Source organism: Pseudomonas sp. EL_65y_Pfl2_R95 (assembly GCF_963971045.1).
Classification (GTDB): Bacteria; Pseudomonadota; Gammaproteobacteria; order Pseudomonadales; family Pseudomonadaceae; genus Aquipseudomonas.
In genome coordinates this window covers 287,496-344,128 of the sequence record NZ_CAXAOV010000003.1, presented here as the reverse complement: position 1 = coordinate 344,128, position 56,633 = coordinate 287,496, and the positions used below count along the sequence as shown (strand labels likewise).

General features: G+C 54.2%; 50 protein-coding genes, 8 tRNA genes and 1 pseudogene (2 of these 59 cut by a window edge). 18 read left to right on the top strand and 41 right to left on the bottom strand.

Annotated elements, in window-relative coordinates; all coding sequences use genetic code 11:
- The 3 genes from AACY09_RS12380 to AACY09_RS12370 form a co-directional block, all read right to left on the bottom strand.
- Positions 1-81: the start of a cupredoxin domain-containing protein gene (locus AACY09_RS12380; protein WP_339488341.1), read on the bottom strand. It extends 399 nt beyond the left edge of the window; the window shows 81 of its 480 coding nt (coding positions 1-81); its start codon is at positions 79-81; its stop codon lies beyond the left edge, outside the window.
- Positions 82-604: 523 nt separating this feature from the next.
- The gene (locus AACY09_RS12375; RefSeq protein WP_339488340.1) at positions 605-1,207 is read right to left on the bottom strand and encodes a glutathione S-transferase family protein; all 603 of its coding nucleotides are present in this window, start codon (positions 1,205-1,207) and stop codon (positions 605-607) included.
- A 52-nt stretch (positions 1,208-1,259) separates the two neighbouring features.
- The gene (locus AACY09_RS12370) at positions 1,260-2,426 is read right to left on the bottom strand and encodes an aminotransferase-like domain-containing protein (RefSeq protein ID WP_339488339.1); all 1,167 of its coding nucleotides are present in this window, start codon (positions 2,424-2,426) and stop codon (positions 1,260-1,262) included.
- A gap of 81 nt (positions 2,427-2,507) precedes the next feature.
- Here AACY09_RS12370 and AACY09_RS12365 point away from each other — a divergent pair, with 81 nt between their 5' ends.
- The 3 genes from AACY09_RS12365 (at position 2,508) to AACY09_RS12355 (ending at position 4,886) form a co-directional block, all read left to right on the top strand.
- Positions 2,508-2,942 (top strand): MarR family winged helix-turn-helix transcriptional regulator, encoded by a 435-nt coding sequence (locus AACY09_RS12365; protein WP_339488338.1) that lies wholly within the window; start codon positions 2,508-2,510, stop codon positions 2,940-2,942.
- Positions 2,943-3,081: 139 nt separating this feature from the next.
- Positions 3,082-3,693: a LysE family translocator gene (locus AACY09_RS12360; RefSeq protein ID WP_339488336.1), complete on the top strand. Its 612-nt coding sequence runs from the start codon at positions 3,082-3,084 to the stop codon at positions 3,691-3,693.
- Positions 3,693-4,886, top strand: a complete 1,194-nt coding sequence (locus tag AACY09_RS12355) for a benzoate/H(+) symporter BenE family transporter (RefSeq protein ID WP_339488335.1) — start codon at positions 3,693-3,695, stop codon at positions 4,884-4,886. The genes AACY09_RS12360 and AACY09_RS12355 overlap by 1 nt, the downstream gene beginning before the upstream one ends.
- Positions 4,887-4,987: 101 nt before the next feature.
- Here the strand turns inward: AACY09_RS12355 and AACY09_RS12350 are convergent, their stop codons facing one another.
- Positions 4,988-5,749: an SDR family oxidoreductase gene (locus tag AACY09_RS12350; RefSeq protein ID WP_339488334.1), complete on the bottom strand. Its 762-nt coding sequence runs from the start codon at positions 5,747-5,749 to the stop codon at positions 4,988-4,990.
- Positions 5,750-5,978: 229 nt separating this feature from the next.
- Between AACY09_RS12350 and AACY09_RS12345 the strand changes: the two genes are divergently transcribed.
- The gene (locus tag AACY09_RS12345) at positions 5,979-6,983 is read left to right on the top strand and encodes an NADP-dependent oxidoreductase (RefSeq protein WP_339488333.1); all 1,005 of its coding nucleotides are present in this window, start codon (positions 5,979-5,981) and stop codon (positions 6,981-6,983) included.
- Positions 6,984-7,090: 107 nt separating this feature from the next.
- On the opposite strand, the gene AACY09_RS12340 is transcribed toward AACY09_RS12345, so the two are convergent.
- From AACY09_RS12340 to AACY09_RS12330, 3 genes are all read right to left on the bottom strand, one after another.
- Positions 7,091-7,870, bottom strand: coding sequence for an ABC transporter permease (locus tag AACY09_RS12340; RefSeq protein WP_339488716.1), 780 nt, complete (start codon positions 7,868-7,870; stop codon positions 7,091-7,093).
- A gap of 11 nt (positions 7,871-7,881) precedes the next feature.
- Complete coding sequence (locus AACY09_RS12335) at positions 7,882-8,814, bottom strand: ABC transporter ATP-binding protein (protein ID WP_339488332.1); 933 nt, start codon at positions 8,812-8,814, stop codon at positions 7,882-7,884.
- A gap of 200 nt (positions 8,815-9,014) precedes the next feature.
- Positions 9,015-9,674: a transglutaminase-like domain-containing protein gene (locus tag AACY09_RS12330; protein ID WP_339488330.1), complete on the bottom strand. Its 660-nt coding sequence runs from the start codon at positions 9,672-9,674 to the stop codon at positions 9,015-9,017.
- Between the two features lie 164 nt (positions 9,675-9,838).
- On the opposite strand from AACY09_RS12330, the gene AACY09_RS12325 reads away from it, so the two are divergent.
- Together AACY09_RS12325 and AACY09_RS12320 are read left to right on the top strand one after the other, a co-directional pair.
- Positions 9,839-12,286 (top strand): acyl-CoA dehydrogenase, encoded by a 2,448-nt coding sequence (locus AACY09_RS12325; RefSeq protein WP_339488329.1) that lies wholly within the window; start codon positions 9,839-9,841, stop codon positions 12,284-12,286.
- Positions 12,287-12,362: 76 nt separating this feature from the next.
- Entirely contained in the window at positions 12,363-12,776 is a 414-nt protein-coding gene (locus AACY09_RS12320) for a PA2817 family protein (protein WP_339488327.1), read from the top strand.
- A 227-nt stretch (positions 12,777-13,003) separates the two neighbouring features.
- On the opposite strand, the gene AACY09_RS12315 is transcribed toward AACY09_RS12320, so the two are convergent.
- From AACY09_RS12315 to AACY09_RS12300, 4 genes are all read right to left on the bottom strand, one after another.
- Positions 13,004-13,079 (bottom strand) — tRNA-Gly (locus tag AACY09_RS12315).
- Positions 13,080-13,117: 38 nt separating this feature from the next.
- Positions 13,118-13,193, bottom strand: a tRNA-Glu gene (locus tag AACY09_RS12310).
- 74 nt (positions 13,194-13,267) lie between these two features.
- Positions 13,268-13,343, bottom strand: a tRNA-Gly gene (locus AACY09_RS12305).
- 31 nt (positions 13,344-13,374) lie between these two features.
- Positions 13,375-13,450: transfer RNA gene (locus AACY09_RS12300), tRNA-Glu, on the bottom strand.
- Positions 13,451-13,673: 223 nt separating this feature from the next.
- Here AACY09_RS12300 and AACY09_RS12295 point away from each other — a divergent pair.
- Together AACY09_RS12295 and AACY09_RS12290 are read left to right on the top strand one after the other, a co-directional pair.
- On the top strand, positions 13,674-14,444 hold the full coding sequence (locus tag AACY09_RS12295) for a hypothetical protein (RefSeq protein ID WP_339488325.1): 771 nt from the start codon (positions 13,674-13,676) through the stop codon (positions 14,442-14,444).
- A 40-nt stretch (positions 14,445-14,484) separates the two neighbouring features.
- Positions 14,485-15,159: a glutathione S-transferase family protein gene (locus tag AACY09_RS12290; protein ID WP_339488324.1), complete on the top strand. Its 675-nt coding sequence runs from the start codon at positions 14,485-14,487 to the stop codon at positions 15,157-15,159.
- 171 nt (positions 15,160-15,330) lie between these two features.
- On the opposite strand, the gene AACY09_RS12285 is transcribed toward AACY09_RS12290, so the two are convergent.
- Positions 15,331-15,813 carry a GAF domain-containing protein gene (locus AACY09_RS12285; RefSeq protein WP_339488323.1) on the bottom strand — a complete coding sequence of 161 codons (483 nt, stop codon included), beginning with the start codon at positions 15,811-15,813 and terminating at the stop codon, positions 15,331-15,333.
- Positions 15,806-16,699: an ATP-binding protein gene (locus tag AACY09_RS12280; protein ID WP_339488322.1), complete on the bottom strand. Its 894-nt coding sequence runs from the start codon at positions 16,697-16,699 to the stop codon at positions 15,806-15,808. The genes AACY09_RS12285 and AACY09_RS12280 overlap by 8 nt, the downstream gene beginning before the upstream one ends.
- 305 nt (positions 16,700-17,004) lie before the next feature.
- Between AACY09_RS12280 and AACY09_RS12275 the strand changes: the two genes are divergently transcribed.
- The gene (locus tag AACY09_RS12275; protein ID WP_339488321.1) at positions 17,005-19,320 is read left to right on the top strand and encodes a hybrid sensor histidine kinase/response regulator; all 2,316 of its coding nucleotides are present in this window, start codon (positions 17,005-17,007) and stop codon (positions 19,318-19,320) included.
- Here the strand turns inward: AACY09_RS12275 and AACY09_RS12270 are convergent.
- Together AACY09_RS12270 and AACY09_RS12265 are read right to left on the bottom strand one after the other, a co-directional pair.
- Positions 19,304-19,765 carry a MarR family winged helix-turn-helix transcriptional regulator gene (locus AACY09_RS12270; RefSeq protein WP_339488320.1) on the bottom strand — a complete coding sequence of 154 codons (462 nt, stop codon included), beginning with the start codon at positions 19,763-19,765 and terminating at the stop codon, positions 19,304-19,306. The two genes, AACY09_RS12275 and AACY09_RS12270, sit on opposite strands and share 17 nt — an antisense overlap.
- Entirely contained in the window at positions 19,762-20,247 is a 486-nt protein-coding gene (locus AACY09_RS12265; RefSeq protein ID WP_339488318.1) for a glutathione peroxidase, read from the bottom strand. Before AACY09_RS12265 ends, AACY09_RS12270 begins: the two co-directional genes overlap by 4 nt.
- Positions 20,248-20,560: 313 nt before the next feature.
- Between AACY09_RS12265 and AACY09_RS12260 the strand changes: the two genes are divergently transcribed.
- The 4 genes from AACY09_RS12260 (at position 20,561) to AACY09_RS12245 (ending at position 23,812) form a co-directional block, all read left to right on the top strand.
- Positions 20,561-21,772 (top strand): pyridoxal phosphate-dependent aminotransferase, encoded by a 1,212-nt coding sequence (locus AACY09_RS12260; protein WP_339488316.1) that lies wholly within the window; start codon positions 20,561-20,563, stop codon positions 21,770-21,772.
- Between the two features lie 55 nt (positions 21,773-21,827).
- The gene (locus tag AACY09_RS12255) at positions 21,828-22,277 is read left to right on the top strand and encodes a hypothetical protein (RefSeq protein WP_339488314.1); all 450 of its coding nucleotides are present in this window, start codon (positions 21,828-21,830) and stop codon (positions 22,275-22,277) included.
- 88 nt (positions 22,278-22,365) lie between these two features.
- Positions 22,366-23,238, top strand: coding sequence for a protease HtpX (gene htpX / locus AACY09_RS12250; protein ID WP_339488313.1), 873 nt, complete (start codon positions 22,366-22,368; stop codon positions 23,236-23,238).
- A 187-nt stretch (positions 23,239-23,425) separates the two neighbouring features.
- Positions 23,426-23,812, top strand: a complete 387-nt coding sequence (locus tag AACY09_RS12245) for a transcriptional regulator (RefSeq protein WP_339488310.1) — start codon at positions 23,426-23,428, stop codon at positions 23,810-23,812.
- A gap of 19 nt (positions 23,813-23,831) precedes the next feature.
- Here AACY09_RS12245 and AACY09_RS12240 read toward each other — a convergent pair whose 3' ends face one another.
- The gene (locus AACY09_RS12240; protein WP_339488308.1) at positions 23,832-24,482 is read right to left on the bottom strand and encodes a thiopurine S-methyltransferase; all 651 of its coding nucleotides are present in this window, start codon (positions 24,480-24,482) and stop codon (positions 23,832-23,834) included.
- Positions 24,483-24,689: 207 nt separating this feature from the next.
- Between AACY09_RS12240 and AACY09_RS12235 the strand changes: the two genes are divergently transcribed.
- A complete protein-coding gene (locus tag AACY09_RS12235) occupies positions 24,690-25,457 on the top strand; it encodes a DODA-type extradiol aromatic ring-opening family dioxygenase (RefSeq protein ID WP_339488305.1) in 768 nt (255 codons plus the stop codon).
- Between the two features lie 212 nt (positions 25,458-25,669).
- Here AACY09_RS12235 and AACY09_RS12230 read toward each other — a convergent pair whose 3' ends face one another.
- The 10 genes and pseudogenes from AACY09_RS12230 to AACY09_RS12185 form a co-directional block, all read right to left on the bottom strand.
- The gene (locus tag AACY09_RS12230) at positions 25,670-27,535 is read right to left on the bottom strand and encodes a SurA N-terminal domain-containing protein (RefSeq protein ID WP_339488303.1); all 1,866 of its coding nucleotides are present in this window, start codon (positions 27,533-27,535) and stop codon (positions 25,670-25,672) included.
- Between the two features lie 97 nt (positions 27,536-27,632).
- Positions 27,633-27,709, bottom strand: a tRNA-Asp gene (locus AACY09_RS12225).
- A 51-nt stretch (positions 27,710-27,760) separates the two neighbouring features.
- Positions 27,761-28,057: pseudogene (locus AACY09_RS12220) on the bottom strand (HU family DNA-binding protein); the annotation flags it as partial.
- A gap of 114 nt (positions 28,058-28,171) precedes the next feature.
- Complete coding sequence (gene lon / locus AACY09_RS12215) at positions 28,172-30,568, bottom strand: endopeptidase La (RefSeq protein WP_339488301.1); 2,397 nt, start codon at positions 30,566-30,568, stop codon at positions 28,172-28,174.
- A 150-nt stretch (positions 30,569-30,718) separates the two neighbouring features.
- Positions 30,719-32,002 carry an ATP-dependent Clp protease ATP-binding subunit ClpX gene (gene clpX, locus AACY09_RS12210; protein ID WP_339488299.1) on the bottom strand — a complete coding sequence of 428 codons (1,284 nt, stop codon included), beginning with the start codon at positions 32,000-32,002 and terminating at the stop codon, positions 30,719-30,721.
- A gap of 105 nt (positions 32,003-32,107) precedes the next feature.
- Positions 32,108-32,749: an ATP-dependent Clp endopeptidase proteolytic subunit ClpP gene (gene clpP, locus AACY09_RS12205; protein WP_339488296.1), complete on the bottom strand. Its 642-nt coding sequence runs from the start codon at positions 32,747-32,749 to the stop codon at positions 32,108-32,110.
- A gap of 92 nt (positions 32,750-32,841) precedes the next feature.
- Positions 32,842-34,152, bottom strand: a complete 1,311-nt coding sequence (tig, locus tag AACY09_RS12200) for a trigger factor (RefSeq protein ID WP_339488293.1) — start codon at positions 34,150-34,152, stop codon at positions 32,842-32,844.
- Between the two features lie 673 nt (positions 34,153-34,825).
- Positions 34,826-34,910 (bottom strand) — tRNA-Leu (locus tag AACY09_RS12195).
- 59 nt (positions 34,911-34,969) lie between these two features.
- Positions 34,970-35,045, bottom strand: a tRNA-His gene (locus AACY09_RS12190).
- Between the two features lie 31 nt (positions 35,046-35,076).
- Positions 35,077-35,153: transfer RNA gene (locus AACY09_RS12185), tRNA-Arg, on the bottom strand.
- A 277-nt stretch (positions 35,154-35,430) separates the two neighbouring features.
- Between AACY09_RS12185 and folD the strand changes: the two genes are divergently transcribed.
- Positions 35,431-36,285: a bifunctional methylenetetrahydrofolate dehydrogenase/methenyltetrahydrofolate cyclohydrolase FolD gene (folD, locus tag AACY09_RS12180; protein ID WP_339488292.1), complete on the top strand. Its 855-nt coding sequence runs from the start codon at positions 35,431-35,433 to the stop codon at positions 36,283-36,285.
- Positions 36,286-36,375: 90 nt separating this feature from the next.
- On the opposite strand, the gene AACY09_RS12175 is transcribed toward folD, so the two are convergent.
- The 6 genes from AACY09_RS12175 to AACY09_RS12150 form a co-directional block, all read right to left on the bottom strand.
- On the bottom strand, positions 36,376-38,118 hold the full coding sequence (locus AACY09_RS12175; RefSeq protein WP_339488290.1) for an ABC transporter substrate-binding protein: 1,743 nt from the start codon (positions 38,116-38,118) through the stop codon (positions 36,376-36,378).
- A 61-nt stretch (positions 38,119-38,179) separates the two neighbouring features.
- Entirely contained in the window at positions 38,180-38,452 is a 273-nt protein-coding gene (locus AACY09_RS12170) for a DUF2160 domain-containing protein (RefSeq protein ID WP_339488288.1), read from the bottom strand.
- A 10-nt stretch (positions 38,453-38,462) separates the two neighbouring features.
- Positions 38,463-39,260 carry a carbohydrate ABC transporter permease gene (locus tag AACY09_RS12165; RefSeq protein ID WP_339488287.1) on the bottom strand — a complete coding sequence of 266 codons (798 nt, stop codon included), beginning with the start codon at positions 39,258-39,260 and terminating at the stop codon, positions 38,463-38,465.
- Positions 39,261-39,271: 11 nt separating this feature from the next.
- Positions 39,272-40,135, bottom strand: coding sequence for a carbohydrate ABC transporter permease (locus AACY09_RS12160; protein WP_339488286.1), 864 nt, complete (start codon positions 40,133-40,135; stop codon positions 39,272-39,274).
- Complete coding sequence (locus AACY09_RS12155; protein WP_339488284.1) at positions 40,122-41,273, bottom strand: ABC transporter ATP-binding protein; 1,152 nt, start codon at positions 41,271-41,273, stop codon at positions 40,122-40,124. Before AACY09_RS12155 ends, AACY09_RS12160 begins: the two co-directional genes overlap by 14 nt.
- Complete coding sequence (locus tag AACY09_RS12150) at positions 41,273-42,367, bottom strand: ABC transporter ATP-binding protein (protein ID WP_339488282.1); 1,095 nt, start codon at positions 42,365-42,367, stop codon at positions 41,273-41,275. Before AACY09_RS12150 ends, AACY09_RS12155 begins: the two co-directional genes overlap by 1 nt.
- A gap of 265 nt (positions 42,368-42,632) precedes the next feature.
- Here AACY09_RS12150 and AACY09_RS12145 point away from each other — a divergent pair, with 265 nt between their 5' ends.
- The gene (locus AACY09_RS12145) at positions 42,633-44,525 is read left to right on the top strand and encodes a sigma-54-dependent Fis family transcriptional regulator (protein ID WP_339488279.1); all 1,893 of its coding nucleotides are present in this window, start codon (positions 42,633-42,635) and stop codon (positions 44,523-44,525) included.
- 85 nt (positions 44,526-44,610) lie between these two features.
- On the opposite strand, the gene AACY09_RS12140 is transcribed toward AACY09_RS12145, so the two are convergent.
- The 3 genes from AACY09_RS12140 to AACY09_RS12130 form a co-directional block, all read right to left on the bottom strand.
- Entirely contained in the window at positions 44,611-46,164 is a 1,554-nt protein-coding gene (locus AACY09_RS12140; protein ID WP_339488277.1) for an arylsulfatase, read from the bottom strand.
- A gap of 363 nt (positions 46,165-46,527) precedes the next feature.
- A complete protein-coding gene (gene cysS / locus AACY09_RS12135; RefSeq protein ID WP_339488274.1) occupies positions 46,528-47,910 on the bottom strand; it encodes a cysteine--tRNA ligase in 1,383 nt (460 codons plus the stop codon).
- A 116-nt stretch (positions 47,911-48,026) separates the two neighbouring features.
- Positions 48,027-49,691 (bottom strand): glutamine--tRNA ligase/YqeY domain fusion protein, encoded by a 1,665-nt coding sequence (locus AACY09_RS12130; protein WP_339488272.1) that lies wholly within the window; start codon positions 49,689-49,691, stop codon positions 48,027-48,029.
- Positions 49,692-50,163: 472 nt separating this feature from the next.
- Between AACY09_RS12130 and AACY09_RS12125 the strand changes: the two genes are divergently transcribed.
- Both AACY09_RS12125 and AACY09_RS12120 read left to right on the top strand, forming a co-directional pair.
- Positions 50,164-50,658 (top strand): peptidylprolyl isomerase, encoded by a 495-nt coding sequence (locus tag AACY09_RS12125; RefSeq protein ID WP_339488271.1) that lies wholly within the window; start codon positions 50,164-50,166, stop codon positions 50,656-50,658.
- Positions 50,655-51,386 carry a UDP-2,3-diacylglucosamine diphosphatase gene (locus AACY09_RS12120; RefSeq protein WP_339488270.1) on the top strand — a complete coding sequence of 244 codons (732 nt, stop codon included), beginning with the start codon at positions 50,655-50,657 and terminating at the stop codon, positions 51,384-51,386. Before AACY09_RS12125 ends, AACY09_RS12120 begins: the two co-directional genes overlap by 4 nt.
- A 186-nt stretch (positions 51,387-51,572) precedes the next feature.
- On the opposite strand, the gene AACY09_RS12115 is transcribed toward AACY09_RS12120, so the two are convergent.
- The 6 genes from AACY09_RS12115 to AACY09_RS12090 form a co-directional block, all read right to left on the bottom strand.
- Entirely contained in the window at positions 51,573-51,965 is a 393-nt protein-coding gene (locus AACY09_RS12115) for an MAPEG family protein (protein ID WP_339488269.1), read from the bottom strand.
- Positions 51,962-52,696 (bottom strand): DUF599 domain-containing protein, encoded by a 735-nt coding sequence (locus tag AACY09_RS12110; RefSeq protein WP_339488267.1) that lies wholly within the window; start codon positions 52,694-52,696, stop codon positions 51,962-51,964. Before AACY09_RS12110 ends, AACY09_RS12115 begins: the two co-directional genes overlap by 4 nt.
- Positions 52,697-52,839: 143 nt before the next feature.
- On the bottom strand, positions 52,840-54,156 hold the full coding sequence (gene brnQ, locus AACY09_RS12105) for a branched-chain amino acid transport system II carrier protein (protein WP_339488266.1): 1,317 nt from the start codon (positions 54,154-54,156) through the stop codon (positions 52,840-52,842).
- A gap of 353 nt (positions 54,157-54,509) precedes the next feature.
- The gene (gene efp / locus AACY09_RS12100) at positions 54,510-55,082 is read right to left on the bottom strand and encodes an elongation factor P (protein ID WP_339488265.1); all 573 of its coding nucleotides are present in this window, start codon (positions 55,080-55,082) and stop codon (positions 54,510-54,512) included.
- Positions 55,083-55,128: 46 nt separating this feature from the next.
- Positions 55,129-56,301 carry an elongation factor P maturation arginine rhamnosyltransferase EarP gene (earP, locus tag AACY09_RS12095; protein ID WP_339488264.1) on the bottom strand — a complete coding sequence of 391 codons (1,173 nt, stop codon included), beginning with the start codon at positions 56,299-56,301 and terminating at the stop codon, positions 55,129-55,131.
- 147 nt (positions 56,302-56,448) lie between these two features.
- A protein-coding gene (locus AACY09_RS12090; protein WP_339488263.1) for a hypothetical protein crosses the window boundary here: on the bottom strand, positions 56,449-56,633 show its 3' portion. 25 nt of this gene lie beyond the right edge of the window; the window shows 185 of its 210 coding nt (coding positions 26-210); the start codon falls outside the window, past its right edge — the gene reads right to left on this strand; the stop codon is at positions 56,449-56,451.

Genomic DNA, 56,633 nt, shown 5'->3' with positions numbered 1-56,633 from the left:
TTTCGTCTCGTTGTCATGCGCCCACAGAGCGGAGCTGGTAGCAGCAGCCAGAAACAGTACAAAAACCTTCACGATAGTCATAGTAAATCTCGAATAAGTCCGGCCTTGAGTGCTAATGCAGTCAAGGCTAAAGCAGCTCTATTGAGCCTGGTTTAATCGGTTAAACGGGATAGTTACGGGGAGGCCGTTTGGGCAAATCACTTATATGGCCGACAAATCTGGGGGCCAGGCGGACCTCAGGTTGTACCGATTTAAAACTGCCAGCCTTGACCGAAATGGCCGGCAACACAGCGGCGCTCAAGCACATCAGGCAATGCATGCACAGTTGGCTGCCCAAGTGATCAAGATCGACTCTCGTGGCCTGAGAGACATAGCACTGGCGCGACAGTTGCGCCGATGACAGTGCGGGTGGCATTGCAAATGACATACAGCCTTGCGCCGCCATGCTTTGCACCGGCAAGGCGAACATCATCATGCAAAGAATTAGCAACCGCAGTTTTTTAGTCATGAAAGCAAAGCAGCGAGCGATCCGAAGTAATTAGTCGGCTGAAATTATGCACTGCAAACCCGCTGCAAGCATAACCTCAGTCGATTACAGTTTACGTCAATCAAGCATGCCAATATGACCCGGATGACAGGCAACGCGATCTAGCCAAGTACGGATGGAAGGGAAATCGCTCAGGTCAAAACCGCCTTCATCCGCCACGTGGGTGTAGGCATACAGCGCAATATCGGCAATCGAGTATTGTTCGGCTACCAGATAAGGCGTGTTTTGCAGTTGTTTTTCCATGACCCTGAGGGCTTTATAGCCCAGCACATGGCAGCGCTGGTATTCGGCTAAACGCTCTTCAGGCATGTTCTGATACAGCTGAATAAACCGCGCCACGGCAATGCTGGGTTCATGGCTGTACTGCTCGAAGAACTGCCACTGCAGCACTTGGGTACGCAGCCGTGGATCAGTTGGCAAAAACGAGGTGCCATCTGCAAGGTAATTGAGAATCGCATTGGACTCCCAAAGACAGGTGCCGTCTTCAAGCTCCAACACAGGAATCTTGCCATTCGGATTCTTGGCTAGAAACGCCTCGGTCTGGGTCTCACCCTTGAGGATATCAACTGCTATCCACTCATAAGGCATGCCCAGCAGATTAAGCATCAGCTTGATCTTGTAGCAGTTTCCCGAGCGGTAATCGCCATACACCTTCAACATACTTGTGCTCCTTTATGCCCTACTCTGCTTTATCGCTAGTGCGCATTGGCGACTAGGCCGCAACCTCTGTCTGCGCCTCACGTATCACTTCTGCCAAGCGCTGCAAGCCTTCACTCAGACGCTCAGGCGCAACATGACTAAAATTCAAGCGCAGGTGCCCTGGATGCTGATCGGGGTCGATAAAGAAGGGTTCGCCCGGCATAAATGCAATGTTTTGTGCCAACGCTGGCGCCAGCAATGTGCGGGTGTCCAGCGGCTGCTTCAAGGTTAACCAGAAAAACAGTCCGCCTTGGGGAATTTCCCAGTCCGCCAGATCGGCAAAATGCTCGAGCAGCGCAACCTGCATGGCATCACGGCGCACGCGGTAGAAATCACGCAATTGCGCCAGATGATCACGGTAATGCTGACTGCCCAACCATTGCAGCGCCTGCCACTGACCAATTCGATTGGTGTGCAGGTCCGCCGATTGCTTGAGACGCAACAGGTGCGGATAGAGGTCGGGGGTGGCAATCAGGTAACCCACGCGCAGCCCCGGCAACAGCGTTTTAGACACAGTACCGGTGTAGATCCAGCTGGCCTTCTGTAGACGGCTGACAATCGGCGTGGCGCTGCCCTCATCAAATACCAGGTCGCGATAAGGCTCATCCTCGATCAGGGTCACGCCAAACTCATCAAGCAAAGCCGCTACGGCATCACGTTTGGCTTCGCTGTAGCGCACGGCGGATGGATTCTGAAAAGTAGGAATCAGGTAAGCGAATGCAGGTTTATGGTTTTCCAAACGCTGGCGCAGGGCGGCTATCTCTGGGCCATCGGCCTCTTGCGGCACTGCAATGCAATCGGCGCCAAACAGTTGGAAGGCTTGCAGCGCGGCCAGGTAGGTAGGCGCTTCGACCAATACTTCGGTACCCGGATCAACATACAGCTTGCTGACCAGATCCAGGGTTTGCTGGGAGCCACTGACAATCAAAACCTGACTGGCGTCGCACGGCACACCGATGGCGCGGGCTTCTGCGGCAATCACCTCGCGCAGCGCAGGCTCCCCTTCACTCATGCCGTATTGGCCAATGGTGGTCGGCATCTGCGCCCACTCAACTTTGGGTAACATGGGCTCTGCGGGTAAACCACCGGCAAATGACATCACTTCAGGGCGCTGCGCCGCAGATAAAATTTCGCGAATCAAAGAGCTTTTCAGGCGGGCAATACGTTCAGAGAAGGCCATCATTTACACCAGGTGATAATTTTTCGGAAGTAAGTCAAACTTGTTGACCGAAATTACGCCTCCATATGCAGATACGTCAATATGTTTGACCTTAAAAGTTTAACCGCCCAGCAGTCCGCAATGAAGGCTTTCTTCTTTGGCTATCAGGCGTTTACCTCCAAGGCAGATGAAATGCTCGCGCGGCGCGGGCTGTCTCGCGTGCACCATCGCATTCTTTTTTTCATCGCCATGTATCCGGGTCTGAGCATGAAAGAACTGCTCAATTATCTCGGCGTGAGTAAACAGGCGCTCAATATCCCTCTGCGCCAGTTGATTGAAATGCACCTGGTGGAAAGCCAGGCCTCGGCAGACGACAAACGCAAACGTTTGCTGGCATTCACCCCCGAGGGGGAAAAGTTGGAATTAGCCCTGCGCCGCGAGCAAGCCAAGATGCTGCAGCGCGCCCTCGGCGATACCGGCGATGACGCCATGAATGCCTGGATGCAGGTCAACCAGGCATTGGCCAAGCACCGTTAACGCGCTCGGCGGCCACTGTATCGGCGTTTTTGCTGCACCGCTGTACCGCGACGCCGGCAGGCTAACGATTTAGGCTTTAAAGGTCTCAAAGCACAGCGCTCTGTGCACGGGTCCAATAAAGCTCATTATCGAGAACCCCATGAACGCCGAATTGCTTGTCGCCTTCATCGCCTTTGCCTTCGTTACCTCGGTCACCCCTGGCCCCAACAATATGATGTTGCTCGCCTCCGGGGTTAACTTTGGTATGCGTCGCAGCCTGCCGCACATGCTCGGCATCAGCATTGGCTTTATGATTCTGGTGATTGCGGTTGGCTTGGGTCTGGGTCAGTTGTTTGCCCAAGTCCCGGTGCTCTATAGCGTCTTGCGTTATGCCGGCGCGGCGTACTTGTTGTATCTGGCCTGGAAAATTGCCAATGCCGGCGCGCCCGAAGGACAAAAGTCGGGCGCAAAGCCATTTAGCTTTCTGCAGGCCGCGGCCTTTCAGTGGATCAATCCGAAAGCCTGGGTCATGGCAATCGGTGCTATCACCACCTATACCCCCCATGAAAACTTCACAGTGAATGTGCTGCTGATTGCGGCGCTATTCGCCATCGTCAACTGCCCCAGCGTCGGACTTTGGACTGTGGCCGGCAGCCTGTTGCGCAACTGGCTGAGCAACCCCCGCGTGCTGCGCGGCTTCAATATCAGCATGGCGTTACTATTGGCCGCCTCGCTTTACCCTATATTTGCCGATGTTAAAGGAGTTTTGTAATGGCCCACGCACACCAAGCCCGGCTACGTCCACTCGCGGACAGTTCCCCTTCGGCAGTGGTTGCAGGTTTTATTGCCATGCTCACCGGTTACACCTCGTCGTTGGTGTTGATGTTTCAGGCCGGCCAGGCGGCTGGCCTGAGCAACGGCCAGATTTCTTCGTGGATCTGGTCGCTGTCGATTGGCATGGCGGTCTGTTGTATCGGTTTATCCTTGCGTTACCGCGCACCAGTGATGATCGCGTGGTCGACACCGGGCGCAGCGCTGCTGATCAGCAGTCTGCCTGGCGTACCTTACAGCGAGGCAATTGGTGCCTACATCATCTGCTCTGGGTTGATTGTAATCTGTGGTTTGACCGGCAGCTTTGACCGCATCATGCGCCGTATTCCCGGCTCAATTGCCGCCGCATTGCTCGCTGGCGTGCTGTTTAAAATCGGCCTGGAGATTTGCGTGGCCGCCGAGCAACAGCCGATCCTGGTGGTGTCGATGCTGCTGGCTTACTTGTTCGGCAAACGCTTGATGCCGCGCTATGCGGTGCTGGCGGCATTGATCGTCGGCTGTATCTTGGCCGGGGTATTTGGCCTGCTCAACTTTGAGCATTTTGAGCTCAAACTGGCAACCCCTGAATGGACAACCCCGAGTTTTTCGATTGCGGCAGCAATCAGCATTGGTATTCCTCTGTTTATCGTCGCAATGACCTCACAGAACTTGCCGGGCATGGCCGTTTTACGCGCCAATGGTTATGACGTTCCGGCCTCGCCGCTACTCAATGTCACGGGCATCAGCTCGATACTGCTGGCGCCCTTTGGCTCACACGGTATCCATATGGCGGCGATCAGCGCCGCTATCTGCGCCGGCCCTGAAGCCCATGAAGACCCGAAAAAGCGCTATACCGCGGCGGTCTGGTGTGGGGTGTTTTACGGTATCGCCGGTATTTTCGGCGCGACCTTGGCCGCCCTATTTGCAGCGCTGCCCAAGGCGCTGATTCTATCTATTGCCGCGCTGGCGCTATTTGCATCAATTATCGGCGGGCTGACCCAAGCCATGAGCGAGCCGAAAGAGCGCGAAGCCGCACTCATCACCTTTCTGGTGACGGCATCTGGCATGACCCTGTTCACGGTTGGCTCGGCATTTTGGGGCATCGTCGCCGGCCTGCTGACGCTGGTCATTTTGAACTGGCGCAAAACCGAGTAGAAACTCAACCGCAGCCTTGCCGGTAGGGGGCGTTGCTCAAATACAAAAATGGCGCTGGAAAGCGCCTTTTCTGTTAGCCACCTCAGTCACCCCTGCGGGGCCTAGATTGCAGTCGCGCCGCCATCGATAGCGAGCGCTTGTCCCGTGGTAAAGCCCGCGTCATCGCAACACAGGTACAGCACCGCAGCGGCGATTTCCCCAACAGTGCCGATACGTCCAACGGGGTGCATGGCCGCCGCAAATTCGGCTTTTCTTGGATCAGCTTCGTAGGCGCGACGGAACATATCGGTGTCGATAACGGCTGGGCATACGGCATTAACACGAACCTTTTTCTTCGCATACTCAACCGCAGCCGACTTGGTAAGGCCAATGACGGCATGCTTGGACGCACTATAGATGCTCATCTTCGGCGCCGCACCGAGACCAGCAACCGATGCAGTGTTAACGATTGCGCCCCCGCCTTGCGCGAGCAGCAACGGTATCTGGTGCTTCATGCACAGCCAGACACCTTTGACATTGACGCCCATAATCGCATCAAATTCTGACTCACTGCCGTCCGCCAGTTTGCCTTGCTCGATCTCGATACCGGCGTTATTGAATGCATAATCCAGGCGGCCATAGCAGCTAACCGTCTGCGCCATCAGTGACGCGACGTCGGCATCGACGGTGACGTTGCAGGCGATAAAAACTGCCTCGCCGCCAGCCTCACGAATCAGTTTAACCGTGCCCTCGCCGCCTGCAGCATCCACATCAGAGACCACGACCTTCAGCCCTTGCTCAGCAAACGCCAGCGCCGTCGCCCTGCCAATGCCAGCAGCTGCACCGGTAACCAACGCAACCTCACCCCTAAAGCTCAAGCCCATGTGCATATTCCTTTGTGTTCAAGGTTTTCTGATGCCTGAGTCTAGCGAGGGATAGCATTGTGCAGGCAGCACTATTAAGTTCACCGCAGTCACTCGATTGAAGATGGTGATTAACCAGCGCAGCCCACTATCACTTTGATAAATCGGCGAACATTCTATTTTCAAGGTTCGGTTGCTCATTACCCGCTGACGCGCTATCACCATAGGTTTCGATCAACGAGTACTTGTCATGACCGTACAAATCAATCGCCAGTTCCTGCTCGCCCAACGCCCGGTTGGCGCCCCCACACGCGACACATTCAGCTTTGTTGAAGTGCCGCTGGCTGAGCCTGCGGAAGGCCAGATCGTGGTGAAGAACGCGTTCCTGTCACTCGACCCGGCCATGCGTGGCTGGATGAACGATGCCAAGTCATATATTCCGCCGGTTGGCTTGGGTGAAGTGATGCGTGCCTTGGGTGTCGGCGAAGTAATAGCTTCGAAAAACCCGAACTTTGAAGTGGGCGACCACGTCAATGGCGCCATTGGCGTGCAGGATTACTTTGTGGGCGAGCCACGGGGCTTCTACAAAGTCGACCCAAGTCGCGCACCACTACCGCTGTACCTGTCTGCACTGGGCATGACCGGCATGACCGCTTACTTCGCCTTGCTTGATGTCGGCGCCCCCAAGGCGGGCGAAACCGTGGTGATCTCAGGCGCGGCAGGCGCTGTAGGCAGCGTTGTAGGACAGATCGCGAAGATTAAAGGCTGCCGCGTTGTAGGGATCGCAGGCGGCGCGAAAAAGTGCAAATTGTTAATTGATGAGCTCGGTTTCGACGGCGTAATCGACTACAAAAATGAAGACCTGCTCGCAGGTCTCAAGCGTGAATGTCCGAAAGGCATCGATGTGTTCTTCGATAACGTCGGTGGCGATATCCTCGATGCAGCATTGACCCGTATCGCACCGAAAGCCCGTATCGTCATTTGTGGCGCGATCAGCCAGTACAACAACAAAGAAGCAGTCAAAGGCCCGGCCAACTACCTGTCGCTGCTGGTCAACCGTGCTCGCATGGAAGGCTTTGTGGTGATGGACTATGCCAGCCAGTTTGCTGATGCCGCCAAAGAAATGGGCGGCTGGATGGCCAGCGGCAAGTTGAAGTCCAAGGAAGATATTGTCGAAGGTTTAGAAACCTTCCCAGAAACCCTGCTCAAGCTATTCAGCGGCGAAAACTTCGGCAAGCTGGTGCTTAAAGTCTAAGCCCCTTCCACAGCGCGCGGGGTGACGATCCTGGCGCACCAAACCTCATAAAAAAGCGGCGCTTGGATTATTCACCAAGCGCCGCTTTTTGGTTGCGTAGCGATCTATTACTGACGCATACCCCGGCCACTGACCAGCAAGCGCACGCACAGCAAATACAACACAGCAGTGGCGATCAGCATAAAGGTCACGGCGACACTGATACGAATATCCGAAACACCGAGAATGCCGTAGCGGAAGGCGTTAACCATATGCAGCACCGGGTTGGCCATCGACACGCTCTGCCAGAATGGCGGCAACAGGTTGATCGAGTAGAAGACCCCGCCCAGATAGGTCAATGGTGTTAGCACGAAGGTCGGGATGATCGAGATATCATCGAAGTTACGGGCAAACACCGCATTGACGAAGCCGCCCAACGAGAAAATGGTCGCCGTCAACAGCACCACCAGCACCGTCAGCCCCAAATGGTGAACCTGCAAATCGGTGAAAAACAGCGACAGCAAGGTGACGATAAAACCCACAGCCAGACCGCGCAGCACGCCACCGGTGACGTAGCCGATCAAAATGATGTGAGGTGAAACCGGGGAAACCATCAACTCTTCAATTGAACGCTGGAACTTGCTGCCGAAGAAGCTCGACACCACGTTCCCGTAAGAGTTGGTGATCACCGACATCATGATCAAACCTGGCACGATGTACTGCATGTAGCTAAAGCCACCCATGTCGCCAATCTGCCGGCCGATCAAATTACCGAAAATGACGAAATACAGGACCATGGTAATGGCGGGCGGCAGCAGGGTTTGTGGCCATATGCGGGTAAAGCGACGCACTTCGCGATAAACGATAGTGCGCAAGGCAACCATGTTGGCGGCAAATTCTGAGTTCAGGTGTTCCTTGTTCATACTGTCTCCTTGGCCAGATTCTTTTCGACCAAGTTGACGAACAGCTCCTCAAGTCGATTGCTCTTGTTGCGCATGCTCGACACCTCAATGTTCTGCTCAGCCAGCTGCCGGAACAGTTCGGTGACGCCCTGATCCTTGTCGACCTGCACCTCAAGGGTGTGATGATCCATCAGCTTAACCGGATAGCCATCGAGCTCAGGCTCGACCAGCAGCGATGCACTCAGGTCGAGCAAGAAAGTCTCGACATGCAGGGTTTGCAGCAATTCACGCATGCTGGTGTTTTCGACGATGCGACCGTGATCGATGATGCCGATGTTCCGGCACAGCTGCTCGGCCTCTTCGAGGTAATGGGTGGTCAAGATGATTGTAATGCCCTGCTCGTTGAGCTTGGTCAAGAAGCTCCACATTGAGCGGCGCAACTCAATATCAACGCCCGCGGTAGGCTCGTCGAGAATCAACAAGCGAGGCTCGTGAACCAATGCTCGCGCGATCATCAACCGGCGCTTCATGCCGCCCGAAAGCTCACGCGAAGCCACGTCACGCTTCTCCCACAAGCCGAGCTGCTTGAGGTAATGCTCAGCGCGTTCTTTGGCGATGCGCGCTGGGATGCCGTAATAACCGGCTTGAGTGACGACGATGTCGAAGACTTTTTCGAATTGGTTGAAGTTAAATTCCTGCGGCACCACGCCGATGCAGCGCTTGAGTGCAGCAGGATCTTTATCGAGGTCAAAACCAAACACATTGACTGTGCCGCTGGATTTATTCACCAGGGTCGAAAGAATGCCGATTGTGGTGGATTTGCCAGCCCCGTTAGGGCCGAGCAACGCATAGAAATCGCCTTCAGCCACGTCCAGGTCAATGCCATAGAGTGCTTGAAAGCCATTGCCGTAGGTTTTAGTAAGCTGCCGAATGGACAGAGCGGTAGTCATAAAGAATGCACGCACCCAAAAATAAAAAGTGAATTAAAAGCGCCGTGATACGACTGCTACCCAGTTTAACGCGCTGGAGCAGCCACTCACACAACAGTCGAAATTTAATGAAATATATTTGCGCGATGACAGCCTAGCATCGCCCGGAAAAGAAGGAAGGCCCTGAGCCTAATGGTGACTATCACTGCGCTTCATACTGATTAGCTGTTCTTGGCCTCGGCATGCATATCTCCGAGCATCATCTGCGAGCCTTCAACAAACAGATGCGGGTAGATTTTCGCCAGATGGGCAAAGAACAAGGCCTCAGGCACATCCGCAAACTGACCATGATCAGCCAGGTATTCCATGTAGCGTTCACCTTGCTGATTATAAGGATGGAAGACGCTGTCACTGATCCCGTCGAACTCCAGCGGCGCCACCGCAAACAGCCCACACAGTTCGGCATTAAAGGCTGGCGTGGCTTTTACCCATCGTCCGTCCAAGTACAGCTCCGTATAACCGTGCATGGCAAACACATCGCTGCGCAGCAACTCAAGCAAACGCGGCGTAGAGAGGTGATTGCGCACATCGGCCAAACCAATTCGTGCAGGTATTCCACAGTGCCTGGCGCAGGCGGCAAGCAATGCCGCCTTGGGCACGCAGTAGCTTTCGCCTGCGGTGAGTGCATGGCTGGCTTTCAGTGTTTGCGGGTCGCGGCTAAAGGTGTAAGGGTTGTAACGGATGCCGTCGCGCACTGCGTAATACAAGTTGACTGATTGCTGGCGGAGATCCGATGTTGCACCTCGTGCATGATCTGCGAACTCAATTAGCGTAGGGTGGTCACTATCGATGAAGCGATTGGCTTTTAGGTATTGGTTCATCGGCGTATTCCCCTTGGCTTGGTTAGCTCAGTCTAACTGCGCTGTATGCGCCGATGTCATGACATAACAGCCAAGCTCACTGCCCTTGTCGCCATCTACTGACAGATGACGGCTAAGCTCAAGACGCTCAATCTAAAAATGGTCGTCATCATGGAGGACGTTAAATGCTCGCAGTCTGGTTAATTGTTTTAGTGGTTGGTGTGGTTTACATGGCGCACCGCCGCATCTCACCGATCCCCGCGCTGGCATGCGTTGCTGTGTACCTGCTAGTGATGGGTGCTTTTAGCCATGCACACGGCGTGCTTATGACGGTGCTCTGGCTGATCCTCCTCGCAATCGCTTTGCCACTGGCGCTGCCTGATTTACGCCGCAAAATATTCACTGCGCCATTGTTTTCCTGGTTCCAGAAAGTGCTGCCGCCCATGTCGGAGACCGAGCGCGACGCGATTGAGGCCGGCACCGTCTGGTGGGATGGCGAACTGTTCAGCGGCCGCCCGGACTGGGACAAGCTGCTGGCTTATCCAAAAGCCGTATTGAGCGAAGAAGAGCAAGCCTTCCTTGATGGCCCTACCGAAGCGCTCTGCGCAATGGTCACTGACTGGGAAATTGGCCAGCAGATGGACTTGCCTGAAAAAGCCTGGGCCCATATTAAGGAACATGGCTTTTTTGCCCTGATTATCCCTAAAGAATACGGTGGCAAAGGCTTCTCGGCATACGCTCACTCACAGGTTGCAATGAAACTCGCCACCCGCAGTGGTGACCTCGCCTCCACCGTGATGGTGCCTAACTCCCTCGGCCCTGCGGAGTTGTTGCTGCATTACGGCACCGACCAGCAACGTAACCACTACTTGCCGCGCTTGGCCAGCGGCGAAGACATCCCTTGCTTCGCCCTGACCGGCCCATTGGCCGGGTCCGATGCGGGTGCGATGCCAGACACGGGCATCATCTGCAAAGGTGAATGGCAAGGCGAACAGGTTATCGGTCTGCGCCTGACCTGGGAAAAGCGCTATATCACCCTGGGCCCAGTCGCAACCTTGCTCGGCTTGGCCTTCAAGGCTTATGACCCTGAGCACTTGCTGGGCGAAGAAGAAGACCTCGGCATCAGTCTGGCACTGGTACCAACGGATACCGCAGGCGTAGAAATTGGGCGTCGTCACTACCCGCTCGGCGCGGCGTTCATGAACGGCCCGAACTCGGGTAAAGATGTATTTATCCCACTCGAGTTCCTGATTGGCGGGCAAGAAATGCTCGGCAAAGGCTGGATGATGCTGATGAACTGCCTTTCGGTTGGCCGTTCTATCTCCCTCCCGGCAGTGGGCACCGGCGCGGCCAAGTTCACCAGCCTGGTGACCGGTCAATACAGCCAGGTGCGTGAGCAATTCAATGTGCCACTTTCCGCTTTCGAAGGCATTCAAGAGGCGATGGCGCGCATCGGCGGCAATGCCTGGATGATGGACAGCGCCCGCATCCTCACTGCAAACGCAGTCGATCTGGGTGAAAAACCTTCGGTGCTTTCGGCGATTCTCAAGTACCACCTGACCGAACGTGGCCGGGAGTGCATCAGCGATGCCATGGACGTGCACGGCGGCAAAGGCATCATTATGGGGCCCAACAACTACCTAGGCCGCTCGTGGCAAGGTGCGCCGATCTTCATCACCGTTGAAGGTGCGAATATCCTGTCGCGCAACCTGATGATCTTCGGTCAGGGCGCTATCCGCTGCCATCCTTATGTACTCAAGGAAATGGCCCTTGCCAGCCGTGAGGACAAAGATCAGGCGCTGATCGAGTTCGACGAGTTGTTAATGCAGCACATCGGCTTTGCCATCAGCAATGCGGCTAGCACCCTGGTCTTGAGCCTGACTCTTAACCGCCTCGGCTCGGTTCCGGGTGACAACCTCAGCCAGCCTTACTACCGCGCACTGAATCGCCTATCCGCCGCGTTTGCCATGCTCGCGGACATGAGCATGATGCTGCTCGGTGGTGAACTAAAGCGTCGTGAGCGATTGTCGGCTCGTCTCGGCGATGTCTTGAGCAACCTGTATCTGGGCTCTGCCGCGCTCAAGCGTTATCACGATCTTGATTACTCGGCGCACTCCAAGCCCATGCTGCGCTGGGCAATGGAAGAAAGCCTGAGCAAGGCTGAAGAGGCCATGGACGATTTGCTCTGTAACTTCCCGAACAAATTCCTCGGCTGCGCCCTGCGCGTGCTGGTGTTCCCGCTGGGACGTCGCCACCGTGGCCCGAGCGATGAACTGGATGCCGAGATCGCCGAAATCATCGGCCGCAACAAGGGCGATGCTGCGCTTGAAGAGATTTTGACCGGTTGCTACCGCCCAACAGGCGACAAGGACCCGGTTGCGGCCTTGCAACGGGCCATGGACCTGCTTGAGCAAGCCAAGCCACTGCACAAAAAGCTGCATAAAGCTGAAAAGTCCGGCGAAGTTAAAGAGCAACCCGGGCAAACCCTGATCGAGTCTGCGCTCACCGCAGGGGCGCTCTCAGCGGAAGAGGCCGCAAGCCTGCAACAGGCCGAAGCAGCTCGCCGCGTGGTAATCGATGTCGACGATTTTGCCAAGGACGAGCTCAAACTTAGCCGCGGCAAAATCAGGTAAGCCGTCGACCTTAACGGGACAGCGGGCGCGCGGAGCTTTATACTCCGGCGCCCGTTTTACATTGAGGATTATCGTTATGTCCAGCAGCCACCTTGATCACCATCTCGCCCTGCTCGCTCAATTGCGCGGCATTCTGGTCGCCCTGGGTGAAGCCGAGCAGATTCTCGATGATAGCCATGCGCTGTTTATCGAGCGTTATGACGAACTGATGGCCTTGCTACCGGCCGATACCGAGAGCAGCCTCTACCTCGGTCAGGACCTGATCAGTCAGATCTTCCACCGCTACCCGCAAATTGCCCACCTGGTCCCCCGTGACCTGTTGTGGTTCTTTGGTGGTGACTGCCTGCACTTTATGCCCGATGAAGAGATTGAAATGTTCCAGGCACTCGATGAACGCCGCTTTGCAGCGATGGAAAACGATGAGCCGTTTGACTGGAATCAGGAGAAACGCCTGCTGGCGCTGTCCCCAGAAACCAACAGCAAGCACTGAAACACAGGCAAAAGCTCCGGTGGACAACGCCAAGTGTAACCACCGCGTTCAACCAATAACCCGGATGTTTGCGGCTACAAATAGTGGATGAAAAAGGCCTCATCCACCCTAGGTGAGGTGTGCCTTCAAGGGTGTGACAAGGCGAATCTTGTCCACCATCGGGCCCTGATCCAGATCAAATTTCAGACACAAAAAAGCCGCTCGAATGAGCGGCTTTTTTGTTTATTTGGAGCGGGAAACGAGACTCGAACTCGCGACCCCGACCTTGGCAAGGTCGTGCTCTACCAACTGAGCTATTCCCGCATTTACAACACACTTCTTACGAAGCGCTTACAGCAAAATGGCGTCCCCTAGGGGACTCGAACCCCTGTTACCGCCGTGAAAGGGCGGTGTCCTAGGCCACTAGACGAAGGGGACCTGGAACTTTTCACGCTAGCCTGAGTTAACTCAAGTTAGCCATTGTGTCGCCTGCCGGGCAACACATTTGAAACTGGAGCGGGAAACGAGACTCGAACTCGCGACCCCGACCTTGGCAAGGTCGTGCTCTACCAACTGAGCTATTCCCGCATTTTACATCTGCAACGCCACTTATTAAAAGTGGCGTCCCCTAGGGGACTCGAACCCCTGTTACCGCCGTGAAAGGGCGGTGTCCTAGGCCACTAGACGAAGGGGACGCATCCCGGAACCAACAACTTTATCTCCGGCTTCCTGTGCTTTGCCATCTGACATTGCGCTAAGAAGTGGCGCGCATTCTATGGAGCCTTTGAGTAGCCGTCAACCTCTGTGTAAAAATATTTTAAAATCAACGACTTCAAACCAAAAGATGCGACTACGCTATCAGCCTACCGCGTAAGGCACTACACTCGCTGAAAACTAAGCACTCGAGAGGTTGTATAGATGTCCCCGCTCGTGATTACCCTGTTAATTGTTGGTGGCATTGGCCTTTTGCTAATGATTGCCTACATCAACCATGCCGTTGAAAACAGCAAACTTGAGAAAGCCCGACTCAAAGCTGAGCTCAACGACCGCATACGTCGCTGCGCTGAGGTATCAGAGTCGATGCCAGGGCAGCTGATGTCGCCCGACCTCAAGCTGATGCTCACCGTGGTACAAGCGCGATACAGCGAACGAATGTTGGCCAAGGATAAAGCCAACAGTGCTCTCAAGGAATCGCTCGCCGAGCTGACTAAATCGATTGCTCAGGGCGAATCCATTGCGGTTAAAAACCCACCGGCCAGAATTCTCAACGAACAGCAAGCCAAACAGACGCGCTTCATTCTAGAGAACCTGCACAGTCAAATCACCCGCGCCGGCCAGGACGGCATTCTGCCCGCGGCTGAAGTGAAGCAATGGCTGCAACGAGTTCCTCAGCTTCTTACCCAATTGCATATCGAATACTTCAGCAACCTCGGTCAACGTGCAATGCAGCAGAACCAGCCAGGCCAAGCTCGCCTGGCATTTGAGCGCGGCGTGCAGTATCTGCGCAAACAGAGCGATCCCGCACGCTACAGCGCCACGCTCAAGCAGTTTCAAGAACAGCTTGAGATAGCCAACAACCTGGTTCTCAACCAGGCGCCAGCGCCTACCGATACCGACAGCGAGCTGAACCAAGGCCTGGACAGCATCGGCAGTGACGAAGATTGGAAGAAAAAGAACATCTACGACTGAAATCGCAAAGCCCGCTACACCCTGACAACAAGGAGACCCAATGAGCATGATCGTCTATGGCGCCCCACTCTCACCCTTTGTGCGCAAGGTGCGTGTATTTCTGGCGGAGAAAGGCCTCGATTATGACCTTGAGATGATTCTTCCATTCGGTAAACAACCCGACTGGTACAAGGACCTTAATCCACTTGGCCGCATCCCGGCGTTCAAGGACGGCGATCTTAGCCTCGCTGATTCCAGCGTGATCTGTCAGTACCTGGAAGATCAATATCCAGAACTCACCCCCCTGCTTGGCAACGACCCCGAGCAGCGCGCGCGGGTGCGTTGGCTGGAAAAGTACGCTGACTATGAGATTGCACCACTGAGTACCTTTTGCGTATTCCGCAACCGCGTTCTGAAAACCTCAATGGGCAAAGCCAGTGATGAGCTAGCAGTGGCCACAACCATGAATGAAAAGCTGCCGCCCCACTTTGATTACCTGGAAAGCCAACTGGGCAACAAACAGTTCTTTGTGGGCGAGTCGCTGACATTGGCTGACCTGGCAATCGCCAGCCAATGGGTGAACATGCAACACGGTGATGAGTGCATTGACGCCAGTCGCTGGCCCAAGCTTGCGCAACATTGCGAGCGCCTTCGCTCACGCAGTTCAATGCAGACCGTATTGACCGGTGAGCATGCGATGCTGGCAAAAATGGCGAGCAAAGCCGCGCAAGCCTAGGGTGCATCAACACGACCCTCACCCAGCATGGCCCAAACCGACAACGCGGATATCCGCAGCGCGGAAGTGGATGAAATAGCATCATCCACCTCCGCAGGTCCGACAACCTTCAGCGTAGGCTGGCAAGGCTAAGCGTTCCCGCCCGGGTGAAGATCAAAGCCTTCGTTCGATTCAGCAATCTGTCAGGCGCAAAAACACCTCAACCAGTTGCTCCACACCGCTTTGATCTGCAGCGCTAAAACGCCCGACGTCCGGGCTATCCAGATCAAGTACACCGATTAAGTGCCCAGCCTTCAGCAGCGGCACGACCAGCTCGCTGTTCGAGGCGCTGTCGCAAGCGATATGTCCGGCAAAGGCATGAACATCTTCTACCCTTTGGGTTTGCTGGCTTAGCGCAGCAGCGCCGCAAACCCCACGCCCAAACGGAATGCGCACGCAAGCAACTTTGCCCTGAAATGGCCCCAGCACCAGCTCGTTATCCCGTGCCAGGTAAAACCCCGCCCAATTTAACGCCGGCATTTGCTGAAACAAAAAGGCGGAAAACTGCGCGGCATTGGCGATGAAGTCACGCTCATCTGCCAGTAAAGACTCCAGCTGTGCGACCAGCATCGGGTACTCTTCAGCGCCAGCAGCGGTGCTCTCTAGCTCAATCATCTGCATTCTCTAAAAGTTTTAGGCCCACCCAATAGCGGGCGAACTGGAAGGCACAGCGTCCGTTACGATTTCCACGCCCCGTCGCCCAGCGAATAGCGGCTTTCTCCAGGGATTCATCCCAAGCCCACTGTAAACCAGCCGCGCTGGCCTGAACGCTAACCCAGTGGCGCACTACGTTGAGAAAGTGCTCTTGGGTGAAGGGGTAAAAGGACAACCACAGACCAAAACGATCCGACAGCGCGATCTTGTCCTCAACAGCCTCACTGGGATGCAACTCGCCATCGACCATTTTGTAGTTTTGGTTATCGCTTTCTTTTTCAGGAACCAGATGGCGTCGGTTGGACGTTGCGTAGAGCAAGACATTATCTGGCGCGCGCTCCAATGAGCCATCAAGCACGCTTTTCAGAATACGGTAATCGCCTTCACCTGCATCGAACGACAGGTCATCACAAAATAATATGAAACGTTGCGGCAGACCTGACAACAATTCGACCACCCGCGGGAGATCTGCCAGATAGTCACGCTCGATTTCAATCAGGCGTAAACCGTTGCTCGCATGGGCTGCCAACAAGGCGCGTATCAAAGACGACTTGCCTGTCCCTCTGGCACCCCAGAGCAACGCATGGTTAGCCGGTAAACCGCGAACAAATTGTGAGGTATTGCGCGACAACTGCTCGCGCTGGGTATCGACACCAATTATATCCGTCAGATCAAGATCCAGACTGACGTTGAGCGGCTGCAGGAAACCGCTGCGCCCTTCTCGCTGCCAACGTGCCGCCAAGCTCTGCTGCCAGTCAATTACCACCGGTTCTGCTGGCAACAGTGGCTCTAGACGCGCGAGTACGACCTCGGCACGTTGTATAAAATCAATAATTCGCGAATCCACAACTCACACTCCTAGACTTGGTAATTCACACCATTGCCTGCCCACAGATGGTTATTTACTTCGCTATCAACGCAGGGACTTTCCGCACAGGGTTGCGCACTGCCTAAGCTGGATTGCTGCTGGACAAGTCCGCTCGTGACGCGAGTGGTTTGCCAGTTTACCCGCCCGCCCCTGTATTTCGATAGCTTAAAGCTGCGATATAAACCACTGCGGCGCCCCTTCAATAGCGGCTAAAATCTACCTGCCAACCCTTTCTCTAGATCAGCTATGCTTGCCCGCTCAAACCAACAGGTCCGCCAGCACCGATGGAAATATCCTTAACCCACCGACTCTCTTATAAACAGGCCAGCCTTACGGTATTGGTTGCGTTTATTCTTGGCACGGTACTGAGCATTATTCAGGTGGGTATCGATTACGTCAGTGAAGACGCCTCTATCGACCGTGAAATCCAGGCCTTACTCGACACCAGCTATAACCCAGCATCGCGCATTGCCTACAACTTGGATGCTGAATTAGCTCAAGAGCTGGTCGTGGGTTTATTACGTTCCCCGGCCGTCATCGACGCGAGCATCATAGCGGCAGACCGCAGCACCATGGCCGAGGCATCACGTCCTGCCCGTGTTAGCCAGTACCGCTTTATCAGCGATTACTTATTCGGCGCACGTCGCCAGTTTGAACGGGTGCTGATGATAGACCGCGCCCCAGAGGAAAACCTCGGCTCGTTGCGCATTGAAGTTGACACCTATGCCTTTGGCAGTAATTTTCTGCGGCGCTCCATGTTGACCATCACCACCGGTTTCGCCCGCACCCTGCTGCTGTCACTGATCCTGCTGGTTTTGTTCTATTTCATGCTGACCAAGCCACTGATCGAAGTCGTCAGATCCCTTAGCTCACGCAGCCTGCACAAACCCAATACGGCCCCACTGCCCTGCCCTCCCGGCCATGAGCACGATGAGATTGGCCGACTGGTAGGTGTCGTCAATCACCAACTGACCAGCATTGATGATGAGATAAAACAGCGTAAAAATGCCGAACAGCGCCTCAATCAGTCCCTGCAGGAACTGGAAACAGCCGTAGCCCAACGCACGGCCGAGCTCAAAGCAACCAACACGCGCCTGCTGAATTCTAATCACGAGCTGGAGCATGCCCAGCAACAAGCCCTGCAATCGGCCCATACTCGCGCCACCTTTCTCGCCAACATGAGCCATGAAATACGCACACCCTTAAATGGCTTGCTTGGCATGCTCTCGCTGGCACTGGACGCGCCCTCCAGCAGCGAACAGCAACAACAGTTGAGCATTGCCCATCACTCAGGAAAAGTGCTGGTCGACTTGCTCAACGACATTCTCGACCTGTCCAAGTTTGAGTCTGGCCAACTGCAACTCGAACATATTGCATTCGACCTGAAGGCCTTGGTCGAAGACACCGCCAGCTTGCTTTCACAAAATGCCGGTCCCGGCGTTGAGCTGACCTGCCTGATTGATCCGCAGTTACCTGCAGACGTGGTTGGCGATCCGACGCGCGTCGGTCAAGTCATTAGCAACTTGATTTCAAACGCGCTGAAATTCACTCGCTTCGGTCGCGTGGACGTGCGCGTCAAACCTGTGGAGCATGGCATTGAATTTACCGTCCGTGATACCGGAATTGGAATCACTGAAGCTGCCTATGAGCGGATATTCGAGCCCTTCACCCAGGCCGATGCAGGTATTACCCGACAATATGGCGGTACCGGCCTTGGCCTGGCCTTGAGTCGTCATTTATGCGAGTCGATGCAGGGCCAACTCAACGTCCAATCAAAACTGGGTTTTGGTTCCGAATTCACGGCCTTTCTACCCCTGAAAAGCAGCGCGCCTCCGGCCCAGTTAGAGCCATTAAACGGCACGGTTATCGGCCTGACTCCAGTGAGCTCTGGCCTCAATGAAATGCTCAAGACCCTGCTGCCGCACTGGGGCCTGGACTACCAACGATTGGATACCGATGCCAGCCTGCTTGGGCATACGCCACAGATTGTTATCAGCGATTGCCCAGAATGCCTGTACAGCACACGACTAAATTGCCAAGCGCCGATCCTGCTGATCACCGCCTACGGCAGTTTTCTCGCACCGGAACAGGCGACATCACTGGCACCTCTGGACCAACTGGCCCGTCCGTTGTCGCAGAAAGTCTTGCGGCGCGCACTTGAGCGCCACCTCAGGATACAGCCCACTGCATCCAAAGACCTGTCGACACAGCCTGAAGAGTCCGACTACAAAGCCTGCGTGCTGCTGGTCGAAGACAACCCGGTAAACCAATTGGTCGCCAAAGGCATGCTCACCAAGCTGGGTTACAGGGTCATCATCGCCAACGAAGGTGAGCACGCGCTCAAACAACTCAGCGAACACCCGATCGACCTTGTGCTGATGGACTGCAACATGCCGATCATGGATGGCTATGAGGCCAGCCGGCGCATCCGCCAAAGCGGGGAGTATGCGAGCCTGCCCATCATTGCCCTTACCGCCAACGCCCTGAGTGATGAGCGCCAGCGGTGCAAAGCCGCCGGTATGAGCGATTACCTGGCCAAACCTTTTACCCGCGAAGAACTGATTACGGCGCTTGAAAACGGGCTCAAGAGCCGAGTATAGGCAAGAGCCGCGTAAGCAGCCCGCCAACCTGAGCGCGCAACTCATCCAACTCGTTCAGGTCAGCCCCCGACTCACATATCAGTTGTGCCTTGAGCGGCAGCACTTGCTCTCGCAGCTGCACGCCGTGCTCGGTAAGTTGCAGGTTGACTGCTCGCTCGTCACTGGCCGAACGCCTACGCAGCAATAAGCCTTGTTGTTCAAGGCGCTTCAACAGCGGAGTCAAGGTGCCGGAATCCAGCAACAGCCTGGCACCCAGGGCTTTAACTGTCGGCTGTTCAGGCGCTGTTTTTTGCCACTCCCACAGCACCAGCATGACCAGATATTGCGGATAGGTCAGGCCCAACTGATCAAGCATCGGCTTGTAGGCGCGCACGACCGCTCGCGACGCGGCATACAACTTGAAGCAAAGTTGATCATCCAGCTGCAGCGACAACTCAGGCTTCATTTCAATAGCGCTTCAATCTCGTTCGTCAGATCTTCAGGCTTGGTTGTTGGCGCAAAACGCGTCACTTGCTTACCGTCGGAACTGAGCAAGAACTTGGTGAAATTCCACTTGATACCTTTGCTGCCAAGCAGGCCCGGAGCGCGCTTTTTCAGCGAAACGAACAAGGGATGTGCATCACTTCCGTTGACATCGACTTTCTTGAACAGCGGGAAACTGACACCAAAATTAAGCTCGCAGAACTGCGATATTTCACCTTCGTCGCCCGGCTCTTGCTTACCAAACTGGTTGCACGGGAAACCGAGGATAACCAGGCCCTGGTCCTTGTATGTCTGCCAAAGTGCCTCAAGGCCTTTGTACTGCGGGGTAAATCCGCACTTGCTGGCGGTATTGACCACCAACACAGCCTTGCCTGCAAAGTCGGCAAGGGTCTTTTGCTCGCCGCTAATGGTGGTGCACGGAATGTCAAATAATGCGTCAGTCACGTTATGGGCTCTGTGCTAATTAAAAGTTGGACTTAAAGATAGCTCGCAATTTAATTGCACACAATTTAAATAAACGCCACTAATACCATCCATTCAGCGAACCTGATCACCCTCGCTCGCTTGCGCTGCGACTAATTACTTCTCAGTCACACGACTATTTTCGGCGCCTGCATCGAAAAAGCTGCTGAGTCACTTTGCCTGAACCACCCTGCAACGTATCATTCGAGCCCAGTTGCCCGGCGCGGATTTTTTCCAGCCAGCACGCGTCGCCCTTGCCCGTGGGATTAGTTTTTTCACTTCAGGATCACTTCACATGCAGGTCAGCAAATCGAACAAGCTCGCCAACGTCTGCTACGACATTCGTGGCCCAGTGCTCAAGCATGCCAAGCGCCTTGAAGAGGAAGGCCACCGCATTCTCAAGCTCAACATTGGCAACCCCGCTCCGTTTGGATTTGAAGCACCTGAAGAGATCCTCCAGGACGTGATCCGCAATCTGCCCACCGCACAGGGCTATAGCGACTCAAAAGGCTTGTTTAGCGCGCGTAAAGCAGTGATGCAGTATTACCAGCAGATGAACGTCGAAGGCATCGGCATCGAGGACATCTACCTCGGTAACGGCGTGTCTGAGCTGATCGTAATGGCCATGCAAGCGCTGCTGAACAACGGCGACGAAGTGTTGATCCCGGCACCTGACTACCCGCTCTGGACTGCCTCTGTAGCGCTGTCAGGTGGCAAGCCGGTGCATTACCTCTGTGACGAACAAGCAGGCTGGTTCCCTGATGTCGCGGACATTCGCGCGAAAATCACCCCGAACACCAAGGCGCTGGTACTGATCAACCCCAACAACCCAACTGGTGCGGTCTACTCCAAAGAAGTGTTGCTGGATATCGTTGAACTGGCCCGCCAGCACAATCTGGTGCTGTTCTCCGACGAAATCTACGACAAGATTCTCTACGACGACGCCAAACACATTTGCACTGCATCCCTAGCGCCAGATGTGTTGTGCCTGACCTTTAACGGCCTCTCCAAGTCGTACCGTATCGCCGGATTCCGATCCGGCTGGGTGGCTATTTCGGGTCCTAAACATCGCGCCCAAAGCTACATTGAAGGCATCGACATTCTGGCCAACATGCGCCTGTGCGCGAACGTGCCCAGCCAGCATGCCATTCAGACTGCACTGGGCGGCTACCAGAGCATCAACGACTTGGTATTGCCCAATGGTCGCCTGCTCGAACAACGCAATCGCACCTGGGAGCTGCTCAACGATATTCCTGGGGTCAGCTGCGTAAAACCCATGGGCGCGCTTTACGCTTTCCCTAAGATCGACCCGAAAATCTGCCCCATCCACAACGATGAGAAATTCGTTCTCGACTTGCTGCTCTCGGAAAAGCTCCTGATCGTACAAGGCACTGCGTTCAACTGGCCGTGGCCCGATCACTTCCGCGTAGTGACCTTGCCTCGGGTGGATGAACTGGAGCAAGCCATCGGCCGTATTGGCAGCTTTCTCAAGGGTTACAATCAATAGCGTCGGTTTGCCCAACGCAATCCCCTACTCCGTCACCCTTTTTCGGCGCCGATATATGGACCTGCAAATCGACGATTTCTATAAAGACGCAGCAGCCGGTCTGCTGATGCTTTATCAAGCGTTCCCACGCAAGATCGGCCTTTATGTTGAGGACCTGATTGGCCGTGAAGAGCCGGATGAGTTTGGCTTGCCAAGTAAACGCCATCAAAGCTGCCTGGGCGCCCAGCTATGGTTAGCTGAAGAGGGTTACATTCGCTTTGAGTCGACGATTGCCTATGAAGCGCTCGATCAGGCGATCCTCAGCGAAAAAGGCTTTTTACGCCTGTCGCGCAGCATTCCTCAGGCCGGCAGTCATGACCCGGCCTTGCCGCCGAGCGTACGCCGGGTTCATGCCACCCTGGCATTTCAGTTACGTCAGGCAATTGCCCAACAGAACAGCGAACAACTTGCCCATCTTGCCCGTCTACTCTTTGTCGGCGAACTCGGCAAAGACGAAATAGCTTGAAATAGTCGCCCGATTGAAGCCTGACGCCGACGGCCTTATATAGCCTGCATACCGTGTACACCTTTCCTTTGAGGAGTAGTTTCTAAAAATGAAACGCATTTTCTTATTTCTAGCCACCAACATGGCTGTGCTGCTGGTTGCCAGCATCACCTTGAAGCTGCTGGGCGTTGACCGCTACACCGGTCAGAACTACGGCAGCCTGTTGGCTTTCTGCGCGGTATTTGGCTTTGCTGGCTCAATCATTTCGCTGCTCCTGTCCAAGTGGATGGCGAAGATGAGCACCGGCACGCAAATCATCAGTCAACCGCGCACCCGCCACGAGCAATGGCTGATGCAGACGGTTGAGGAATTGTCGCGAGAAGCCGGGATCAAAATGCCCGAGGTCGGTATCTTCCCGGCATATGAGTCCAATGCATTCGCCACCGGCTGGAACAAGAACGACGCCTTGGTCGCCGTCAGCCAAGGCCTGCTTGAACGCTTCTCCCCAGATGAAGTGAAAGCCGTACTCGCCCATGAAATTGGCCACGTTGCCAATGGCGACATGGTGACGCTGGCCTTGATTCAAGGCGTGGTGAACACCTTCGTAATGTTCTTCGCCCGTATCTTCGGTAACTTCGTCGACAAGGCCATCCTGAAAAACGAAAACGGCCCGGGTATCGGTTATTTCGTGGCGACCATCTTCGCCGAACTGGTTCTGGGCATTCTCGCCAGCATCATCGTCATGTGGTTCTCGCGTAAGCGTGAATTCAAGGCGGACGAAGCCGGTGCCAAACTGGCGGGCACTAACTCGATGATCGCGGCCCTGCAGCGCCTGCGTTCAGAGCAAGGTGTACCGGTTGAGATGCCAAGCTCCCTTGCCGCATTCGGTATCAATGGCGGCCTGAAAAACGGCTTGGCTGGTCTGCTGATGAGCCACCCACCGCTTGAAGTACGCATTGAAGCACTGCGCCAGCGCGGCTAAAGCCGTAATGCGCAGCAAGGCGACCCTAGGGTCGCCTTTTTTATGAGCGCCAAACCTGCAAATCCATGGAGCGACAGTCACCCCTGACCACTGCAACTGAACGTCCGCCGAGCGCCAGGGTCGATACTAATAACGGCGTATATTGCGTCGCTTTTTTGCACCCAATCGCTAAAGCAGGAGTACGACCATGAAGTACAACTGGGATCTCATAGAACGCTTGCTGCAACATGCACAGGATTCAGCCAACGAACGCTTCAATCCACGCAAGTACGCGGTGCAACTTGCGGAAGAAGAACAACGCGCAGGTGCCAGCGATATTAACGAGGACGATCTGAAAGCACAGGCATGTGACTATGAAGCCTTGCTGCTTAAAGCCGATTTCATTGCCCCACGCCCCGAGGCTGAAGGGGGGAATGGCGAGAATTTTGTCCTCACTGATCGTGGCTTACAGCTGCTGAATATGATCGATAGCAGCTTTCCCGGCGAGCAGCACCCTCGCGAAATACTCGACCGCGAAGGGCTTAGCGCGCTAGTGCCGGAAGTCTTTGACAAACTGGCCGTCAAGGCGACCTAAAGCGTGTCGGCCAGACCGCTCAACAGCGGCGCAGCTGATAAACAGACTCTTCCAACGTGGTCAGGCCGCGATCAGCGAAGCGCTTGTTAAATGCATCTTCGGTGCGCAGGCGCTCACACGCCCAGCCACTGCTGAACAGGCCAGCCACCTCGTCATCGGTCACCGAGAATGGTGGGCCCTGCATTTTTGCCTGATCGTAAATCAAGGTCACCAACACTCCTTGGCAACCGACCGGCAAGATAGCCTGCAAGTGCTGTACATAACGGGCACGCATCTCAGCCGGTAAGGCAATGAGCGCTGCGCGGTCATAAAAGCCCTTGCAGCCTTTCAACAGTGCCCCGTCAAATTGAAAAAAATCACCGCAGTAAATCTCGACAGAACCTGCGCGATACACCTTGAATTCCCCTTCTTGTCTAACCAGGGGCTCAAGTTGTTGCTCTGCAAAAAAAGCCTCAACTGCGATCTGCGACAGCTCAACACCCGTGACGCGCAAGCCTTGTGCAGCCAACCAGGTTAAATCCAGGCTTTTCCCGCATAAAGGCACGAAGACTTGATCCCCCGCCTGCAAACCAAGCCCGGACCAATTGGCCTGCAAGAAGCTGTTGACCTCTTTCGCATGAAAACCAATTTCGTTTTTTTCCCAGCGGCTTTGCCAAAAATCTGTCTGCATTGCCATGCCTTATCGAGTCATTGTGTAGGCGAATATCTTCGCCCATAGCCACGGCAAATACCATGGCAGACACAACGCAGCCCGCAGCACTTATCAGATCGACTTTATCGATTGATTAAGCCGATTATTAGCGTTTGATGATTGATCGGATTGTTCAAATAATGGTGACAAACCATTCAGGCGTCTTTCGCCCAGCGAGGATTTGTCATGCTACCCAGCCTCTATATTTCCCATGGTTCGCCCATGCTTGCCCTCGAGCCCGGTGCTAGCGGTCCGGCGTTGCGGGAGCTGGCGGCCAGCCTGGAGACACCCAAAGCCATAATCGTCATGTCTGCGCACTGGGAGTCACCCACACTGCACGTAAGCAGCGCCTCCCAGCCAAGCACATGGCATGACTTTGGCGGTTTTCCTCCCGCGCTGTATCGGATCGACTACCCTGCACCCGGAGACCCGGCACTGGCCCGCACTGTTGTGCACCTGTTAAATGAGCAAGACCTGAGTGCCAGTCTTGATCCACAACAACCTTTTGACCACGGTACCTGGGTGCCGCTTTCCTTAATGTACCCCCAAGCCACTATCCCTGTGGTGCAGGTATCACTGCCAAGCCAGCAAGGCCCTGCACTGCAATATAAAATCGGTAAGGCGTTAAGCCAATTACGAGCTCAGGGCTACTTGCTGATTGGCTCAGGCAGCATCACCCACAACCTGCGCGAGCTTGACTGGCAAGCGACTCATGACAGTGCACAGCCGTGGGCGCAGGCGTTTCGTGACTGGATAGTGAACGCTCTTAGCATTGGTGATGAAAGCACCCTGCTCAACTATCGCCAACGTGCTCCCTTTGCAACGCGCAATCATCCAACTGATGAACACCTGCTACCGCTGTTCTTTGCCTTGGGCGCAGGCACCGACTTCAGTGTTGCTCACAGCGGATTTACACTTGGCGCATTGGGCATGGATATTTACCGTTTTGATTAAGATCGATTGACCTGAAGCTTGCCCATCGAGGCCCGTGTCTACGACCTTACTACCCACACCGCTAATGGCGTCTGGATCAGACGTCGTCCACACTGCCCACCGGCCAAACCCCAGGAGAGCGCTGCATATTCCTACGCTGCGAATGAATAACAGACGCAATAAAAAAGACCGCTTAGCGGTCTTTTTTATGCTTCAGATAATTCGCTTAAACGTTAGAAACGCTCAATGTCTGCTTTATCTTCTAGCTGTTTGCGGTAAGCCGCAAAGTCTTGCTGACCGATACGCGACGCGAGGAAGCGACGGTAAGTGGTTTTTTCTTCATCGGTAAGCGCTTGCTCTTGCTTGCTTACGCCATCCAGACGGATAAGGGTGAAGTCTCCATTTGCCAGGCTCACGCCGGTATAAGTCGACTTACCATCATCCGCGGGCTTTGGCATGCGGAACAGGGCCTGCAAAACCACAGGATCTACACCTTCCTGCGCACGTGTTGCGGCTTCAGTCACAGCCCACTTATCGTTATCGGCTGCGGCATTGCCAGCGCTGAGCTGAGCAATCTGCTTCTCACCAGCAGCTTTGGCCGCTTCGCTGGCACGCACTGTTGTCAGGTGTTCACGGATGCTGTCAGCCACCTCTTCAAGCTTCAGTTGCTCAGGCTTGAGGTGCTGTTTGACGTGGACCACAACCGCAGTACTTGGATCAAGCTCGACCACGGCACTGTTGCTGCCGCCTTCAAGTACATCGCTGCTGTAGGCAGCCTCAACGACCTTGCGATTTGCTGTAATGCCCTCACCGCCGCCTTCGCGGCCAAATGGTTTGCTGGTTTCAACTTTCAGACCGAGCTCTTGCGCCGGCTGAGCCAGATCAGATGCCTCGAACGCTGAATCTTCAAGTTGCTTGGACGCCTCAACAAAACGCTTTTCAACTTTTTGTGCTTTGAGGTCGTTAACCAGCTTTTCTTTCAGGCTGTCAAAACTCGGTACTTCTGGCGCTTGCACACCCATCAATTTGATCAAGTGCCAGCCGAAGCTGCTGCGCACAGGGCCAGACACCTGGTCCTTGTCCAGCGCATACAAGGCCTTCTCAAACTCTGGGTCATAAACACCAGGACCCGCGTAGCCTAGGTCACCGCCATTGTTGGCAGAACCTGGGTCTTGCGACAGCTCTTTTGCCAACGCAGCGAAATCTTCACCATTCTTCAGGCGCTTCTGGATTTCCTCGATCTTAGCTTTGGCTTGGTCATCGCTGACCTTGTCATTTACTTCAATCAGGATATGCGCAGCATCACGTTGCTCGGTGAGGTTGGCGATTTCGGTTTTGTAAGCGTCTTGCAAGTCTTTGTCATCGACCTTGACCTGATCAAAGAACGCATCTTTTTTCAGCTCGACATACTGCACGACCACTTGCTCAGGGCTCATAAACTGGCTGCTCTGGGCATCGTAATAGGCTTTGACGTCATCATCGCTGAGCGTCACAGCAGCCGGATCAGCTTTGACTGTCAGGGTGGCGAAGTCACGTGTCTGCTTTTCCAGCGCGGCAAATGCCTGCACTTCTTCGTCTGTCACGAAACTGCTGGCCGCCAGACCTGCACGCAGTTGGCCGATAAGCATTTCCTGCTTGAGCATCTGACGGAACTGCATACGCGTATAACCAAGCTGACGAATCACCTGGTCAAAACGGTCGGCATTGAATTTACCGTCAACGGCGAACTCAGGCGTCATCAAAATAACCTGGTCCAGCGCAGGCTCGGAGAAACCGAAGTTTGCGTCAGTTGCACCCTGCAGCAGCAGGCTACGTTCAATCAGACCTTTGAGCGCAGCATCACGCAGTAATTTCTCATCAAGCAGCGCAGGGTCAAAGTTCTTGCCCAACTGCTGAACGAGCTGGCGGCGTTGCATCTCTACTGCTTGGCCAAGCTCGCTTTGAGTAATCTTTTCGCCATTAACATCGGCGGCATTCTGACTATTACTGGTGCCGGTAAAAATCGCGTCGATACCCGTCAATGCGAGCAGCGCAACGATAATGCCGATAATAGTCTTGGCAATCCAACCTTGTGAATTGTCCCTAATATTCTGAAGCATGCATCCCCCAGAACGACTGTATAAAAAAAGCAGCCGCGCAGTGTGGGTAAATTCCGGATAGAAGAAAGGCGCATCCGAGGATGCGCCTTCTCGTAACTGGCGGAGCGGACGGGACTCGAACCCGCGACCCCCGGCGTGACAGGCCGGTATTCTAACCGACTGAACTACCGCTCCGCTGTCAGGTCAGCGGTAAAGCCAACCTGAAAGGTACTGCTCGAAAGGCGCTTAGTTAACGGCGTCTTTCAGTGCTTTACCCGCTTTGAAACCTGGGATCTTGGCAGCCGCGATGCTGATTGGGTTGCCAGTCTGTGGGTTGCGGCCAGTGCGAGCTGCACGCTCTTTAACTGCGAAAGTACCAAAGCCTACCAATACAACAGAATCACCAGCCTTCAGAGCGCCAGTTACAGATTCAATTACTGCATCTAGCGCGCGGCCAGCAACAGCTTTTGGGATATCAGCAGATGCTGCGATAGCATCGATCAGTTCCGACTTGTTCACTCTAAGTCCCCTTAATTTCTGTTGAGAATATTTCTTCGTTTTTTAGTGTACGTGAAGCGAGTGCTGGAGGGTTCGTTAACCCCAATTAGAGCCGCTTTATAACAAGGGCTCTAAAATGGTGTCAAGGAACCCTTCCGGCTAATGCGTGCTGATTCGCTCCTTGGAATCAGACTCGCGAGTTTCATCCTTTGCAACTAACTCAGGAGCCGCATCAGCTAAGGGCTCCGGGGCGTATTGCAGCGCAATTTGCAGGACCTCGTCAATCCATTTAACCGGTTTAATCTGCAGGTCTTGTTTGATGTTCTCCGGAATCTCCTTCAAATCACGCACATTTTCTTCCGGAATAATCACAGTTTTGATGCCACCACGGTGAGCCGCAAGGAGCTTTTCCTTGAGGCCGCCGATGGCCAAAACCTGACCGCGCAGGGTGATTTCACCGGTCATGGCGACATCCGCTCGCACTGGAATCTCAGTGAGCGCCGAAACCAGCGCTGTACACATCCCCACGCCCGCGCTAGGGCCGTCTTTCGGGGTCGCCCCTTCCGGCATATGGATATGGATGTCGCGCTTCTCATAGAAGTCCAGAGGCACGCCTAAACTTTTCGCCCGACTGCGCACAACTGTCTGTGCAGCAGTGATCGATTCAAGCATCACATCACCCAGCGAACCGGTCTTGATCAACTGACCTTTGCCCGGCACAACGGCCGCCTCAATGGTGAGCAATTCGCCGCCGACTTGAGTCCAGGCAAGACCGGTAACTTGCCCAATTTGGTCCTGTTGCTCGGCCAAACCATAGCGATGTTTGCGCACGCCAAGGAAATCTTCTAGGTTTTCAGCAGTCACCAAGACCTTGAAACGCTTTTCCTTTGAGTGATCTTTAACCGCTTTACGGCACACTTTTGCGATCTGCCGTTCAAGGCTACGCACCCCCGCTTCACGGGTGTAGTAGCGGACGATGTCGCGAATTGCATCGACCTCAAATTCCAGTTCACCCTTCTTCACGCCGTTGGCCTGAGTCTGTTTCGGGGCCAGGTATTTGATTGCGATGTTGATCTTTTCGTCTTCGGTGTAGCCCGGCAGACGGATGACTTCCATACGATCCAGTAACGGCCCGGGAATATTCATCGAGTTGGCGGTACAGAGGAACATCACATCAGAAAGGTCGTAATCGACCTCGAGGTAATGGTCATTGAAGTTGTGGTTTTGCTCAGGATCGAGCACTTCCAGCAATGCCGAAGCCGGATCGCCACGCATGTCCTGCCCCATTTTGTCGATTTCATCGAGCAAAAACAGCGGGTTGCGCACGCCAACCTTGGTCATCTTTTGTATCAATCTACCGGGCATAGAACCGATATACGTGCGGCGATGACCACGGATTTCCGCCTCATCACGCACACCACCGAGCGCCATCCGCACAAACTTGCGGTTGGTCGCGGTGGCAATCGACTCAGCCAACGAGGTTTTACCCACACCTGGCGGACCTACCAGACAGAGCACAGGGCCCTTAAGCTTCTTCACCCGCTTTTGTACGGCGAGGTATTCCAGGATACGGTCTTTGACTTCTTCCAGGCCATAATGGTCCGCATCGAGGATTGTCTCGGCACGGGTCAGATCAAGGCGAACCTTGCTCTGCGCCTTCCACGGCACGTTGGTCAGCCATTCGATGTAGGAACGCACAACGGTCGCCTCAGCGGACATCGGCGACATCTGCTTAAGCTTATTCAGCTCACTGATGGCCTTGGTATGAGCGTCTTTACTCATGCCGGCGGTTTCGATGCGCTTTTTCAGCTCATCAATTTCATTATGGCCTTCGTCGATATCACCCAGCTCTTTTTGAATGGCCTTCATCTGCTCATTCAAGTAGTACTCACGCTGGCTGCGCTCCATCTGCTTCTTAACCCGGCCGCGAATGCGCTTTTCAACCTGCAGCAGGTCTACTTCGGCATCAAGCAAGGCCAGCACGTGCTCAACACGCGCAGACAGCTCGGTGATTTCGAGGATTTCCTGCTTCTGTTCGATTTTCAGCGCCATGTGCGCCGCCATGGTATCGACCAGACGACTCGGCTCATCGATGCTATTAAGCGACGAGAGCACTTCAGCCGGGACCTTCTTGCCCAACTGCACATATTGTTCGAACTGACTCAGCAGGCTGCGGGTAAAGACTTCTGACTCGCGCTCATCAACTTCAGCTTCATCAAGCAACTGAACTTCTGAGCGGAAATAGCCCTCAGCCTCGATGAATTGTTCGATTTCACCCCGCTGCTCGCCCTCCACCAGTACCTTGACGGTACCGTCAGGCAGTTTAAGCAGTTGCAACACTGTGGCTACAGTGCCGACTCGGTAGAGACCTGCTTCATTGGGATCATCGTCAGCTGGATTCTTTTGAGCGACAAGCAGGATCTGCTTTTCGCCCGACATCGCAGCTTCGAGTGCTTCTATGGATTTTTCACGCCCTACAAACAGCGGGATGACCATGTGCGGATAGACCACGACATCGCGCAGCGGCAGGAGAGGCAATTCGATGGTTGTCTTCATGATTTCGGCTCTACAGCGACCATACGGCCGTAAACGATGGGAATGACCCTTTACCCTAAGATGGGGCTACCCCCAAGAAAAAACAAGCGCTACAACGGAAAAACAAAAAGGGCCCGCAGGCCCTTTTGCATTCAGGATGTAACAGACGGGTTAAGCGTCCGGTGCAGCCTTGGCTGGCGGCTCACTGTTTTCGTAGATCAACAGTGGCTGCGAAGTGCCATCAATCACGCTTTCATCGATGACAACCTTGCTCACGTCAGTCTGAGACGGAATCTCATACATGGTGTCGAGCAGGATGCCCTCAAGGATAGAACGCAAACCACGAGCACCGGTTTTACGCTCCAAAGCCTTTTGCGCAACTGATTTCAGAGCGTCTGGACGGAACTCCAGATCAACCCCTTCCAACTCAAACAACTTGGCGTATTGCTTGGTCAGTGCATTTTTCGGCTCGGTCAGAATCTGCATCAATGCAGCTTCATCCAGCTCATCCAGAGTCGCGATAACCGGCAAGCGGCCAACGAATTCAGGGATCAGACCGAATTTAACCAAATCGTCTGGCTCAACATTGCGCAGCGACTCACCGATTTTCTTGCCCAGATCCTTACTGCGAACCTGTGCATTGAAACCGATACCACCCTTCTCAGAGCGGCCCTGAATCACTTTTTCCAAACCAGAGAAAGCGCCACCACAGATAAACAGAATGCTGCGGGTATCAACCTGCAGGAACTCTTGCTGCGGATGCTTGCGACCGCCTTGCGGCGGAACCGAAGCGACGGTGCCTTCAATCAGTTTCAGCAGCGCCTGCTGCACGCCCTCACCCGAAACGTCACGGGTGATCGACGGGTTGTCAGACTTGCGCGAAATCTTGTCAATTTCATCGATATAGACAATGCCCATCTGAGCTTTTTCTACATCGTAGTCGCACTTCTGCAACAGCTTCTGAATGATGTTCTCGACATCCTCACCCACATAACCAGCTTCGGTCAGGGTGGTGGCATCGGCAATGGTGAACGGGACATTCAACAAGCGCGCCAGGGTTTCAGCCAGCAAGGTTTTACCCGAGCCAGTGGGACCGATCAGCAGAATGTTGCTTTTACCCAGCTCAACATCGTCATTTTTCTTGTCGCGCTGATTAAGGCGCTTGTAGTGGTTGTACACCGCTACTGCCAAAACCTTTTTCGCACGCTCCTGACCGATCACATACTGATCGAGGATCGCGCTAATTTCTTTAGGCGCAGGTAATTTGTGCGCACTGCTCTCGGCCTGGGCTTCTTGCACCTCCTCGCGGATGATGTCATTGCACAGGTCGACGCATTCGTCGCAGATAAAGACGGAAGGACCAGCAATCAATTTACGTACTTCATGCTGGCTTTTGCCGCAGAAGGAGCAATAAAGCAGCTTGCCGTTGTCCTCGCCGTTGCGGGTGTCAGTCATTCGATCAATCCAATACGGTAGGCTTGAAACACAAGATGAAGGCAAACGTGGGCTTTTTCAAGTCCACAGGTGGTTAGTTAGACCAACCACCTTCATCTGAACTGCTTAGGCAGGCATGTCACGCTTCATCATGACCGAGTCGATCAGGCCATATTCGGCTGCACGCTCAGCACTCATGAAGTTATCACGCTCGGTGTCACGCTCAATAGTTTCAAGCGGTTGACCGGTGTGATGAGCCAGCAAGGTATTCAAACGGTGACGAATGTGAAGGATTTCCCTCGCATGGATGTCAATGTCTGACGCCTGGCCCTGGAAACCGCCCAGAGGCTGGTGGATCATCATGCGCGAGTTAGGCAAGCAATGACGCTTACCGGCCGCACCGCCCGCCAACAAGAACGCACCCATGCTACAGGCTTGGCCTATACAGGTGGTCGAGACATCAGGCTTGATGAACTGCATGGTGTCGTAAATCGACATACCCGCAGTCACCGAGCCACCCGGCGAGTTGATGTACAGGTGAATGTCTTTATCGGGGTTTTCAGCTTCCAGGAACAACAACTGAGCGGCAACCAGGTTGGCCATATAGTCTTCGACCGGGCCAATCAGGAAGATCACTCGTTCCTTGAGCAAACGTGAATAAATGTCGTAGGCGCGTTCGCCACGGGCCGATTGCTCGACAACCATAGGTACTAAGCCGCCAGCGGCTTGGATGTCAGGCGTGTATTGCATGAAAGGATTGCGGGACATTTCTTGCACTCGCTCCCTAAATAGTCATATTTCAAATACGCATAAGCCAGCACGAAGGCTGGCTTATGGTGTGTTCGAACGAGGTAAAGAAATCAGTCGGCTTTTGGAGCTTCCACCGGCTTGACAGCTTCTTCGTAAGAGACCTTTTTATCGGTCACATTAGCCTTCTGCAAAACAGTATCTACAACTTGCTCTTCGAGCACAACAGAACGAACTTCGTTCATCTGCTGATCGTTCTTGTAGTACCAGGAAATAACCTGCTCAGGCTCTTGGTAAGCGGAAGCCATTTCAGTGATCAGCTCTTTGACGCGAGCGTCATCTGGCTTCAAATCGAACTGCTTAACCACTTCAGCCACGATCAAGCCCAGGACTACACGGCGCTTGGCTTGCTCTTCGAACAGCTCAGCTGGCAGTTGGTCTGGCTTGATGTTGCCACCGAACTGCTGAACAGCCTGCACGCGCAGACGATCAACTTCGCTCGACAGCAGTGCCTTTGGCACTTCAATCGGGTTTGCAGCCAACAAGCCGTCCATCACCTGGCTCTTAACCTTGGATTTGATGGCCTGGCGCAGTTCGCGCTCCATGTTTTTGCGAACTTCGGCGCGGAAACCATCGATACCGCCTTCCTTGATACCGAACAACGCGAAGAAATCGTCATTCAGCTCAGGCAGCTTTGGCGCAGCGACAGCAGTCACATTAACCGTGAACTCTGCAGTTTTACCAGCCAGATCAAGGTTTTGATAGTCTTCTGGGAACGTCGGGGTGATGACTTTCTCTTCGCCAGCTTTAGCGCCAACCAGAGCGTCTTCAAAGCCAGGAATCATCCGGCCAGAACCGAGCACCAGCTGAGTGCCCTTAGCGGAACCGCCAGCAAATTCTACGCCGTCGATCTTGCCAACGAAGTCGATAGTCAACTGGTCGCCCGTTTCAGCAGCACGCTCTACAGCTTCAAAGCTGGTGTTTTGCTTGCGCAAGATGTCCAGCATGTTGTCGACGTCAGTATCAACAACATCAGCTTCCAGACGCTCTACAGCGATGGTGTCGAGACCAGTAACTTCGAACTCCGGGAACACTTCGAAAGTAGCAACGTACTCGAGGTCCTTGCCTTTTTCGAATGTTTTAGGCTCTACCGCAGGCTGGCCAGCTGGGTTCAGCTTCTGCTCAACAACGGCTTCGTAGAAGGTTGCCTGAATCAGGTCGCCCAGAGCTTCCTGGCGCGCTGAATCTTCGTAGCGCTGACGAATAACGCTCATCGGCACTTTGCCTGGACGGAAACCAGGAACCTTGGCGCGACGAGCAGTCTGCTGCAGACGCTTGTTGACTTCGGTCTCGATGCGCTCGACGGGTACACCGACGGTCATGCGACGCTCGAGTACGGAAGTGTTTTCAACAGAAACTTGCATTGATAATCCTCGTTGCACAGACATTAAGCCGGCTGTTTCCAGCCCCAAATCAAGGGCATGCATTCTAGAGGGTCAATTTACAGAAGTCACCCTAGATGCAGGCGGCAAACGGGAGATAACTAATAGATGGTGCGCACGCAGAGTCTTGGACTCATGCACTGGCCACCACTGCAGCAACGCCTTTAAATACGGGCGCTGTGCTTTGTTAATCAGCGTATTTGTGTTCCCAGAACGCCACAATGGATTGACCAAAGACAGCCTTAAGGGCACAGCCGGGGCGCATGATACACCTTTTGTATTGACCAATGGAAAAAAGCTATTTACTGCTTTTTTCGGCATTGAACCTGAAACAAAACGATATAAATCAATCAGCTAGCCAGAACCTGAATTCCATTGTCCGGATCGTTATAAATAACCCGTAACAGAGCCTTCGCCAGACCGGCGGGCTGCCTTGGACATACTTTGGCAAAGTTGACAAAAATACGAGTTGAGCCCAGAACGGCTTTTGATGATGAAGGTGGTGAGTTGTGAATTGGAGTCTGACTGCTCAGATAAGGCATCAGGCATCAAAGCATTACCTTGCCCCGGAAACGAAAAAAGGCAGCCTTTTGGGCTGCCTTCTCTAACGCTGCTTTCAAGCTGAGTGTTATCTACTTGAAAACAGTACCTTAATTGGTGCGGACGGAGAGACTCGAACTCTCACACCTTGCGGCGCTGGAACCTAAATCCAGTGTGTCTACCAATTCCACCACGTCCGCAAAACAAGGGGTTGAAACATAAGAGCCAGACCTAAGGCCTGGCTCTTATTTCAGCAATATGGGGTGGACGATGGGGATCGAACCCACGACAACAGGAGTCACAATCCTGTGCTCTACCAACTGAGCTACGCCCACCATATAACTTACTTGAGCCAAAGATACCAAATGGTACACCCGGCAGGACTCGAACCTGCGACCATCCGCTTAGAAGGCGGATGCTCTATCCAGCTGAGCTACGGGCGCTTATCCATCTGCAAGCAGACTTCAAGCTTCGGCATTCTCACAAACACTTACGAGTAAGTTGTTTGCTTGTTTGCCGTCTTACCCAGCGACTGGCTGTGCTCGACAAGCGGGGCGAATGTTAATGGCGGTTTCGATATCCGTCAACACTAAAATTAAAAAAAATTCAGTGAGATAAAGGAGTTACATGAATTTCGTGGCTTAGCGCCTTTGCCCCACGCCCGCTCCGTGCGAGAATACGCATCCTTTTTCCACCCTCTCTTATGGTTAACCACGCGCAATGACCGCACAACTGATTGACGGCAAAGCGATCGCCACCAGCATTCGCCAGCAGCTCGCTAAACGTGTCGCCGAACGACGCCAGCAAGGTCTGCGGGCACCAGGCCTCGCAGTGATCCTGGTTGGCAGCGATCCAGCCTCTCAGGTTTATGTCTCTCACAAACGTAAAGACTGTGAAGAGGTAGGCTTTATCTCGCAGGCTTACGATCTGCCTGCTGACACCAGCCAAGAGGCGCTGGCGGAGCTTATTGATCAATTAAACGAAGACCCGGCCATCGATGGCATCTTGGTCCAGCTTCCGCTGCCGGAGCATCTGGACTCGTCGTTGATACTTGAACGCATTCGCCCGGATAAAGACGTCGACGGCTTTCACCCATACAACATCGGTCGTCTGGCCCAGCGCATGCCGCTGCTACGCCCTTGTACGCCAAAAGGCATCATGACCCTGCTCGAAAGCACCGGTGTTGACCTCTATGGCTTGCACGCCGTTGTCGTAGGCGCTTCGAATATTGTAGGCCGGCCAATGGCGATGGAACTGTTACTCGCCGGTTGCACCGTCACCGTGACCCACCGTTTCACCAAAGATTTGGCGCGCCACGTCGGTGATGCCGATTTGCTGGTCGTTGCTGCGGGCAAGCCGGGCTTGGTCAAAGGCGAATGGGTCAAGCCAGGTTCTATCGTGATCGACGTCGGCATCAACCGTCAGCAAGACGGCAAGCTGATTGGTGATGTGGTCTACGAGACCGCCCTGCCCCGCGCTGGCTGGATTACGCCCGTGCCAGGCGGTGTTGGCCCAATGACCCGTGCGGGTCTGTTGGAAAACACCCTGCATGCGGCAGAACACCTGCACAAATAAGCAGGCTGGCTAAACAAAAACGGCAGACCCATTAGGTCTGCCGTTTTTTATTTCTGCGCGTTTTAACCACCGTTAATGCTCCCGGTGGCACTATTTACGCGCTTGCTCCCATGATTTGAGCAGATCAGCGTAGTTAACCGTCTCGCCTTTGGGCTTTTCATTGGCCAGTTTCGGCTTTGGAGCGCCCGGTTGATCCAGCCAGTACTGCGGATCACGCGCCTCGTTCAGCTTAGGTCCACACTCACCCAATACATTGGCGCGCTCTAAACGGCCGAGCATGGTGTCCTGTGCCGCAGCCAAGCCATCTAGCGCTTCCTGTGGGGTTTTATCGCCACTGGCGGCCTCAGCAATAAACTGCCACCAGAGCTGCGCCAGACGTGGATAGTCAGGCACGTTGGTGCCGGTTGGCGTCCATTGAACGCGTGCCGGGCTGCGATAGAACTCCACCAGGCCACCTAGTTTGGGTGCGATGTCAGTCATTGCTTGTGAGTTGATATCCGACTCACGAATCGGCGTCAGGCCAACCAAAGTCTTTTTCAACGACACGGTTTTCGAAGTCACAAACTGCGCATACAGCCAGGCTGCCAAGCGCTGCTTCTCGGGAGTCGACTTGAGGAACGTCCATGAACCGGTGTCCTGATAACCGAGCTTCATGCCCTCTTCCCAGTACGGCCCTTTAGGCGAAGGCGCCATCCGCCACTTGGGTGTGCCATCTTCGTTGACCACGGGCAAGCCGGGCTTGGTCATGTCGGCGGTAAACGCGGTGTACCAGAAAATCTGCTGAGCAATATTACCCTGCGCCGGTACCGGCCCTGCCTCGGAGAACGTCATGCCCTGCGCTTCTGGTGGCGCGTAGGCACGCAACCAATCAACATACTTCTGCGTGGCGAAAACCGCGGCCGGGGCGTTGGTCGCACCACCACGGGCCACACTCGAACCAACCGGACGGCAACCATCGACTCGAATGCCCCACTCATCGACTGGCAACCCGTTGGGCAAGCCTTTGTCACCGCCGCCGGCCATGGAGAACCATGCATCAGTGAAGCGCCAGCCCAGGGATGGATCTTTCTTGCCGTAATCCATGTGGCCATAGACTTTCTTGCCATCGATCTCTTTGACATCCTCAGAGAAGAACTTGGCAATGTCTTCATAGGCCGACCAGTTAACCGGCACGCCCAGTTCGTAGCCGTACTTTTCCTTGAATTTGGCTTTCAGGTCAGCCCGCTCAAACCAGTCAGCGCGGAACCAGTAAAGGTTGGCGAACTGCTGGTCAGGCAATTGATACAACTTGCCATCTGGGCCGGTGGTGAATGAGATGCCAATGAAGTCGGGCAAGTCCAAGGTTGGAGAGGTAAAGTCTTTGCCCTCATTGGCGATCATGTCGCTGATTGCTACCGCTTTACCGTATCTAAAGTGGGTGCCGATCAAGTCGGAGTCATTGATGTAACCGTCGTAGATGTTTTTGTCGGACTGCATTTGCGTCTGCAGTTTTTCGACCACATCCCCTTCCTGCATCAGGTCATGCGTCAGCTTGATCCCGGTGATTTCACTGAACGCCTTGGCAAGTACCTTGGATTCGTACTCGTGGGTGGCGATGGTTTCAGACGCCACGTTGATGGTCATACCGCGAAACGGCTCAGCTGCCTTGATAAACCACTTCAGCTCGGCGAGTTGCTGTTCCGGCGTGAGTGTTGATGGGCTGAACTCACTCGCCATCCATTTTTTTGCCGCATCCTCGTAAGCGTCGGCCCAAGCCGCACCACTTAGTCCAGACAACGCCAGCAAGGCTGTCAGCGCCATGCTATGTCGGGTTTTGTTGTTATTTTCGAACATAGAGACCTCCATCTCAGGGTATATACAAGAACCAGGCAAAAGCCGTTTGTATCGTGCTTTGCTAGCCCCAACGCATCACTGCAACCAGCCACACCACGGACAGCGCAGAGGCTATCCAGACACTCCAGTCAGTCACACCTATCACCATCAGGTGCAGGTATGCGCTGCCTAAAAGCCCAATAAACAAACGATCGCCACGACTGGTGGTAATCGGTAAAAACCCTCGCCGCTCAACACAAGGCGAACGCAACTCCCAGATCGACATGCCAACCAGCAACAGACCGATACCGCAGAAGAACAGCGCCGTCGGTAATGTCCAAGCCATCCACTCCATAGGTTTCTCCTTAGACCCGGCCCAAGGCAAAGCCTTTGGCGACATGATTGCGCACGAACCAGATAACCAACATTCCCGGCAAGATGGTTAAAACACCCGCGGCTGCGAGCACCCCCCAGTCGATTCCTGAGGCTGAAACGGTGCGGGTCATCACCGCAACGATCGGTTTGGCATCAACCGAGGTCAGGGTTCGTGCCAGCAGCAGTTCCACCCACGAAAACATAAAGCAGAAGAACGCCGTGACACCGATGCCAGAGCCAATCAGCGGAATGAAAATCTTCACAAAGAATTTGGGGAAACTGTAGCCGTCGATATAGGCCGTTTCATCAATTTCCTTCGGCACGCCCGACATAAACCCTTCGAGAATCCAAACCGCTAATGGCACGTTGAACAGGCAGTGGGCAAGCGCAACGGCGATGTGGGTGTCGAACAAGCCGATTGAGGAATACAGCTGAAAAAACGGCAACAGGAATACCGCTGGTGGCGCCATGCGGTTGGTCAGCAACCAGAAGAACAAGTGCTTATCGCCGAGAAACCGGTAACGGGAAAATGCATAGGCGGCTGGCAAAGCCACAGCCAGCGAGATCAGGGTGTTTAACGTCACGTAGTACAGAGAGTTCAAGTAGGCCTGATACCAACTGGGGTCGGTAAAAATCACCTTGTAGTTATCCAGCGTGAAGTTGCTTGGCCACAGCGTAAGGCTGCCAAGAATCTCGGTATTACTCTTGAACGACATGTTCACCAGCCAGTAAATCGGCACCAGCAAGAACAGTACATACAACCCTAAAACCACGCGCTTACGTAACATTGGCAGTCTCCTCAACGGTTCTTATCGGTGTGGGTCATGGCGGTATAGAACAGCCACGACACCAACAAGATGATCAGGAAGTAGACCAGGGAGAACGCTGCTGCCGGGCCAAGATCGAATTGACCGACCGCCATTTTGGTCAATGTCTGACTGAGAAAAGTGGTCGCATTACCCGGCCCGCCACCGGTGAGGACGAACGGCTCGGTGTAGATCATAAAGCTATCCATAAAGCGCAACATCACCGCAATTAGCAGCACACTCTTGAGCTTTGGCAGCTGGATATACCTGAACACCGCCCAAGAGGATGCGCGGTCTATGCGTGCGGCCTGGTAATACACATCGGGGATGGCGCGCAGGCCGGAATAGCAGAGCAACGCGACAAGCGACGTCCAGTGCCAGACATCCATCACCAGCACAGTGACCCAGGCATCGGTGGTATTGGAGGCATAGTTGTAGCTGATGCCCAGTGCATTCAAGCTCCACCCAAGCAAGCCGATGTCGGCGCGTCCGAATATTTGCCAGATAGTGCCGACCACGTTCCATGGAATCAGCAGCGGAATCGCCATCACGATCAAACACAAGGATGCCCAGCGCCCCTTCGTCGGCATGGTCAGGGCGATCGCAATGCCCAGCGGAATTTCAATCAGCAGCACGCAGCCCGAGTAGATGAACTGGCGCAGCAGTGAATCGTGGAGTCGCGTGTCACGCAGAACCTGCTTGAACCAATCGACGCCGACGAAAAAGCGACTGGATGAATCAAAGATGTCCTGCACCGAGTAATTGACCACCGTCATCATCGGCACCACTGCGCTGAAAGCCACCAGCAGGAACACCGGCAGCACCAACCACCAGGCCTTATTGTTATGCACCTTCATGGCGAGCCTCCTGCGCGACTGGCGCGACCAGAAAATCGTCGGCATAGACCATCAACCACTGCGCCGGGAAACTCACCGATGCATGCCGCTTCGGGACAACCTGGTCTTCCTGTAGCCGCACCTTGAAGGGCTGGCCATCGAGATTCAGGGTCAGGATCTTATAGGTGCCCAAGTCCTCGACATGCACCACCTCGGCAGCAAAGGCATCACTGTCTGGCGATGGGGCATTCAATGTTTCAGCACCAGACGCTTCCCACAGGTGAACAAATTCGGGACGAATGCCAATTTTCAGCTGTTGGTAATCAAGCGCATCAAGACGCTGATTCAGGGCTGCACTGAGACTCAGCCGGGTGCTTGCGAATTTCACCCCGTCTTCGCAGCGTTCGACCTCGATCAGATTCATGCCGGGACTGCCAATGAAATAGCCCACAAAGGTATGACTGGGCCGCTCAAATAATTCGCGCGGGGTACCGAACTGGACGATTTGGCCCCCATACATCACCGCGATCTTGTCAGCGAAGGTTGAAGCTTCCAATTGATCGTGGGTGACATACACCATGGTGATATTGAACTGCTCGTGTATCTGCTTGAGCTTACGCCGCAGCTTCCACTTCAGATGCGGGTCAATCACCGTCAGCGGTTCATCAAACAAAATTGCCGATACGTCATCACGCACCAGGCCGCGCCCCATCGAAACCTTTTGTTTTTCATCAGCGGTCAAGTTACTGGCTTTTCTCGCCAGTAATGGATGCAAATCGAGCACCTCGGCGATTTCGTGGACCTTGCTCAGCACTTGCGGCTCGGCCATTCCTTGATTGCGTAGTGGAAATGCCAGGTTATCGAACACGGTCATGGTGTCGTACACCACGGGGAACTGAAAAACCTGAGCAATATTGCGCTGCTCCGGTGGCAAGGCATTTACCACCTTCGAATCAAACAGCACCTCGCCGTGGGAAGGATTGAGTAGCCCGGAAATGATATTCAACAAGGTCGACTTTCCACACCCGGACGGCCCAAGCAGCGCGTAGGCACCGCCCTGCTCCCAGACATGATTCATCTCGCGAATTGCATAGTCCGCCGCACTGTTCGGCTGACGACTGTAGCTATGGGCAAGGTTATGCAAACGGATCTCAGCCATCAGGCCGCCCTCCCGGTACGTCGCGCGGGCGCCTGTTTAAGCTGGCCCTGACTATCAAAGACAAATAGTTTGTGGGTCGGGATGTAAATCAGAATTGGCGTATCAACATCATATTCGTGCACACCCGGCAGGTGCAGGACCAACGCGAACTGTTCGCCACGCACATGCAGAAAGGTCTCTGAGCCGCTTATTTCGGCCAGATCAACCGTAACGGCGAGTTCCAGATCATCATCATTGGAAGGCACCAAGCCAATATGACTGGGGCGCACGCCAAACTGGTATTCACCCGCACCCAACTGCTGCAGGTCTGCGTTCAATGGAAAATGCACAGTCTCGGCAAAACTTACTTCAGTGTTGCTGATTTGCCCCGGCAACATGTTGATCGGTGGTTCAGAAAACAGCTCAGCAGCCAACACGTGCTGCGGGCGATGGTAAACCTCAGGGGTAATACCGCTTTGGACCACCCGCCCTTCATGCAAAATGGTCGTGGTGCCACCTAAGGCCAGCGCCTCGTTCGGCTCTGTAGTTGCATAGATGGCAATGGTATGACGCGCTGCAAATAGCTCGCGCATCTCTTGGCGCAGTTCTTCGCGTAATTTGTAATCGAGGTTAACCAGGGGCTCATCGAAGAGAATCAATGAAGCTTCTTTAACCAACGCTCTGGCCATGGCGGTGCGCTGCTGTTGCCCACCCGAAAGCTCCAGTGGGAAACGCTTGAGCAAACCTTCGATGCGCAGCATCTTGGCCGTTGCATGAACCTTCTCGGCTATTTCAATTTCAGAACAACGGGCCTGACGCAGTGGCGAGGCAATATTCTCGAACACGCTAAGCGTCGGATAATTGATGAACTGTTGATAGACCATCGACACATTGCGCTGACGCACTTGCACCGCGGTGACATCAGCGCCATTCATCAGGATTCGGCCCTTGCTTGGCCGATCAAGCCCGGCCATCAAGCGCATCAAACTGGTTTTGCCAGACAAGGTACGGCCCAACAACACATTGAAAGAGCCAGGCTCAAAACTCAGGCAGGCATCGTCGATGTAAACCTGGCTGTCAACCATCAGGCTGACATGCTCCAGCGTCAGTGACATGGCTATTCCTTTTTTGTTATGCCATTTCACAGTCCTAAGCGAGCGCCGTGCCAGTTAACCAAATTCAGCCGTAAACCATTGTTTATCCGCATATTTTTATCTTAAATCCAGACTGCCAGCGGTGAGCGCTGAACAACACTGAACAGCTGTCAACTGAACAATTGAACATTTATCGTTGACATTGAACAGTCTTCAACGACACTCACAGATCTCGGCGAAGACCGTAATAACAACAATAAAATGGCTGCAACGGAGTACTCCCCGCATGGCTGAATCTGCTCACGCTCTCACTCATCAGGCAATGATTGAGGACTCTTGGTCGCGCTGCCGAAACTTCGGCCTGACTCACCAGACAGCGCCAAGCTTTGGTTCACCGGTTCAGGGCGAAGTCAGCGCGTTACTTGATCGTCATCAGCGCTTAGTGCTCACCACTCACCAGGAAGTCCTGCCTTACTACGGCACAATTTTGGCCAACTCCAACTGCCTGATCATGCTTGCCGACAATCAAGGCCAGGTGCTGCAATCCTGGGGTGACCAGCGCTTTCTCGACGTGCAACACAGCCGTGGCTTTGTCGCTGGCGCCAGTTGGCAAGAGCGTCAAACAGGCACTAACGCCATCGGCACCGCCCTAAATTGCGCACAAGCTGTACATATTCAGCACGACGAGCATTACCTTAAAGCCAATCGGTTTATGACCGGTTCAGCCTCGCCTATTTTCGACGAACAACGGCAAGTCATTGCCGTACTCGATGTCTCCAGCGACAGCTATCTGCCGCCATCGCATACCCTCGGCATGGTGAAGATGATGAGCCAGTCAGTCGAAAACCGGCTGATCCTCAACTTGTTCAAACAGCACTATTTCCAGCTGACCTTCAATACAAGCCTCAATAACCTTGAAAGCCCGTGGGCGGGCCTTGTGGTGTTTGACGAAAATGGCATGGTGATTTCAGCCAACCGGCGCGCAGACAACCTACTCGGTAGCAGCATGGCACTGGTCAATATCGAAAGCATATTTGACGTACCGTTGCGCCAACTGCTCAACCAGCCATCTGGCCAACCCTTTAGCTTGAAAGGTGGTGGTCGTTTTCGTTTCCACGCGCAGGTGACCCGACCAGAACAACCCATTGCGCCTAAGGCCCGTGACTTTCGCTCGGATGTGCCAGCCTCAGCAACAATCAAGGCCATTGAAACGCTGACCCTAGATAACTTGAGTTGGGGCGATGCCAAAGTCGATAAGGCTATCCTGCAGGCGCAACGTCTGATCGAGAAGGATATCCCTCTGCTTGTCCATGGCGAAACCGGAGTGGGTAAAGAAGTTTTCGTCAAAGCCCTGCATCAAGCCAGCAGTCGCGCCACTGAAGCGCTTATTGCAGTGAACTGCGCAGCCATTCCCAGCGAGCTGGTTGAGTCGGAGCTTTTTGGCTATGAGAAAGGTGCATTTACCGGCGCGAACCAAAAAGGCAGCAGCGGGCTCATCCGCAAGGCTGACAAAGGCACACTGTTTCTTGATGAAATCGGCGACATGCCGCCTCGGGTGCAGGCGCGCCTGCTGCGCGTGCTGCAAGAGCGTTGTGTACAGCCGCTGGGCAGCAGCGAGAGCTATCCAGTCGATATCCGCTTGATTTCAGCAACTAACCGACCACTGCGTGATGACGTAGAGCAAGGCCTGTTTCGCCAGGACCTTTACTACCGCATCAACGGGCTGAGCCTCGAGTTGCCTGCGCTACGCGAACGCAGCGATAAAGCCATCTTATTCAAACGCCTGTGGCAGCAGTACCGCGAACCGCAGCAATGGGCGGGGTTAAGCAACGAGGTGCTGGAGGTATTCAACGCACACCCATGGCCCGGCAACTTGCGCCAACTCAGCAGTGTGATTCAGGTTGCCTTGGCCATGGCAGAAGATCAACCCATCAAGCTGGAACATCTGCCAGATGACTTCCTCAAAGAGCTGAACGCCCAGCAGCCATCACCGGTGCAAGGCGAACACCTGGCACACGCCAACAAACAGCCGAGCCCAGGCCTCACCCTAAATAGCCCAGCAGACCTTCAAACCCAACTTGAGATTTGTTCCGGTAATGTTTCGCAACTCGCGCGACGCCTTGGCGTGAGCCGCAACACCCTGTACAAGCGGCTTCGTGAAGAAGGCCTAAAAGTATAACGGCCAAATCAAAGGCACAAAAAAACCACTCGAAAGTGGTTTTTTTGTGCCTGTAAACACGCTAACTCAAGGGGTATTGAGCCGCTTATTTATCTTTAAAGTTCATCAGTTTTTCGACCATCTGGTCGATAGTGAACGAGGCTGGACGCTGGCGCGGCGGGAAGTCCTTGAACGTCATCAGGAACTGCTGGGTACGGAAGATCCCCGGAAAGATTGCAGACTGAGCCTTCTTATCCCACCACACGTTGTAACTGTTGGAATCGGTGTCAGCGCGCTCAAAAGGATCACGACGCAGGTTAAACAGCTTAGGCGCACGCAAATCTACGAACGGGTCGCGCCATACATCAAAGCGATGCGCGCGTTGTTCGGCGTAAACAATTTTCCAGTCACCATCGCGGGCGCCCAGTAACTTACCGTCATCACTGAAGTAGTAGAAATCAGTACGCGGGCCTTTAGGTGTCTTGCCTTCCATGTATGGCAACTGGTTGTAGCCATCGAGGTGAACCTTAAAGCTCTTGTCGCCTGCCGTGTAGCCCGTCAGCAACTTCTCTTTAACATCCGGTACACCGGCTGCCGCCATAAGTGTTGGCACCCAATCCTGGGCTGAAACGATTTCATTGGAAACGCTGTTAGGCTTGATATGGTCTGGCCAGCGGATGATTGCCGGCACACGGTAGCCACCTTCCCAGTTGGTGTTTTTCTCACCCCGGAACGGGGTAATACCAGCATCAGGCCATTGGTTGAAATGCACGCCGTTATCGGTGGTGTAGATCACGATGGTGTTTTTAGCGACACCCAGATCATCCAGCTTTTTGAGGATTTCACCGACCTGACCATCATGCTCAACCATGCCATCGTTGTAGAAGCCCTGGCCGGAGATGCCCTTGGTTTCCTCTTTGATGTGGGTGTAGTAATGCATGCGTGTCGAGTTAAACCAGACAAAGAACGGCTTGTCTTGCTTGACCGCCTTGTCCATGAAGTTCAGCGAAGCATCGAGGAACTCTTGGTCAATGGTTTCCATGCGCTTGCGATTAAGCGGGCCAAGGTCTTCGATTTTACCGTCGGCGGTGCTGTGAATAATCCCACGCGGGCGAATGGCCTTGTCGATAACCGGGTTCTTGGTCCAATCCTCGTCTTCTGGCGCCTCTTCAGCGTTCAGGTGATAGAGATTGCCAAGAAATTCATCAAACCCGTGATTAGTGGGCAAGAATTCATCGCGGTCACCCAGATGGTTCTTACCGAACTGACCGCTTGTGTAGCCGAGCGGTTTAAGCAACTCGGCCAAGGTTGGGTCTTCTTTTTGCAGGCCGACAGTTGAGCCAGGCATTCCCACTTTAGTCAGGCCGGTACGAACCGGGTGCTGACCAGTAATAAAGGCAGCTCGCCCAGCGGTGCAGCTTTGCTCACCGTAGTAATCGGTAAACATCATGCCTTCGTTGGCTATCCGGTCGATATTGGGCGTTGGGTATCCCATCATGCCGTAGCTGTACTTACTGATGTTGGTGATGCCAATGTCATCACCCATGATCACTAGAATATTGGGCTTGTCAGCGGCAGACACCAGAGAGGCGGCGCAAACAGAAGACGCTAACAGCGCTGCCGTGCCGATGGTTTTGAGACGTAGTTTTAACCAAGTCATCGGTACATCCTTTTGGTCATTATTATTAGTGTGTCGCGCACCTATGGTCAGGCATCCAGCGTCGCACGCCAATTGCTCAAACAACCACAGCTTGTCGTCACAATTTACGCTTTAACTCGAATGACTTTGCAGCGTTGATGCATCGCATAAACGTCAACAATCGAGACCCTAGCTTTTCGTAGAGCATTGCATTCCACTGTATAGCCTAAAACCATACCGACCGGATTAGATTGACATAAGGCGACAGGTACTTGCCTTTTCATGACAGATTAAAACACCACTACTTCCGACACATTCAGGACGCAACACCAATAAAAAAAGCCGCATAAGCGGCTTTTCCCAAACAGCAAATTAGACAATTGCTTACTCAGCCAAGCGCCAAGTCGTGCCGCCCTTGCCATCTTCAAGCACCACCCCCATGGTGGTTAGCTGATCGCGGATACGGTCCGACTCAGCCCAGTTTTTGTCGGCACGCGCCTGTAGCCGTGCAGCTATCAGGGCATCAACCTGCGCGGCATCCACCTTGCCTTCCGCACCAGCTTGCAGAAAGGCCTCCGGCTCAAGCTGCAAAACGCCCAACACCGCAGCCAGCTCTTTCAAACGTGCAGCTAAACCAGCAGCGGCATTAAGGTCGGTGTCGCGCAGACGGTTGATCTCGCGGACCATTTCAAACAGCACTGCGCAGGCTTCTGGTGAGTTGAAGTCGTCATCCATCGCAGCAGCAAAGCGCTCGGCATAGGCATCACCGCCATCCGCTACAACCTCAGGCAGGCCCTTGAGTGCGTGATAGAACCGCTCCAGCGCGCCCTTGGCTTCTTTCAGGCTGTCTTCGGAATAGTTGATCGGGCTGCGGTATTGGCTCGACACCAGGAAGTAGCGCACCACTTCCGGATGATACTTTTCCAGCACTTCACGAATGGTGAAGAAGTTACCCAATGACTTGGACATCTTCTCGCCATCAACCCGCACCGCGCCGGCGTGCATCCAAGCATTCGCATAAAGCTTGCCAGTAGCCGCTTCACTCTGGGCTATTTCGTTTTCATGGTGCGGGAAGACCAAATCTGGGCCACCACCGTGAATATCGAATGTCTCGCCCAAGCAGCAGGTCGACATCACCGAGCATTCAATGTGCCAGCCCGGCCGCCCTTCACCCCAAGGGGACATCCAGCTGGGCTCGCCTGGTTTGGCGCCCTTCCACAGAACGAAGTCCAGCGGATCTTCTTTCGATTCGTCGACCTCGATACGCGCACCGATGCGCAGGTCTTCGATCTTCTTGCGCGACAGCTTGCCGTAGCCGACGAACTTGCCGACACGGTAATACACATCGCCATTACCCGGCGCGTAGGCAAAGCCTTTATCGATCAGGGTTTGAATCATCTCGTGCATGCCGGGAATATGGCCAGTGGCACGGGGCTCGATGTCTGGGCGCAGCACTGAAAGTCGTGCTTCGTCTTCATGCATGGCCGCGATCATGCGCTCAACCAGCACTTCGAAGCTTTCAGCGTTTTCCTGTGCGCGACGAATGATCTTGTCGTCGATGTCGGTGATATTGCGCACATAGGTAAGCTCGTAACCACGATGGCGCAGCCAGCGTGCGATCACGTCAAACGCGACCATCACCCGTGCATGACCAATATGGCAGAAGTCATAAACCGTCATGCCACAGACATACATGCGCACATGGTTGCCGACTAGAGGTTTAAGTGCTTCTTTGGTTTTGCTCAGGGTGTTGTAAATGGTCAGCATAAAAAATCCTTAGACGCGGCCCTTTCAGCCGCTGAAACAGGAGCAAAATCCCAGCGCCACAAACCTGGCTTTAGCCTGTGACAGCTGGGGGACTTGCTCAACACCACACCCAGGGTTTAGCCCCAGGAATCGCGCAGCGTTACCGTGCGGTTAAACACCAATGCATCTGGCTTGGAGTCTTTCGAGTCGAGACAGAAGTAGCCTTCACGCTCGAACTGGAAACGATCCTCAACCGTAGCGGTCGCCAGCGAGGGCTCAGCGCGACAACCCTTGAGCACGACCAGTGACTCTGGGTTGATATTGTCAAGGAAGCTTGCGCCCTCTTCGGCTTTTTCAGGGTTGGCCGAGCGGAACAGCCGATCATAAAGGCGCACTTCACACTCAACGCTGGCCTCGGCAGGAACCCAATGCACAACCCCTTTGACCTTGCGACCTTCAGGATTCTTACCGAGGGTTTCCGGGTCATACGAGCAGCGCAGTTCGATCACATTGCCGTCGGCGTCTTTGATGGCCTCATCGGCACGAATCACATAGCTGCCGCGCAAGCGCACTTCGCCGCCCGGCTCAAGACGCTTGTAGCCTTTTGGCGGGTTCTCGTCGTAGTCACCGGCGTCGATGTATATCTCACGGGCAAACGGCAGCTCACGCGTACCAATATCCTGCTTCGGATGACGCGCCAGGCTGAGAATCTGTACCTGATCTTCAGGGTAATTGGTGATAACCACTTTCAGCGGCTTAAGCACGCACATGGCGCGTGCGGCATTGGCATCGAGATCTTCACGAATGGCGAATTCGAGCATGCCGATATCCACCACGCCACCGGCACGGTTCACACCAATCATGTCGCAGAACTGGCGCATCGATGCCGGGGTGTAGCCACGACGGCGATAGCCAACCAAGGTTGACATGCGTGGATCGTCCCAACCATTCACATGGCCTTCATCAACCAACTGCTTGAGCTTGCGCTTGCTGGTGATGGTGTAATTGAGGTTCAAGCGAGCAAACTCGTACTGACGCGGCTGCGCGGGCACCGGCAATTTAGCCAGGAACCACTCATACAATGGACGATGATCTTCAAACTCAAGGGTGCAGATCGAATGGGTAATACCTTCGATAGCGTCTGACTGGCCGTGAGTAAAGTCATAGCTTGGGTAGATGCACCACTTATCACCGGTCTGGTGGTGATGGGCATGACGAATACGGTAGAGAATCGGGTCGCGCAGGTTGATATTCGGCGCAGCCATATCGATTTTAGCCCGCAGCGAACGTGCGCCATCGGCAAACTCACCGGCCTTCATGCGCGCGAACAGATCCAGGTTTTCTTCAACCGAACGATCACGGAATGGGCTGTTACGCCCTGGCTCGGTCAGGTTACCGCGGTACTCGCGCGATTCTTCTGGGGACAGGTCGCAGACGAAGGCATCGCCCGACTTGATCAGTGCGACGGCCCAATCATGCAGTTGGTCGAAGTAATTGGAGGCGTAACGCTCCTCGCCCGCCCACTGGAAGCCAAGCCATTGCACGTCCTGCTTGATCGCATCGATGTATTCCTGGTCTTCCTTGGCCGGGTTGGTGTCATCAAAACGCAAATGACACTCACCGCCAAACTCTTTAGCCAGACCGAAGTTCAGACAGATCGACTTAGCGTGGCCAATGTGCAGGTAACCGTTAGGTTCCGGCGGGAAACGGGTAATAACCTTCGCGTGCTTACCTGACTCCAGGTCAGCCTGGACGATTGGGCGAAGGAAGTTCGTTGCGACGGGAGTCTCTGGCTTGCTCATGGTGTCCTTGATCATGCAGGTGCGCGGCTTAGCAACGGCCGACTAAAACGATGAATGCACTGAAAACCACTAGACCTCCATAGCTACCGCGGGTTACAGCCCTGTGTGGTGACTGTCGACGACTAAAGCATCGACGTTCAACGCCCTATATCTAGCGCGAACGATAACCACCTGCTGAACGGTAATACTTAAGTTGATGGTTTTCCGGCAATTGCAAAGCGCCTATCATAGCCGAAGCTGTCAACCCCCTGACAGGCCTTGCAACCAGTTCATTTGCGCTGCGCTGCAGTTAACTTACGTTTACACTGTTTGTTACACCTATGGGCGCAGGCAACTATGCGCGCAAAAATGCGGCCAGCAAGGCCTCGACAGCATTGATTTATTGGGCTTCGGCCATATCCTAACGCAGTAGTTTCAAGGCTTGCCTAGCTTGATCCGGCCTTCTGCTTAATTCGACAGAGCGATTACTCTCATGATCAAGTTGCACACTAACCACGGCGTTATCACCCTCACCCTGTTTGCCGACAAAGCACCGGAAACCGTGGCCAATTTTGAAGAATACGTAAAAAGCGGCCACTACGACGGCACCGTTTTTCACCGCGTAATCAGCAACTTCATGGTCCAGGGCGGTGGTTTTGAGCCGGGCATGAAGCAAAAATCGACCCGTGCAACCATCAAGAACGAAGCCAACAACGGCGTTTCCAACAAAGTGGGTACTGTTGCCATGGCCCGCACCATGGAGCCGCATTCAGCGTCTGCGCAGTTCTTCATCAATGTCTCTGACAACACCTTCCTCGACCACACCGCACCGACCGTTCAAGGCTGGGGCTACACCGTGTTCGGCGAAGTCACGGACGGCATGGACGTGGTCGAGAAGATCAAATCCGTACCGACCACGATGAAGTCGGGCCATCAGGATGTTCCAGTGGACGACGTCATCATCGAGCGTGCAGAGATCGTTGAGTGATCCTACTGATCTCTGATCTACACCTTGAACAGGAGCGCCCGGATATTACCCGGGCGTTTCTTCATTTCCTCAGCACTCGCGCACGCCAGGCTGAGGCGCTGTATATCCTTGGCGATTTCTTTGAAGTTTGGGTTGGCGACGACGCCATTACCCCGTTTCAACGCTCGATTGCCGATGCGCTCAAACAACTGAGCGAAAGCGGTACGGCTATCTTCCTGATGCATGGCAACCGCGACTTTATGATCGGTAAACGCTTTTGCCATGAGGCTGGCTGCACGTTGCTCAGCGACCCAAGCGTGGTGGAGATGGGCGGTGAGTCGGTCCTACTGATGCATGGCGACAGCCTGTGCACCCGCGATGAAAACTATATGCGCATGCGCCGCTACTTGCGTAATCCATTGTCGCTGTTTGTTCTGCGCAATTTACCGCTGAGCACCCGCCATAAGCTGGCTCGCAAGCTGCGCAATGAAAGCCGCACGCAAACCCGGATGAAAGCCAGCGATATTGTTGACGTCACTCCCGATGAAGTCAGCCGAATCATGGCCGACCACTCAGTCAAAACCTTGATCCATGGCCACACCCACCGTCCAGCCGTGCATAAGCTGCTGGTAAATGGCGAACCGGCTAAGCGTATCGTTTTAGGTGACTGGGACCAGCAAGGCTGGGCTTTGCAGGTTGATGAAAAGGGCTTCAATCAAGCCGCATTTAATCTAGACGCAGCGCAGTGAGTCGAAGAAGGGCGCAGTCGTTCAAGTGATAAAGGCGAAGCTTGCCCACCATTCCTTCCGAAGACATCCACCTATTCAAGACTGCAATGGTGGATGAAAAGAGCGTCATCCACCCTACGTCAGAGCCACGCAATCGCGGATCGTAGGGTGTGGCAACGCGAAGCTTGCCCACCATTTGCGCAGAATTTACAGCGCGGGTGACAGCATCAACAGCAGACTGCAAATCAGCCCGACAATCCAAGCCAAGCTGCGCTGCCAGTGCAAGTCAGCCCAGTAACAGAGCAAATACACAACCCGCGCAATAACGAAAGTCACCGCCAGTGCATTGATCAAATAGCCCTGGGTTTGCGTGACATGGGCCATCAACACCCCAACGGCAAACAGCGGGAACGCCTCAAAGCTGTTCAGGTGGGCTGCCAAGGCCCGCGCACCGAAGCCTGTGAGCTGAGCCTGCTGACCGCGCGGATGATGGTTATCGTAAGTACCACCGCCCTGCTGCTGCATTGCTTTAGCCAGCGGAATCTTGGCGATAAAAATCAACAATGCACTGATAAACACACACCAAAATGGCAGACTCATTCAGCCTTCTCCTTAAGCGGTTCAATTGTTGGGGTTTGGGTGTAAACCATCACTTCCAGCACATCAGAGTGAAACTCACGCCGGTACAGCACCAACACCACCCCGGTGGTGACCGCCATGAAAAACCATGGGTTGATAAACCAGGCCAAGGTCGACATCCCGAAGTAGTAGGCGCGCAAACCATAGTTGAATTGATTCGCGGCCATCGAGATGACGCGTGCCGTGCGCTCGCTAAAGGCCTTACGCTCCTGCTCGGTCACATTGCGTTCGCCAACCATGGGCGCTGAACCCACTAAGATTGCAGCGAAATTGTACTGTCGCATGCACCAGCTGAAGGTGAAAAAAGCATAGACAAAGACTACGCCCAGCCCCAACAACTTGACCTCAGACAAACTGCGGCTGGCCTCCTGGACGAAGGGTAGATCCGCCAGTAGCGACAAAGCGCGATCAGAGGAGCCCAACACCGTCAGGATACCGGCGAGAATAATCAGGGTGCTTGAGGCAAAAAATGAAGCGTTACGTTCCAGATTACCAATCACGTTGGCGTCGGCAATACGGTTTTCGCGCAGCAACATGCGCCGCATCCAATCTTCACGGTACAAATGCAGCACACTGGCCAGACAAGGCGTCGTCTTGGCTTTCGCGTGGGAGTAACGGCTGTAGCCAATCCAGCAAATCAAAAACCAAACGACTGCAATCACGTGCGGCAGGTGAAAATCACTAATCGGCATGGGTACTCCTTGTTGGCCCACTGCGATTATAGACAGGCCACAGCGCTGACCGCCTAATAAAATCGCACAACAGTAACAAAACCCACGCAACAAAAAGCCGCCTCAAAGGGCGGCTTTAAACGCAAGGATGCTACCCCTTTGTGCTAGGCGCTAACAGGAGCGCTACGCCCGGCCATGCGATCAACAATCACTGCCAACAGCAAGGTCGCCAATACCGGAAGCACCCAGCCCAAGCTCTGCTCAGACAACGGCAACTGCGAGAAAATGCTCGGCACCAGGTTTTTAAAGCCAGCGGCTGACAATGCCGCTTCAAAGCCGAAAATGAACGCAATCGACATCACCGGAACAAACACCCGCCGTGACGACACCCAAAATCGGTCCAACAGGCTCAAGCAGATCAGCACTATCGCCAATGGGTACAAGCCAACCAAAACCGGCACCGACAAGCTGATCAACTGGGTCAGGCCCTGATTCGCCACCAGCAAACTGAACACGCCCAGCCCAACCACGACCACGCGATATGGCAGCACCGGCAATAACTCGCTGAAGAACTCACCGCACGCCGTCAACAAACCTACAGCCGTGGTCAGGCAGGCTAGAGTAATCACCACCGCAAGCAGCAAGCTGCCGGTCATACCAAATGTGTGCTGCACATAAGCGGTAAGAATCTGTACGCCATTTTGCGCTTCACCGGCAATGCCCTGGCTGGTTGCGCCAAGGTAGAACAGCGCGAGATAGACCAACGACAAGCCAGTCGCGGCAATCAGACCTGCAATAATCGAGTACCGCGTGATCAACTTGCTGTCAGTCACACCGCGGTCACGTATCGCCATGGCGATAACAATGCCAAAAACCAATGCACCCAGGGTGTCCATGGTCAGATAGCCTTGCAGAAACCCTTGTACGAACGGGGCAGACTGGTACTCAGCGGTGGTTTTTCCAATCTCACCTGCTGGAACCAGCAACGCCGCGCCACCAAGCACTAATAATGCGGCCAGCAATACCGGGGTAATGAACTTGCCGATACGATCGACCAAGCGCCCAGGGTTGAGCGATAAGAACATCACAGCGCAGAAATAGGCCAGAGTGTAAATCAGCAGCGGCGTGCCGCCTTCGCCAGTGAAGGGCGCCACGCCCATCTCGAATGAAACCACTGCAGTACGCGGGGTCGCAAACAACGGACCAATCGCCAAGTAAACCGCAACAGCAAACGCAATGCCCGCAGCTTTACCCAGCGGTGCGGTCAACAGCGCCATGCCTCCGCCGACCCGGGCCAGCGCCACGATGGTCAACAGCGGCAAGCCTACGCCAGTGAGCAAGAAGCCAAACGCGGCCATGCCCATATTGCCGCCTGCCGCCATACCGGCGCTTGGCGGAAAGATAATATTGCCGGCGCCGAGAAAAAGCGCAAACGTCATAAAACCAAGGGCCAGGAGATCCGAGCCTTTTAAACGAGTCATAGTGGGGAATACCGCATGCAGAAAATAATGAGTTCCGAGGGTTTCCCGAAGGATCGGGGGAAACGTCGCCGTGCAGGTTAAGCACAGCCACTGGGGGTCGAAGGTCTCTTGTAAAAACCCTGACCAAGTTATCCGTACAATGTTAACAATATTTACCCTTGAACCGACTGTGACCCTGGCCAGGGTGTCGAAGCGCCATAACTTGGTGTCGCATCAGTTACTTTTTAGACAAATACCATGACGACTGGTACTGGCCGTTAGCACCTCCACCGCTTCACGCACCTGCTTTACAAATCGCAGAGAAAAAAAACCCGGCACAGGGCCGGGTTTCTTACGACGGGTTAAAGCTCAGATCAAACTGGAGCTTTAGCGCGCGATTTGTATTCGCCAGTACGGGTGTCGATTTCGATCCAATCGTCGATCTCGCAGAAGTCAGCAACTTTGACTTCAGTGCCGTTGCTCAGCTTGGCTGGCTTCATCACTTTGCCAGACGTGTCGCCGCGGGCGGAGCCTTCGGTGTAGGTGATTTGACGAACGATAGTGGTCGGCAGATCAACCGATACAACTTTGCCTTCGAAGAATACAGCTTCACACACGTCGGTCATGCCGTCGACGATATAAGGCAGAACGCTTTCCAGGTCTTCTTTGTTCAGTTCGTACTGATTGAACTCTTCGTCCATGAACACGTAGTTAGGCTCGCTGTAATACGAGTAAGTTACGTCAACACGGTCAAGGATAACTGGCTCAAGCTTATCGTCTGCCTTGTAAACGGTTTCGGTCGACGAACCGGTCAGCAGGTTGCGCAATTTCATTTTAACGATGGCGCTGTTACGACCGGATTTGGTGAACTCGGCTTTCTGGATGAGCCAAGGCTGGCCGTCGATCAGAGCCACACTGTTGGGCTTCATTTCTTGTGCGGTTTTCATACTAATATCCGGATATGAATGGAGTTACAGAATTCTAGGTGGCGTATCATAGCCAATTTTGCTGAAACTGCACCAGCGCAGTAGCAAGATCTGTACGAGAAGCCTGTTCTAGACACCACTTTTCTGCATGAACGGTCAGCTCTTCGGCGTTTTCCTGCCATAAAGACCAACTTTTGCTGGTCGATTGCCCACCATTCCAGTCTCGCCACAGAGCCACCAGCGCGTCTCGAGCGGGTGCAGATAAACCTTGGGTATAGCCTTCCAGAAAGGCATTGAGCTTATCCCAGTGTGCGCCCTCCTCTTGCGGGTAAATATGCCAAAGCATGGGGCGCCCGGCCCACTGCGCGCGCAAGAATGAATCCTCCCCACGCACCGCATTGAAATCACAACTCCAGAGCAGGCGGTCATATTGGCTTTGCTCAACGAAGGGCAGCACATTGATCTGCAGTTGACCGCGCACTTGGCAATCACCAACCTTAAGTGCGTCGCTGCCGAGCCAGGCTTGAACATCCGCCAGGATTCTCCCCTCAGGCACCAGCAGTTGGGTGGCATGCTGCATGACTGACAAGGCATCCAGCCAACTGGGCAAAGCGGCATTCTCGTACGCAAATAAAGAGATCAGGCGCGAGCCTGCCACGGGTTCAACCCCAAGCCCGCGTAAAAAACCTGAGCCTGCGTCTCGGTCGGCTTGAAACCCTTGGCGCTCGGCAATCAGGTTTGACTCTCGCAACAGGCCGCCAGTGTCTGGGCTAAACCCTGGAAAGAAGAAATATTTCTGCAAACCATTGGACTGCATTGACGGCAAACCGTGACAGCCAGCCACCCAGTCTTCAGCACTCAAGTATTCCAGATTCAACCACAGTGGTTTGCGTTCGCGTGCGGCCATTGCCGCGACGTAGGCCTGCGGAAGATGGCAGGCAAATGCCTCGACCACCACATCGCCCGGCTCAGTGGCCGGCCACTGAGCGTGCCAGGCACAAACAGCAACGCCCTGCTGCACTTGGCAGTCAGCATAAGGATCTGCTGCCGGACAAATTCGCGCAAAGGCGCCGACATCATCCACCCATAAACGAACAGCCACATCCTGCTCAGCGACGAGCTGCTTGGCCAAACGCCAAGTCACCCCTATATCACCGAAATTATCCACCACACTACAGAAAATATCCCACTTCACCGCATATACCGCCAACAGTTGATGCCCAAGTTTACCGCGGCTCATCGGCGGCTACACCTTTGACAAGCACCCACGCGGAAAATAAATGGCGACGATTCGCGGACAAAGAAAACCCGCCACGAAGGCGGGTAAAGGGAGGAGCAACACAAAGGAGAAACGCTTCCCTGCCAAGCCTATGGCAGGGTTAAAACATCAGGCAGCAAATGACTGGAGGCCCTTATGACGCATGATCTGCTCAATTTCCCACACCGACTGGTTGGCAATGGCAGCATCAAGGGATGTGAAAGGTCCTGACTTTTGCACGCCATCAACCACTACATACCAACAGGCTAGCGATCCTGCAGCCCGTAACGCTGCCGGTACTGCACTGCCTACAA

What these genes read in the sequence shown, in the direction of transcription:
- AACY09_RS12255 (WP_339488314.1), top strand. Translation starts at nt 21,828, where the DNA reads ATGGACCTGCAAATCGACGATTTCTATAAAGACGCAGCAGCCGGTCTG.
- AACY09_RS12125 (WP_339488271.1), top strand. Translation starts at nt 50,164, where the DNA reads ATGATCAAGTTGCACACTAACCACGGCGTTATCACCCTCACCCTGTTT.
- AACY09_RS12240 (WP_339488308.1), bottom strand. Translation starts at nt 24,482, where the DNA reads ATGCAGACAGATTTTTGGCAAAGCCGCTGGGAAAAAAACGAAATTGGT.
- AACY09_RS12295 (WP_339488325.1), top strand. Translation starts at nt 13,674, where the DNA reads ATGTCCCCGCTCGTGATTACCCTGTTAATTGTTGGTGGCATTGGCCTT.
- AACY09_RS12165 (WP_339488287.1), bottom strand. Translation starts at nt 39,260, where the DNA reads ATGTTACGTAAGCGCGTGGTTTTAGGGTTGTATGTACTGTTCTTGCTG.
- AACY09_RS12130 (WP_339488272.1), bottom strand. Translation starts at nt 49,691, where the DNA reads ATGAGCAAGCCAGAGACTCCCGTCGCAACGAACTTCCTTCGCCCAATC.
- clpP (WP_339488296.1), bottom strand. Translation starts at nt 32,749, where the DNA reads ATGTCCCGCAATCCTTTCATGCAATACACGCCTGACATCCAAGCCGCT.
- efp (WP_339488265.1), bottom strand. Translation starts at nt 55,082, where the DNA reads ATGAAAACCGCACAAGAAATGAAGCCCAACAGTGTGGCTCTGATCGAC.
- AACY09_RS12275 (WP_339488321.1), top strand. Translation starts at nt 17,005, where the DNA reads ATGGAAATATCCTTAACCCACCGACTCTCTTATAAACAGGCCAGCCTT.
- AACY09_RS12375 (WP_339488340.1), bottom strand. Translation starts at nt 1,207, where the DNA reads ATGTTGAAGGTGTATGGCGATTACCGCTCGGGAAACTGCTACAAGATC.
- AACY09_RS12235 (WP_339488305.1), top strand. Translation starts at nt 24,690, where the DNA reads ATGCTACCCAGCCTCTATATTTCCCATGGTTCGCCCATGCTTGCCCTC.
- AACY09_RS12360 (WP_339488336.1), top strand. Translation starts at nt 3,082, where the DNA reads ATGAACGCCGAATTGCTTGTCGCCTTCATCGCCTTTGCCTTCGTTACC.
- AACY09_RS12320 (WP_339488327.1), top strand. Translation starts at nt 12,363, where the DNA reads ATGTCCAGCAGCCACCTTGATCACCATCTCGCCCTGCTCGCTCAATTG.
- AACY09_RS12160 (WP_339488286.1), bottom strand. Translation starts at nt 40,135, where the DNA reads ATGAAGGTGCATAACAATAAGGCCTGGTGGTTGGTGCTGCCGGTGTTC.
- cysS (WP_339488274.1), bottom strand. Translation starts at nt 47,910, where the DNA reads ATGCTGACCATTTACAACACCCTGAGCAAAACCAAAGAAGCACTTAAA.
- AACY09_RS12155 (WP_339488284.1), bottom strand. Translation starts at nt 41,273, where the DNA reads ATGGCTGAGATCCGTTTGCATAACCTTGCCCATAGCTACAGTCGTCAG.
- AACY09_RS12270 (WP_339488320.1), bottom strand. Translation starts at nt 19,765, where the DNA reads ATGAAGCCTGAGTTGTCGCTGCAGCTGGATGATCAACTTTGCTTCAAG.
- AACY09_RS12330 (WP_339488330.1), bottom strand. Translation starts at nt 9,674, where the DNA reads ATGAACCAATACCTAAAAGCCAATCGCTTCATCGATAGTGACCACCCT.
- lon (WP_339488301.1), bottom strand. Translation starts at nt 30,568, where the DNA reads ATGAAGACAACCATCGAATTGCCTCTCCTGCCGCTGCGCGATGTCGTG.
- AACY09_RS12245 (WP_339488310.1), top strand. Translation starts at nt 23,426, where the DNA reads ATGAAGTACAACTGGGATCTCATAGAACGCTTGCTGCAACATGCACAG.
- AACY09_RS12110 (WP_339488267.1), bottom strand. Translation starts at nt 52,696, where the DNA reads ATGCCGATTAGTGATTTTCACCTGCCGCACGTGATTGCAGTCGTTTGG.
- htpX (WP_339488313.1), top strand. Translation starts at nt 22,366, where the DNA reads ATGAAACGCATTTTCTTATTTCTAGCCACCAACATGGCTGTGCTGCTG.
- AACY09_RS12350 (WP_339488334.1), bottom strand. Translation starts at nt 5,749, where the DNA reads ATGGGCTTGAGCTTTAGGGGTGAGGTTGCGTTGGTTACCGGTGCAGCT.
- AACY09_RS12365 (WP_339488338.1), top strand. Translation starts at nt 2,508, where the DNA reads ATGTTTGACCTTAAAAGTTTAACCGCCCAGCAGTCCGCAATGAAGGCT.
- AACY09_RS12335 (WP_339488332.1), bottom strand. Translation starts at nt 8,814, where the DNA reads ATGACTACCGCTCTGTCCATTCGGCAGCTTACTAAAACCTACGGCAAT.
- earP (WP_339488264.1), bottom strand. Translation starts at nt 56,301, where the DNA reads ATGAGCCGCGGTAAACTTGGGCATCAACTGTTGGCGGTATATGCGGTG.
- AACY09_RS12145 (WP_339488279.1), top strand. Translation starts at nt 42,633, where the DNA reads ATGGCTGAATCTGCTCACGCTCTCACTCATCAGGCAATGATTGAGGAC.
- AACY09_RS12260 (WP_339488316.1), top strand. Translation starts at nt 20,561, where the DNA reads ATGCAGGTCAGCAAATCGAACAAGCTCGCCAACGTCTGCTACGACATT.
- AACY09_RS12170 (WP_339488288.1), bottom strand. Translation starts at nt 38,452, where the DNA reads ATGGAGTGGATGGCTTGGACATTACCGACGGCGCTGTTCTTCTGCGGT.
- AACY09_RS12345 (WP_339488333.1), top strand. Translation starts at nt 5,979, where the DNA reads ATGACCGTACAAATCAATCGCCAGTTCCTGCTCGCCCAACGCCCGGTT.
- AACY09_RS12150 (WP_339488282.1), bottom strand. Translation starts at nt 42,367, where the DNA reads ATGTCACTGACGCTGGAGCATGTCAGCCTGATGGTTGACAGCCAGGTT.
- AACY09_RS12325 (WP_339488329.1), top strand. Translation starts at nt 9,839, where the DNA reads ATGCTCGCAGTCTGGTTAATTGTTTTAGTGGTTGGTGTGGTTTACATG.
- AACY09_RS12230 (WP_339488303.1), bottom strand. Translation starts at nt 27,535, where the DNA reads ATGCTTCAGAATATTAGGGACAATTCACAAGGTTGGATTGCCAAGACT.
- AACY09_RS12140 (WP_339488277.1), bottom strand. Translation starts at nt 46,164, where the DNA reads ATGACTTGGTTAAAACTACGTCTCAAAACCATCGGCACGGCAGCGCTG.
- AACY09_RS12370 (WP_339488339.1), bottom strand. Translation starts at nt 2,426, where the DNA reads ATGGCCTTCTCTGAACGTATTGCCCGCCTGAAAAGCTCTTTGATTCGC.
- AACY09_RS12285 (WP_339488323.1), bottom strand. Translation starts at nt 15,813, where the DNA reads ATGATTGAGCTAGAGAGCACCGCTGCTGGCGCTGAAGAGTACCCGATG.
- clpX (WP_339488299.1), bottom strand. Translation starts at nt 32,002, where the DNA reads ATGACTGACACCCGCAACGGCGAGGACAACGGCAAGCTGCTTTATTGC.
- tig (WP_339488293.1), bottom strand. Translation starts at nt 34,152, where the DNA reads ATGCAAGTTTCTGTTGAAAACACTTCCGTACTCGAGCGTCGCATGACC.
- brnQ (WP_339488266.1), bottom strand. Translation starts at nt 54,156, where the DNA reads ATGACTCGTTTAAAAGGCTCGGATCTCCTGGCCCTTGGTTTTATGACG.
- folD (WP_339488292.1), top strand. Translation starts at nt 35,431, where the DNA reads ATGACCGCACAACTGATTGACGGCAAAGCGATCGCCACCAGCATTCGC.
- AACY09_RS12290 (WP_339488324.1), top strand. Translation starts at nt 14,485, where the DNA reads ATGAGCATGATCGTCTATGGCGCCCCACTCTCACCCTTTGTGCGCAAG.
- AACY09_RS12175 (WP_339488290.1), bottom strand. Translation starts at nt 38,118, where the DNA reads ATGTTCGAAAATAACAACAAAACCCGACATAGCATGGCGCTGACAGCC.
- AACY09_RS12115 (WP_339488269.1), bottom strand. Translation starts at nt 51,965, where the DNA reads ATGAGTCTGCCATTTTGGTGTGTGTTTATCAGTGCATTGTTGATTTTT.
- AACY09_RS12355 (WP_339488335.1), top strand. Translation starts at nt 3,693, where the DNA reads ATGGCCCACGCACACCAAGCCCGGCTACGTCCACTCGCGGACAGTTCC.